Source organism: Bradyrhizobium sp. (assembly GCF_035652035.1).
Classification (GTDB): Bacteria; Pseudomonadota; Alphaproteobacteria; order Rhizobiales; family Xanthobacteraceae; genus Bradyrhizobium.
The window spans coordinates 1-55,470 of record NZ_DASREO010000052.1; the positions used below are offsets into that span (position 1 = coordinate 1).

At 61.9% G+C, this 55,470-nt stretch carries 52 protein-coding genes and 1 pseudogene; 23 read left to right on the plus strand and 30 right to left on the minus strand.

Annotated features, from left to right (window positions below; genetic code table 11):
* The 6 genes from glyS to VFB05_RS14545 all read right to left on the minus strand — a co-directional run.
* A partial coding sequence (gene glyS, locus VFB05_RS14520; RefSeq protein ID WP_325013419.1) for a glycine--tRNA ligase subunit beta occupies positions 1-1,342 on the minus strand: 1,342 nt, incomplete at its 3' end.
* Positions 1,342-2,277, minus strand: coding sequence for a glycine--tRNA ligase subunit alpha (locus tag VFB05_RS14525; protein WP_325013420.1), 936 nt, complete (start codon positions 2,275-2,277; stop codon positions 1,342-1,344). The genes VFB05_RS14525 and glyS, both read right to left, overlap by 1 nt.
* Positions 2,278-2,553: 276 nt before the next feature.
* Complete coding sequence (locus tag VFB05_RS14530; protein WP_325013469.1) at positions 2,554-2,745, minus strand: hypothetical protein; 192 nt, start codon at positions 2,743-2,745, stop codon at positions 2,554-2,556.
* A gap of 108 nt (positions 2,746-2,853) precedes the next feature.
* A complete protein-coding gene (locus VFB05_RS14535; RefSeq protein WP_325013421.1) occupies positions 2,854-3,756 on the minus strand; it encodes a S49 family peptidase in 903 nt (300 codons plus the stop codon).
* A gap of 251 nt (positions 3,757-4,007) precedes the next feature.
* On the minus strand, positions 4,008-4,775 hold the full coding sequence (locus tag VFB05_RS14540) for a tRNA1(Val) (adenine(37)-N6)-methyltransferase (protein ID WP_325013422.1): 768 nt from the start codon (positions 4,773-4,775) through the stop codon (positions 4,008-4,010).
* The gene (locus VFB05_RS14545) at positions 4,768-4,995 is read right to left on the minus strand and encodes a DUF2007 domain-containing protein (RefSeq protein WP_325013423.1); all 228 of its coding nucleotides are present in this window, start codon (positions 4,993-4,995) and stop codon (positions 4,768-4,770) included. Before VFB05_RS14545 ends, VFB05_RS14540 begins: the two co-directional genes overlap by 8 nt.
* Before the next feature lie 312 nt (positions 4,996-5,307).
* Between VFB05_RS14545 and VFB05_RS14550 the strand changes: the two genes are divergently transcribed.
* On the plus strand, positions 5,308-6,318 hold the full coding sequence (locus VFB05_RS14550) for a polyprenyl synthetase family protein (RefSeq protein WP_325013424.1): 1,011 nt from the start codon (positions 5,308-5,310) through the stop codon (positions 6,316-6,318).
* A 12-nt stretch (positions 6,319-6,330) separates the two neighbouring features.
* On the opposite strand, the gene VFB05_RS14555 is transcribed toward VFB05_RS14550, so the two are convergent.
* The 3 genes from VFB05_RS14555 to VFB05_RS14565 all read right to left on the minus strand — a co-directional run bounded on the left by VFB05_RS14555 (position 6,331) and on the right by VFB05_RS14565 (position 11,197).
* A complete protein-coding gene (locus VFB05_RS14555; RefSeq protein ID WP_325013425.1) occupies positions 6,331-7,257 on the minus strand; it encodes a 4-(cytidine 5'-diphospho)-2-C-methyl-D-erythritol kinase in 927 nt (308 codons plus the stop codon).
* A 272-nt stretch (positions 7,258-7,529) separates the two neighbouring features.
* Positions 7,530-9,311, minus strand: coding sequence for a tetratricopeptide repeat protein (locus VFB05_RS14560; protein ID WP_325013426.1), 1,782 nt, complete (start codon positions 9,309-9,311; stop codon positions 7,530-7,532).
* A 224-nt stretch (positions 9,312-9,535) separates the two neighbouring features.
* On the minus strand, positions 9,536-11,197 hold the full coding sequence (locus tag VFB05_RS14565; protein WP_325013427.1) for an electron transfer flavoprotein-ubiquinone oxidoreductase: 1,662 nt from the start codon (positions 11,195-11,197) through the stop codon (positions 9,536-9,538).
* A gap of 342 nt (positions 11,198-11,539) precedes the next feature.
* Between VFB05_RS14565 and VFB05_RS14570 the strand changes: the two genes are divergently transcribed.
* Positions 11,540-12,373 (plus strand): uracil-DNA glycosylase, encoded by an 834-nt coding sequence (locus VFB05_RS14570; protein ID WP_325013428.1) that lies wholly within the window; start codon positions 11,540-11,542, stop codon positions 12,371-12,373.
* 7 nt (positions 12,374-12,380) lie between these two features.
* On the opposite strand, the gene VFB05_RS14575 is transcribed toward VFB05_RS14570, so the two are convergent.
* The 4 genes from VFB05_RS14575 to VFB05_RS14590 form a co-directional block, all read right to left on the minus strand.
* Positions 12,381-13,889 (minus strand): glycosyltransferase family 39 protein, encoded by a 1,509-nt coding sequence (locus VFB05_RS14575; RefSeq protein ID WP_325013429.1) that lies wholly within the window; start codon positions 13,887-13,889, stop codon positions 12,381-12,383.
* A gap of 73 nt (positions 13,890-13,962) precedes the next feature.
* Positions 13,963-14,709 (minus strand): ribonuclease HII, encoded by a 747-nt coding sequence (locus VFB05_RS14580; protein ID WP_325013430.1) that lies wholly within the window; start codon positions 14,707-14,709, stop codon positions 13,963-13,965.
* A 113-nt stretch (positions 14,710-14,822) separates the two neighbouring features.
* On the minus strand, positions 14,823-15,269 hold the full coding sequence (locus VFB05_RS14585) for a VOC family protein (RefSeq protein ID WP_325013431.1): 447 nt from the start codon (positions 15,267-15,269) through the stop codon (positions 14,823-14,825).
* Positions 15,270-15,288: 19 nt separating this feature from the next.
* Positions 15,289-16,452: a PA0069 family radical SAM protein gene (locus VFB05_RS14590; RefSeq protein WP_325013432.1), complete on the minus strand. Its 1,164-nt coding sequence runs from the start codon at positions 16,450-16,452 to the stop codon at positions 15,289-15,291.
* Positions 16,453-16,634: 182 nt separating this feature from the next.
* Here VFB05_RS14590 and VFB05_RS14595 point away from each other — a divergent pair, with 182 nt between their 5' ends.
* The 3 genes from VFB05_RS14595 to VFB05_RS14605 are packed head-to-tail and all read left to right on the plus strand — an operon-like array spanning position 16,635 to position 18,972.
* On the plus strand, positions 16,635-17,204 hold the full coding sequence (locus VFB05_RS14595) for a glycosyl transferase (RefSeq protein ID WP_325013433.1): 570 nt from the start codon (positions 16,635-16,637) through the stop codon (positions 17,202-17,204).
* A gap of 56 nt (positions 17,205-17,260) precedes the next feature.
* Positions 17,261-18,175: a helix-turn-helix domain-containing GNAT family N-acetyltransferase gene (locus VFB05_RS14600; protein ID WP_325013434.1), complete on the plus strand. Its 915-nt coding sequence runs from the start codon at positions 17,261-17,263 to the stop codon at positions 18,173-18,175.
* The gene (locus tag VFB05_RS14605; RefSeq protein ID WP_325013435.1) at positions 18,175-18,972 is read left to right on the plus strand and encodes a substrate-binding domain-containing protein; all 798 of its coding nucleotides are present in this window, start codon (positions 18,175-18,177) and stop codon (positions 18,970-18,972) included. Before VFB05_RS14600 ends, VFB05_RS14605 begins: the two co-directional genes overlap by 1 nt.
* Here VFB05_RS14605 and VFB05_RS14610 read toward each other — a convergent pair.
* The 3 genes from VFB05_RS14610 to ypfJ all read right to left on the minus strand — a co-directional run bounded on the left by VFB05_RS14610 (position 18,935) and on the right by ypfJ (position 21,027).
* Positions 18,935-19,267 carry a PilZ domain-containing protein gene (locus VFB05_RS14610; RefSeq protein WP_325013436.1) on the minus strand — a complete coding sequence of 111 codons (333 nt, stop codon included), beginning with the start codon at positions 19,265-19,267 and terminating at the stop codon, positions 18,935-18,937. The genes VFB05_RS14605 and VFB05_RS14610 overlap by 38 nt on opposite strands.
* A 139-nt stretch (positions 19,268-19,406) precedes the next feature.
* The gene (gene moaB / locus VFB05_RS14615) at positions 19,407-19,970 is read right to left on the minus strand and encodes a molybdenum cofactor biosynthesis protein B (RefSeq protein ID WP_325013437.1); all 564 of its coding nucleotides are present in this window, start codon (positions 19,968-19,970) and stop codon (positions 19,407-19,409) included.
* Positions 19,971-20,082: 112 nt separating this feature from the next.
* Positions 20,083-21,027 (minus strand): KPN_02809 family neutral zinc metallopeptidase, encoded by a 945-nt coding sequence (gene ypfJ, locus VFB05_RS14620; RefSeq protein ID WP_325013438.1) that lies wholly within the window; start codon positions 21,025-21,027, stop codon positions 20,083-20,085.
* A gap of 378 nt (positions 21,028-21,405) precedes the next feature.
* Here ypfJ and VFB05_RS14625 point away from each other — a divergent pair, with 378 nt between their 5' ends.
* The gene (locus VFB05_RS14625; protein WP_325013439.1) at positions 21,406-22,539 is read left to right on the plus strand and encodes a site-specific DNA-methyltransferase; all 1,134 of its coding nucleotides are present in this window, start codon (positions 21,406-21,408) and stop codon (positions 22,537-22,539) included.
* Between the two features lie 271 nt (positions 22,540-22,810).
* Here the strand turns inward: VFB05_RS14625 and VFB05_RS14630 are convergent, their stop codons facing one another.
* From VFB05_RS14630 to VFB05_RS14645, 4 genes are all read right to left on the minus strand, one after another.
* Complete coding sequence (locus VFB05_RS14630) at positions 22,811-23,029, minus strand: hypothetical protein (protein ID WP_325013441.1); 219 nt, start codon at positions 23,027-23,029, stop codon at positions 22,811-22,813.
* Positions 23,030-23,289: 260 nt separating this feature from the next.
* Positions 23,290-23,715 carry a DUF4399 domain-containing protein gene (locus VFB05_RS14635; RefSeq protein ID WP_325013442.1) on the minus strand — a complete coding sequence of 142 codons (426 nt, stop codon included), beginning with the start codon at positions 23,713-23,715 and terminating at the stop codon, positions 23,290-23,292.
* 21 nt (positions 23,716-23,736) lie between these two features.
* Positions 23,737-25,257 carry an SUMF1/EgtB/PvdO family nonheme iron enzyme gene (locus tag VFB05_RS14640; RefSeq protein WP_414643202.1) on the minus strand — a complete coding sequence of 507 codons (1,521 nt, stop codon included), beginning with the start codon at positions 25,255-25,257 and terminating at the stop codon, positions 23,737-23,739.
* 395 nt (positions 25,258-25,652) lie between these two features.
* Positions 25,653-27,299 (minus strand): glycosyltransferase family 39 protein, encoded by a 1,647-nt coding sequence (locus tag VFB05_RS14645; RefSeq protein WP_325013443.1) that lies wholly within the window; start codon positions 27,297-27,299, stop codon positions 25,653-25,655.
* A gap of 556 nt (positions 27,300-27,855) precedes the next feature.
* Between VFB05_RS14645 and VFB05_RS14650 the strand changes: the two genes are divergently transcribed.
* From VFB05_RS14650 to VFB05_RS14680, 7 genes are all read left to right on the plus strand, one after another.
* The gene (locus VFB05_RS14650; protein ID WP_325013444.1) at positions 27,856-28,185 is read left to right on the plus strand and encodes a ribbon-helix-helix domain-containing protein; all 330 of its coding nucleotides are present in this window, start codon (positions 27,856-27,858) and stop codon (positions 28,183-28,185) included.
* Between the two features lie 83 nt (positions 28,186-28,268).
* Entirely contained in the window at positions 28,269-28,664 is a 396-nt protein-coding gene (locus tag VFB05_RS14655) for a VOC family protein (RefSeq protein WP_325013445.1), read from the plus strand.
* A gap of 45 nt (positions 28,665-28,709) precedes the next feature.
* Positions 28,710-29,264 carry a gluconate 2-dehydrogenase subunit 3 family protein gene (locus VFB05_RS14660; protein ID WP_325013446.1) on the plus strand — a complete coding sequence of 185 codons (555 nt, stop codon included), beginning with the start codon at positions 28,710-28,712 and terminating at the stop codon, positions 29,262-29,264.
* A gap of 38 nt (positions 29,265-29,302) precedes the next feature.
* Complete coding sequence (locus VFB05_RS14665; RefSeq protein ID WP_325013447.1) at positions 29,303-30,871, plus strand: GMC family oxidoreductase; 1,569 nt, start codon at positions 29,303-29,305, stop codon at positions 30,869-30,871.
* A 118-nt stretch (positions 30,872-30,989) separates the two neighbouring features.
* Positions 30,990-32,117, plus strand: coding sequence for an asparaginase (locus VFB05_RS14670; RefSeq protein WP_325013448.1), 1,128 nt, complete (start codon positions 30,990-30,992; stop codon positions 32,115-32,117).
* Between the two features lie 209 nt (positions 32,118-32,326).
* Positions 32,327-33,664, plus strand: a complete 1,338-nt coding sequence (locus VFB05_RS14675) for an LLM class flavin-dependent oxidoreductase (RefSeq protein ID WP_325013449.1) — start codon at positions 32,327-32,329, stop codon at positions 33,662-33,664.
* 78 nt (positions 33,665-33,742) lie between these two features.
* Positions 33,743-35,419: an alpha/beta hydrolase gene (locus VFB05_RS14680; protein WP_325013471.1), complete on the plus strand. Its 1,677-nt coding sequence runs from the start codon at positions 33,743-33,745 to the stop codon at positions 35,417-35,419.
* A gap of 329 nt (positions 35,420-35,748) precedes the next feature.
* Here the strand turns inward: VFB05_RS14680 and VFB05_RS14685 are convergent, their stop codons facing one another.
* Positions 35,749-36,201, minus strand: a complete 453-nt coding sequence (locus tag VFB05_RS14685) for a universal stress protein (RefSeq protein WP_325013450.1) — start codon at positions 36,199-36,201, stop codon at positions 35,749-35,751.
* 307 nt (positions 36,202-36,508) lie between these two features.
* On the opposite strand from VFB05_RS14685, the gene VFB05_RS14690 reads away from it, so the two are divergent.
* Both VFB05_RS14690 and VFB05_RS14695 read left to right on the plus strand, forming a co-directional pair.
* Positions 36,509-36,715, plus strand: a complete 207-nt coding sequence (locus VFB05_RS14690) for a hypothetical protein (RefSeq protein ID WP_325013451.1) — start codon at positions 36,509-36,511, stop codon at positions 36,713-36,715.
* Positions 36,716-36,772: 57 nt separating this feature from the next.
* Positions 36,773-39,511 carry an HAD-IC family P-type ATPase gene (locus VFB05_RS14695; protein WP_325013452.1) on the plus strand — a complete coding sequence of 913 codons (2,739 nt, stop codon included), beginning with the start codon at positions 36,773-36,775 and terminating at the stop codon, positions 39,509-39,511.
* Here VFB05_RS14695 and VFB05_RS14700 read toward each other — a convergent pair.
* Together VFB05_RS14700 and VFB05_RS14705 are read right to left on the minus strand one after the other, a co-directional pair.
* A complete protein-coding gene (locus VFB05_RS14700) occupies positions 39,461-41,182 on the minus strand; it encodes a Na/Pi symporter (RefSeq protein ID WP_325013453.1) in 1,722 nt (573 codons plus the stop codon). The two genes, VFB05_RS14695 and VFB05_RS14700, sit on opposite strands and share 51 nt — an antisense overlap.
* Before the next feature lie 98 nt (positions 41,183-41,280).
* A complete protein-coding gene (locus VFB05_RS14705) occupies positions 41,281-42,183 on the minus strand; it encodes a polyphosphate kinase 2 family protein (RefSeq protein WP_325013454.1) in 903 nt (300 codons plus the stop codon).
* Positions 42,184-42,443: 260 nt separating this feature from the next.
* Here VFB05_RS14705 and VFB05_RS14710 point away from each other — a divergent pair, with 260 nt between their 5' ends.
* Complete coding sequence (locus VFB05_RS14710) at positions 42,444-43,715, plus strand: MFS transporter (protein ID WP_325013455.1); 1,272 nt, start codon at positions 42,444-42,446, stop codon at positions 43,713-43,715.
* Between the two features lie 158 nt (positions 43,716-43,873).
* Entirely contained in the window at positions 43,874-44,560 is a 687-nt protein-coding gene (locus VFB05_RS14715; protein ID WP_325013456.1) for a glutathione S-transferase family protein, read from the plus strand.
* Between the two features lie 53 nt (positions 44,561-44,613).
* Here the strand turns inward: VFB05_RS14715 and VFB05_RS14720 are convergent, their stop codons facing one another.
* The 3 genes and pseudogenes from VFB05_RS14720 to VFB05_RS14725 form a co-directional block, all read right to left on the minus strand.
* Positions 44,614-45,018, minus strand: coding sequence for a RidA family protein (locus VFB05_RS14720; protein WP_325013457.1), 405 nt, complete (start codon positions 45,016-45,018; stop codon positions 44,614-44,616).
* A gap of 51 nt (positions 45,019-45,069) precedes the next feature.
* A pseudogene (locus tag VFB05_RS32175) lies at positions 45,070-45,165 on the minus strand (DUF1127 domain-containing protein); the annotation flags it as partial.
* A gap of 79 nt (positions 45,166-45,244) precedes the next feature.
* Complete coding sequence (locus VFB05_RS14725; RefSeq protein ID WP_325013458.1) at positions 45,245-45,682, minus strand: nuclear transport factor 2 family protein; 438 nt, start codon at positions 45,680-45,682, stop codon at positions 45,245-45,247.
* 96 nt (positions 45,683-45,778) lie between these two features.
* Between VFB05_RS14725 and VFB05_RS14730 the strand changes: the two genes are divergently transcribed.
* The 3 genes from VFB05_RS14730 (at position 45,779) to VFB05_RS14740 (ending at position 50,080) form a co-directional block, all read left to right on the plus strand.
* The gene (locus tag VFB05_RS14730) at positions 45,779-46,699 is read left to right on the plus strand and encodes a LysR family transcriptional regulator (protein WP_325013459.1); all 921 of its coding nucleotides are present in this window, start codon (positions 45,779-45,781) and stop codon (positions 46,697-46,699) included.
* Between the two features lie 247 nt (positions 46,700-46,946).
* Positions 46,947-48,218, plus strand: coding sequence for a flavin-dependent oxidoreductase (locus VFB05_RS14735; RefSeq protein WP_325013460.1), 1,272 nt, complete (start codon positions 46,947-46,949; stop codon positions 48,216-48,218).
* Between the two features lie 134 nt (positions 48,219-48,352).
* Positions 48,353-50,080: a SulP family inorganic anion transporter gene (locus VFB05_RS14740; RefSeq protein ID WP_325013461.1), complete on the plus strand. Its 1,728-nt coding sequence runs from the start codon at positions 48,353-48,355 to the stop codon at positions 50,078-50,080.
* A 57-nt stretch (positions 50,081-50,137) separates the two neighbouring features.
* On the opposite strand, the gene VFB05_RS14745 is transcribed toward VFB05_RS14740, so the two are convergent.
* The 4 genes from VFB05_RS14745 to VFB05_RS14760 all read right to left on the minus strand — a co-directional run bounded on the left by VFB05_RS14745 (position 50,138) and on the right by VFB05_RS14760 (position 53,617).
* Complete coding sequence (locus VFB05_RS14745; protein WP_325013462.1) at positions 50,138-50,680, minus strand: potassium channel family protein; 543 nt, start codon at positions 50,678-50,680, stop codon at positions 50,138-50,140.
* A 17-nt stretch (positions 50,681-50,697) separates the two neighbouring features.
* Entirely contained in the window at positions 50,698-51,801 is a 1,104-nt protein-coding gene (gene cax / locus VFB05_RS14750) for a calcium/proton exchanger (protein ID WP_325013463.1), read from the minus strand.
* Between the two features lie 153 nt (positions 51,802-51,954).
* Positions 51,955-52,374 (minus strand): PaaI family thioesterase, encoded by a 420-nt coding sequence (locus tag VFB05_RS14755; RefSeq protein WP_325013464.1) that lies wholly within the window; start codon positions 52,372-52,374, stop codon positions 51,955-51,957.
* An 88-nt stretch (positions 52,375-52,462) separates the two neighbouring features.
* Positions 52,463-53,617, minus strand: a complete 1,155-nt coding sequence (locus tag VFB05_RS14760) for an A/G-specific adenine glycosylase (protein WP_325013465.1) — start codon at positions 53,615-53,617, stop codon at positions 52,463-52,465.
* A 27-nt stretch (positions 53,618-53,644) separates the two neighbouring features.
* On the opposite strand from VFB05_RS14760, the gene VFB05_RS14765 reads away from it, so the two are divergent.
* The 3 genes from VFB05_RS14765 to VFB05_RS14775 form a co-directional block, all read left to right on the plus strand.
* Entirely contained in the window at positions 53,645-54,124 is a 480-nt protein-coding gene (locus VFB05_RS14765) for a DUF721 domain-containing protein (protein ID WP_325013466.1), read from the plus strand.
* A gap of 100 nt (positions 54,125-54,224) precedes the next feature.
* Entirely contained in the window at positions 54,225-54,881 is a 657-nt protein-coding gene (locus tag VFB05_RS14770) for a DsbA family protein (RefSeq protein WP_325013467.1), read from the plus strand.
* A gap of 48 nt (positions 54,882-54,929) precedes the next feature.
* Positions 54,930-55,470: thioredoxin domain-containing protein (locus VFB05_RS14775; RefSeq protein WP_325013468.1), on the plus strand; the 541-nt coding region annotated here is incomplete at its 3' end.

A 55,470-nucleotide genomic window follows, 5' to 3' on the forward strand; every position in this document is an offset into this window, starting at 1 on the left:
GCACGCGATCGTTCGGGCCTTGCGGCTTGTAGTGCTCCTCGCTCGCCGCGGCGACGGAAGCATCCTCGCCCTGCGCAAGCGCATAGTATTTTCCCATCAAGCCCTGAAGCTCGGGGAATTCGCCGACGACTTCCGTGAGCAGATCCGCCTTTGCCAGGCGTGCGGCACGCTTCGTCTTCTCAACGTCGGCATCGACCAGCGGCGCAATCTCGGCGGCCAAGCGCTCGATCCGTTTGATGCGCTCGCCTTGCGTGCCGAGCTTTTCATGAAACACGATCTGGTCGAATTTCGGCAGGCGATCTTCGAGCTTCGTCTTGAGATCGCTCTCGTAGAAAAACTTCGCGTCGGAGAGCCGCGCGCGGATCACGCGCTCGTTGCCGTCAACGATGGCTTTGCCGCCATCCGATGCCTCGATATTGGCTGTCAGAACGAACTTGTTGGCGAGCTTGTCCGTCGCGGGATCGCGCACCACAAAACACTTCTGGTTGTTGCGGATGGTGGCGCGGATGACTTCGCCCGGGATCGACAAGAATTCCTTGTCGAAGGAGCCCATCAGCACGACCGGCCATTCGACGAGGCCCGAGACCTCGTCTGAAAGCGCCTGGTCTTCGACCAGCTCGAAATTCTGCGCCTGCGCCAGCGTCCTGGCGTCGGTGACGATCGCGTCCTTGCGGCGTTCGGCATCGAGCACGACATTGGCTTCGAGCAGCTTCGCTTCATAGTCCTCGAAGCGGCGTACGGAGATCGCCTGCGGCGCCATGAATCTGTGGCCGAACGTGGTCTGGCCGGTCTCGATGCCATCGACGTTGAATTTCACGACGTCGGGCTCTTCGGTCTCTAACCCAAAAGTGCAGGTGATCGCGTGCAGCGGCCGCACCCAGGACAGCGAGCCTGATTTGGCCGAGCGCGCGCCCCAGCGCATCGATTTCGGCCACGGAAAGGTGCGGATGATAACAGGCAGGATTTCGGCGAGCACGTCGATCGTGGCGCGGCCTGGCTTTTCGATCAGCGCGATGTAGAAGTCGCCTTTCTTGGGGTCACGCTGGATCTGCGCTTCCTCGATCGACGAAAGACCTGTCGCTTTCAGGAAACCAGCGATCGCGGCCTCGGGCCCGCCGACGCGCGGCCCCTTGCGCTCGTCCTTCAGATCGGCCTGGCGCGGAGGAATGCCATGTACGGTCAGCGCGAGCCGCCGCGGCGTCGCGAACGCTTTCGCGCCTTCATAGACGAGCCCCTCGGCGACGAGCTTGTCGGTGACCATGCGGCGCAGATCGTCCGCCGCCTTCGCCTGCATGCGCGCGGGAATTTCCTCGGAAAACAGTTCGAGCAGGAGATCGGGCATCAGCCTGCCCTTCCCGTCTCGGTATGCACCCAGGCTTCGCCGCAGGCCTTGGCGAGCTCGCGCACCCGCAGGATGTAGCTTTGCCGTTCGGTTACGGAGATCACGCCGCGCGCATCTAGCAGATTGAAGGCGTGGCTCGCCTTGATGCACTGATCGTAAGCGGGCAGCGCCATCAGATGCTCTTTCTGATTGCCGCCGTTGCGCCATCCGGCTTCGAGATATTTCCGGCAGGCATTTTCGGCCATCTTGAACTGCTCGAACAGCATCGCGGTGTCGGCATATTCGAAATTGTGCCGTGAATATTCCTGCTCGGCCTGGAAGAACACGTCGCGATAGCTGACCTTCTCGGCGCCTTCGCGGCCGTTGAAGTTCAGATCCATGATGCTGTCGACGCCCTGCAAATAGCAGGCGAGACGTTCAAGCCCGTAAGTGAGTTCGCCGGAAACGGGCGCGCATTCGACGCCTGCGACCTGCTGGAAGTAGGTGAACTGGCTAACTTCCATGCCGTCGCACCAGCATTCCCACCCCAAACCCCAGGCGCCCAGCGTCGGGCTCTCCCAGTCGTCCTCGACAAAGCGGATGTCGTGCAGATGCGAATCGATGCCGATGGCGGCGAGCGATTTCAGATAGAGCTCCTGGATGTCGCCCGGCGACGGTTTCAGGATCACCTGGAATTGGTAGTAGTGCTGCAAACGATTTGGATTTTCGCCGTAGCGCCCGTCCTTCGGCCGCCGCGACGGCTGCACATAGGCCGCATTCCACGGCTTGGGGCCGAGCGCACGCAGCGTGGTAGCGGGATGGAAGGTGCCGGCGCCGACTTCCATGTCGTAGGGCTGCAGGATCACGCAGCCGTAATCCGCCCAATAACGCTGCAGCGTCAGGATCAGTCCCTGGAACGAACGTTCCGGGCGCATATGCGCAGGCAAGGCATCCATCGTCGATTCAGATCGTTCCGCGGGTCAAATCGCGCGGGACCGTATCGGCGGGCAGTTCGGGAATCAAGGCGACGCCGGCTCTTATTCCTCATGGTGAGGAGGCTCACCCGAGCAGGCCGAGCCTGCGAGGCCGTCGCGAACGGTGAAAAACATGAAACCAAGGAGCGCGTCACCGGACGATGCTTTGCATCGCCGGGAGAACCATGAGGCCCCGATCTTTGCGGCCATCCTTCGAGACGCGGGCTATCGCCCGCTCCTCAGGATGAGGTCTTGGGATCAACCCGGCCGGTAAGCACCGGTGTTCGGGTCCCGGCGCAGTGTCGGAATGTCCCGCGGGCGGGCTGCTTCCGCGGCCCGCTCCAGGCGGGCCTCCTCCAGTTCCTGGCTAACTCTCAGCGCGGTCCGGTAGGCCCAGCGAATGATGGCCAGCCCTCCAAGAGCGCCAGCGAATGCGACAAGCGGCGGCATCGGTCGATCCTCGTCCATTGGTCACGCGCCCCTTTTCCTTATTGTCTACCAACGCGGACCGTCCCGCAATCGACTAAAAGCGGGGCCAAATGGCGCGGGGAAACTTGTTCAAAACCCGAATTTTGCCCAAATTGCCCGTGTTTCCAGTGCCGAAATCGCCTCCTCAGGCAGGCTGGACAGCCCGTCCACGGCCAGCGCGCCCGGCGAGCGACGCCCGAGCAGGCCGGACAACATGCCGCTTGCCGGGGCAATCAGCGGGGTTTGGACCTTCTCGCCAAAGCGGGCACGCAACGTCGAGCGCAGATCGCCGATCGCATCGGCCAGACCCAGCGACACAGAGGTCTCGCCCGCCCAGTATTCGCCGGTAAAAAGCATGTCATCGGCGCCCTTCAGCCGCGCCCCCCGGCTTTGCTTCACAAGTGCGATGAAGATCGCGTGGATTTCCTTCTGGAGCGCCTTCACCCGCGTCACGTCGTCGGGATTTTCGGGCAGGAACGGATCGAGCATCGCCTTGTGGGCGCCTGCAGTGTAGAGCCGCCGCTCGACGCCGACTTTCTTGATCAACTCCTGAAAGCCGAAGGAGCCTCCGACCACGCCGATCGAGCCGAGGATCGAGGACGGATCGCAAAAAATTTCGTCGCCCGCACACGCAATCATGTAACCGCCGGACGCCGCGACATCCTCCACAAAGACCAGAACCTTCAGCTTCTTCTCTTCGGCGAGCTGACGGATACGCAGGTAAATCTGCCGCGACTGCACCGGCGATCCGCCGGGCGAATTGATCACCAGAGCCACCGCTTTCGCATTCTTGACGGAAAAAGCGCGCTCGAGCGTTCGCGCGACGCCGGAAAGCGACATTCCCGGCCGCAGCGGCGTCACCGCCCCGATCACGCCCGACAAGCGAACCACGGGCACGACGGCGCGGCCACGCCGCAGCCGCGCCGGAATAAAGCTCATCAACTTTTCGATCCCGGCCGGCCATCGCCGCGCTTCGCTGAAATGTTCGGACATACCCTTACCTCAAATTAACCGTTTCTTATCACGACACTGTCATTCAACCGATGGAACGCTTGTGTAATTTCGATCGTATCGCTGAAGAGCCCACCCAAGCCCTTCGGGATACCGCGGAGCACGCCATGAAGATCTATTTGCTGATGACGCTGTTCGGTATCCTTTTCACCGCGATTCATCTCACTTCGACGCCGAAACAGGACCCGAAGCCGGTTTCGCAGTAAATTTCGGGCTAACGTCTCTTCCAGCGATCAAGCTTCTGCCAGCGGCAATACGCTCTCACCGGCCGAAATGTTTCTGGCAGCTGGCGTCGCACGGTTTGTCTCATCGTTCAGGATGAGCGCGCCCAGGAGCCGCGTCGGCGCCCGCCCACCTTTGGTGGCGCGGACCAGCACGCGGATCGCCGGCGAGGCCGCATCGGCATGAACCGGCAGGATCATCAGGCTGCCAAAGCCACGGCCGAGCGCGGCCAGCAGCTCGGCAATCCCATCGGCGCGCCAGATCATCACGAGATGTCCGCCGGATTTGAGAATCCGCCGGCTCGCATGAATCCATCCCTCAAGCGTTTCCGCGGCCGCAACGTGGGCGACCTCGCGCGCTCTGTCCGGCGAGGCCCGGTGGCGTGAGGCGTCGTTGAACGGCGGGTTCATCAGCACGACATCCACGCTGTCGGGAATGAGGCCAACCGATGCGAAGCTCTCCGCGCCGGAGGTCACATCAAGCACATGTACCTCAGTCGCAATTCCATTGCCGGTTGCGTTGGTCCGCGCCATGTCCGCGAGCGCCGCATCGATCTCGACGAGAACCAGCCTGATACCGGCGACACGCGTGGCGACCGCAAGGCCTGCGGCGCCGACGCCCGCGCCGAAATCAACCACGCGATCGCCCGCGCGAGCCGGCGTGGCCGCTGCCAGCAGCATCGCATCATGGCCGGCGCGATGACCTGATTTCGGCTGGCGAAGGCGCAATTTGCCACCGAGAAAGGCGTCCTCGGTGACGTCGCCAGCAAGCTCACTCATCGGGGCGCAGCTCATGGGCGAGGCCAGCGTCGCTGAGTATCTGGCGTGCCAGCTGATTGTCGTCCTCGTGCACCAGAATCCGGCGCGGCAACACCCCGAGCGAGCCGTCGACAACGCTCATATTCTGGTCGGCCACCAGATGGTGGATATTGGCGCCGTCAAGCAGTGCGCCGATCGCCGAAACCAGCACGATGTCGTTGGTCCGCACCAATTCCCGCACCTATATTCTCCTTCTATTCCTGTTCTATTCCCGCCGTCCTAGTGGTCCGATCCTGACATTCGCATCCCTCCTCAGCGGGCACTTTTGCGAATGTCAGGATCATGGGACCACCAGCAAACATATGTTTCTAGTGGAGTTTAAGATTTGACATTCGCTTTCCGAGTTTGCTGCTAGGCAGGTAGCGAACGTCAAATCCACTCCACTAGCGACATGTTGTTGCCATGTCGTCTCCTTGCGGCCTTGCCGCGCCACCTGTGTCTTTCTATGCTTATACCTTAGGATATGGCCGATTGGGCAAATCTGGAGACTTACGTGGCGGTTATAGTTCCCTTCGAGAGCCCTTCCGACGCTTCGATCGACGGGCTCGTTGAGCTCGTCGCCGCCGATATGGCGCGGGTGAATGCGACCATCCTGTCGCGAACCGGCTCGGAGGTCACCATGATCCCCGAGGTGGCCAATCACCTGATTTCATCGGGCGGAAAGCGGCTGCGGCCGATGCTGACGCTCGCAATGGCCAACCTGACCGGTTATTCCGGCGACGGCCACATCAAGCTCGCGGCTTCCGTCGAGTTCATGCATACCGCAACGCTGCTGCACGACGACGTCGTCGACGAAAGCGAAATGCGGCGCGGCAAGCTGTCCGCGCGCATGCTGTGGGGCAATGAGGCGAGCGTGCTGGTCGGCGACTTCCTGCTTGGCCAGGCATTCCGGATGATGGTCGAGGTCGGTTCGCTGCGCGCACTCGATATCCTGTCGTCGGCGGCTGCCACCATCGCCGAAGGCGAGGTAATGCAGCTTGCCGCCGCGAAAAACACCGCGACCACAGAGGACGAATACCTCGCCGTGATCCGTGGCAAGACCGCCGAATTGTTTGCAGCCGCCTGCGAAGTCGGCCCCGTCATCGCCAACCGTCCGAAGGACGAGCAGACCGCCTGCCGCTCGGTCGGCATGAATCTCGGCATCGCCTTCCAGCTCGTCGACGACGTGCTGGATTATGGCGGCAAATCAGCAAAACTCGGCAAGAATGTCGGCGACGATTTCCGCGAGGGCAAGATCACGCTGCCGGTGGTGCTCGCGTTCCGCCGCGGCAACGACGTCGAGCGCGAATTCTGGCGCCGGGCGCTCGAACGCGGCGAGATCGGCGACGGCGATCTCGATCATGCCGTCGGGCTGATGACCAAGCACCGCGCGCTCGAGGACACGATCAACCGCGCGCAACATTATGGGGCGATGGCGGTCGACGCGCTGGCGCTGTTTCCGCCTTCCCCGATGAAGACTGCACTGGAGCAGGTGGTGGCGTTCTGCCTGGCGCGCACGCACTGAGCAGCGGGAGCGTCAGCTCAACACGCCCGCATGAACCCACCACGTCGGGTGATCGCTGCGAATCTTTTCCGCCGCGCGACCGGCCTCTGCCGTGTTCTCATAGATCGCAAAGCAGGTGGCCCCGGAGCCGGACATGCGCGCCAGCCAGGCGCCATTGGTGGCATTGAGCGCCGCGATGACGTTGCCAATGACGGGCTCAATCCGCATCGCCGGCTCCTCCAGATCGTTGGAGCTGGCCGCGAACGCCTCGACCCATTCCTCAAGTGAAGCGCCCGCTTCCGGCCAGACCATGGCCTGGATCACATCGGCAATCCCAACGAGCAGTTCTCCGCTGCGCAGGCCGAGCGCTGTGAAAACGTCCTTGGTGGCGACCGCAATCCGCGGGTTGACCAGCACGCATGGTATCTTCGGCAGCTTGAGCGGCAGCAGGCTCTCGCCGACCCCGGTCATGACGCAGGGTTGGGAGGGGACACAAACCGGGACGTCAGCACCCGTCAGTTTTGCGACTTCGGTCAGGCGCTTGTCATCTATCGCAAGGTCGTTGGCGCGAGCGAGCAGCCGCAGCGCCGCCGCTGCATCTGCCGAACCACCGCCAATTCCGGCCGCGACAGGCAACACCTTGTTGAGCGTGAATGTGCCGGTTTTCAAGCGCGGCACACGCTCGGCCAGCAAGCGCGCCGCTTTCAGCACGAGATTGTCGGCCACCTCGCCGCAGGCCGCCGCCAGCGGACCTGTGGTCGCAAGGCGCAGTTCTTCGCCCGGAAGCAAAGTGAGCCGATCGGCGCAATCGGCAAAGGCGACTACGCTTTCCAGATCGTGGTAGCCGTCAGCGCGGCGTCCGACCACCCGAAGGGTCAGATTGACCTTGGCACGCGCCTCGTCGGCAAGCTCTCCCGCGGAAGACGTAACGGCGGCATCGGTCGTTCCACCCGAGGTCATAGCAAATGCAAATCCAATAAACCGAGGGAAAAACGATCCAGAAAACTGCGCGTCAAAATTCTAGTGTCCCGGTTCTGACATTTCGTCTCATATCGCAGCGGGCACCCTTCACGAAATATCAGAACCAAAGGGACGCTAGCAAATATACCGTTCTAGTGAAGCTTTGACTCTGACGTTCCTTTGAAGAGGCCGCAGCGAAACTGAAAGCAACGCCAGCTTCGCTAGCCGCAAATATCGCAAGGTGTGGGGCCGCGATTGGCGGCCCCAATTTTTTAGCCGCCCTTGCCGTCGTCCTTTTTCTTGTCAGCCGCGGCCGCTGATGTATCGGTCGTGTCGTCGGTCAGGCCATGCTCGATCTTTGCCTCGATCTTCGGCAGGTCTTCCGGCTCCGGCTTGAGATCGCGGGCGTGCGCCCACTGGAATTTGGCCTCCAGCGTGCGGCCGACGCGCCAATAGGCGTCGCCGAGGTGGTCGTTGATGGTGGGATCCTCGGGCTTGAGATCGATCGCCCGCTCCAGATTCTTCACCGCGTCTTCGTAGTTGCCGATGCGGTAATAGGCCCAGCCCAGCGAGTCCACGATGTAGCCGTCGTCCGGGCGCTGGTCGACGGCGCGCTTGATCATCTTCATGCCTTCGTCGAGATTGACGCCCTGGTCGATCCACGAATAGCCGAGATAGTTGAGCACGTGCGGCTGCTCGGGCTGCAATTCGAGCGCCTTGCGCATGTCGGCTTCCGCCTTGGTCCATTGCTTGGACCGCTCCTCGCAGATACCGCGGTAATAGTAGTAGACCCAGGTGTTCTTGTCGGTCTCCTTCGGCAGGATATCGATGCCTTGCGAGTAGGTCGTGGCGCAATCGGCGAACTTCTTGCGGCCGCGTTCGATATTGCCGAGCGCCATCACGGCCTCGATATCCTTCGGGTCGTCCGCAGTCACGCTCTTGAGGATCTTGATTGCGTCGTCGGTGCGGTCCGCCGCATCGAGATCAATCGCAAGCTGGATCTGCGCGTTGCGCTTGAGCGGCGAACTTGCCGGCACCCGCTCGTAGACCTTGATCGCCATCTGCGGCTTCTTCACCGATTCATAGAGATCGGCGAGCGACAGCAATGCCAGCGGATGGTTCGGCACCAGATAAAGCGCAAGCTGCAAATAAACGAGCGCAAGGTCCTCGCCGCCGCGGCGGGTCAGCGTCGCGCCGATCCCGTACAGCGCCTCGGCCGCGCCGGCCTGCGGCGAATCCACGATCGGCGGGAGCTTCTTGCCGGCATCCACTTCGCGCATCGCCTCCTGCACCAGCGGGTGCCGCGGCAACTTCTTATCGAAGGCCTCATAGACCGTTTTCGCCGCAGCCGCGTCCTTGTTGCGCGACAGCCAGCGAGCATAGTCGTCCGAGACGCGCAGCATCGAGTCTTCGAGCTTGTAGGCGCGCTCAAGGCGAACACCAGCGTCCTTCTCCTTGCCCGCCAGTTCGAGGATCATGCCGGAATGCAGATCCTTGAAGATCGGATACCATTCGGGGCCGGCGAGCTTGTCGATCGTCGCGACCGCGCTCTTGGCGTCGCCGGCGCCGTAAGCTGCCCAGCCGGTCAGCAGGGTGGCGACGAGGTCGGTGATCGGCCCGCGGATCGACTGATTGATGTTGGACTGCGCGCTGGCATACTTCTTCTGCTTGAGATCGCGCACGCCGATCACGAGCCGCGCCACGCGATTGGTCTTGTCGGTAGCGAGAATACGATCGGCCAGCTTGACGGCTTCCTCGATGTCGCCGTCCGCAAGCGAGGAAATGAAGGCACGATCGAGCAGTTCATTGTTCTTCGGATCGGTCCGGAGCGCCGAGCGATAGAAGGTCGCTGCCGAGGCGGCATCCCGCTCGACGCTGGCGTGACGGGCGGCAAGATAACTGCCGGCGGTCGTCAGCGTCTTCAGGTCGTGGGGGGACGGAAATTGCGCGGAGTTGTCGGCCGGATGGTCGGGCGTCTGCGCGGCAGCCGCAACGGGCAGTGCCAGGAAAGCGAGTGCGGCAATCGCCGAGCGATTGAATCGGAAAGAAAGCATCAGGGTTCGCCTTGGCTCCAGAATTTACCGGGATCGTAGGATATCGGATGCAGGCCCAATCGGCGCATCAAGCTCAGCGACAATGCCGGTTTTGGCGGCCAATCGCAAGGATACGGGCATAGCGAATCAATCGACGGACGGGCCTCACCACCGCCTCCCCGCCTGAAACCCCGTCAGTATGGCAGTATCGTGGCTGCAGACCAATCGCTCTCACGCAATCGTGGTCACATGGCCTCGTAATTGGGCCCGCCGCCGCCCTCCGGGGGAACCCAGGTAATGTTGCCGTTGGGGTCCTTGATGTCGCAGGTTTTGCAGTGGACGCAGTTCTGGGCGTTGATCACGAAGCGCGGACCTGACGTTTCTTCCACCCACTCGTAGACGCCGGCCGGGCAATAGCGATTCGACGGACCAGCATAGACATCGTGCTCCGAGGTCTTTTGCAGGTTCATGTCGGCGACCTTCAGGTGAACTGGCTGGTCTTCCTCGTGATTGGTATTCGACAGAAACACCGAGGACAGCCGGTCAAAGGTCAACTTGCCATCAGGCTTGGTTGCGGTGATAGGAGCATGAACCTTTGCCGGATCGAGCGTCTTGCGATCGGGCTTGGCGTGCGACTGGGTTCCAAACAACGAGACGCCGAGCAATGTGTTACACCACATGTCGAAGATCCCGAGTCCGGCGCCGAGGAAAGTACCGAACTTCGACAATAACGGCTTGGCGTTGCGGACGGGGTAGAGATCCTTGCCGACCGCCGACGAGCGCCAGGCATTTTCGTATTCGACGAGTTCGTCATTCGCACGACCTGCGCCGAGCGCGGCGTGAACATGTTCGGCCGCTAGCATGCCGCTGCCCATCGCATTGTGCACGCCCTTGATGCGCGGCACGTTCACAAAACCCGCAGCGCAACCGATCAGGGCGCCGCCGGGGAAGCTGAGACGCGGCACCGACTGATAGCCGCCTTCGGTGATCGCGCGCGCGCCATAGGCGAGCCGCTTGCCGCCTTCCAGCACGGAGCGAACGGTGGGATGCGTCTTGACGCGCTGGAACTCGTCGAAGGGCGACAGATACGGATCGTCATAGTTCAGGTGAACGACAAAGCCGATCGACACGAGGTTCTCGTCATAATGATAGAAGAACAGGCCGCCACCGGTGTCGTCCTTCAGAGGCCAGCCAACCGCGTGCTGAACCAGGCCCTTCTGGTGCTTTGCGGGATCGATCTGCCAGACTTCCTTCAGGCCGATGCCGAATTTCGGCGGCTCGCTTTTGGCATCGAGCGCGAACTTCGCGATGAGCTCTTTGGTCAGGCTGCCGCGCGCGCCCTCAGCGAACAGCGTGTATTTGCCGCACAGTTCCATGCCGCGCGTGAACGAATCCTTGTGCGTGCCATCCTTGGCGATACCCATATCGCCGGTCGCAATGCCGCGCACGGCACCCTTGTCGTCGTAAAGTACTTCGGCCGCCGCAAAGCCCGGATAAATTTCGACGCCCAGCGCCTCGGCCTTGCTGGCGAGCCAGCGGCACAGCCGGCCGAGCGAACCAATGTAGCAATGATGGTTATTCATCAGCGGCGGCATGATGAAGTTCGGCACCTTGATCGCGCCTCTCTCGGTGAACCAGAAGAACCGGTCGTCCTTGACCTGCGTCTTCAGCGGGCAATCGGCATCCTCACGCCAATCCGGCACGAGCTTGTCGAGCCCAACCGGATCCATCACGGCGCCTGACAAGATGTGCGCACCAACTTCCGATCCCTTCTCGACGACCACCACCGAAAGCTCCGGGTTGAGTTGCTTCAGGCGGATGGCCGCACCAAGACCGGAAGGCCCGGCGCCGACGATCACGACATCGAATTCCATGGATTCGCGCGGAGGCAATTCTTCGGTGCTCATGATCTGATCTCAGACTTGGAAAGGACTAGTGGTCCGATTCTAACATTTGCATCCCGGTGTGGCAGGCACATTTGCAAATGTTAGAATCAAAGGACCACTAGCAAACATTGGTTTTCTAGTGGAGTTTTGGATTTGACATTCGCATTTCGAATGCCCGGCAAGAGGTAGCGAATGTCAAATCCACTCCACTAGCCACGTTGTTTCCGATTTTTGCGGGAAGAACAACATAGAAATGCCGCATCGAACGTTTCGTTGCAGCCCAATCAAGTCTAGTGTGGCGGCAAGACCTCGGCATTTTTCGACCTGCGGAATTTCCGCCAAAGCCGGCACGAGATCAACCAGTTGACGCCCGAACCTGCGCCCTCCGTCTCTCAGTTGCTGTCCTTCTATCTGGAGGCCGGGGTCGATTGCGCGCTCTCGGAAGAGCCGATCAACCGGCTGGCCGAGCCCGACAGGCCGGCAGACTTCAAGACGGCGGCCCCTGCCCGTGACGTCAACCCGTCCCGCCCAACCGAAACGGCGCCGACCCCTCCCGCCGCGCCTCTCTCCGAACCACCGCCGGCGCCGGACGCCGTGATCGCGAGTGCGCGCGAGACCGCCCGCACGGCCTCTTCGCTCGAAATCCTTCGCGATCTCCTGGAAAAGTTCGACGGCTGCGCGTTGAAGTCGACCGCCACGCGCCTGGTGTTTGCCGACGGCAACCCGACGGCGCGCATCATGTTCGTCGGCGAAGCGCCGGGGCGCGACGAGGACATCGAAGGCCTGCCCTTCGTTGGACGTTCGGGCAAGCTGCTCGACCGGATGATCGCCTCGATCGGACTTGATCGCACCAAGGTTTATATCGCCAACGTCATTCCGTGGCGGCCGCCAGGCAACCGGACGCCGACGCCGCAGGAAACGCAGATCTGCCTGCCATTCATCCAGCGCCAGATCGAACTGGTCGATCCGGACATTCTGGTGACGCTCGGCAATCCTTCGACGCAAACGCTGCTGGCGACGCGCGAGGGCATCATGAAGACTCGCGGGCGCTGGCTCAGCTATGACACGGGCACGCGCACGATCCGCGCGATGGCGACCTTCCATCCGGCCTATCTGCTGCGCTCGCCATCCTACAAGCGCCTGTCATGGCAGGATTTGCGCGCGATCGCCAAGGCGCTGTCTCAGTCGGCCTCTTAGCGACGATTCACGGCGCCTTCGGCCGGATGATCGCCCAGCCGATCCGCAGCAACGATTGCCGGCCGTTGACCAGTCGATCGAAAGTCTGCGGCACTTCAGGCGCAAGGCCCGGAAACAGTCGGGCGATGTCGGGCGGCGGCGTTCCGTCAGTGTCAGAGGCGCGCCAAACCACGACGCCGCCGGTTTGATTGAACTTGCTCAGATCGAGCCACGGCGTTCGTTCTGGCGCGCTGGCGAGAAACAGATGCGGACGCGTCGGGCTCAGGCTGATCAAGGTCGCGAGCTGCGCGTCGCCACTCACCGCCGACAGGCGCTGGTTGGTTCGCCGCGCAAAACTGTCGTCGAAGAAACGCCCGATTGCCGTCGCCGGCAATGAGGTAGTCACCTCGCGGCTCGTGGTCCATGGGATGAGGATCGCAGCGCCGACGACCGCAAGAGCCGGCGTCAGAATGATCAATGCCCAGACAGAGCGCAACGTCCGCTGGCGCCGCAGATGAATGAGATCGCCGCACGCCACGATGGTTGCCAGTCCCGACATCAAAAGGACGACGCCCGGCCCGCCCACAACATGATCGAGACCAAAGAGGCCGGATATCAGGCATCCAACGAGCGCAGGCGCAAAGGCAAAAAAGTAGACGAAATCGCGCACCGCCGGATCGACGGGAGGCCGAAACATCACGGGCGCTTCGTCCTGCGTGCGGTCGAGCCATCCGGAGTTGAAGACTGAAACGATCGCGATACCCATCGATGCGAACAGCAGGCCGCCGAGCAATTCGGCGCCGTGCAACGCCCGGCCGCTCAAATCGGCAACCGGCGGCAGATGCGGCAGATGCGGAACGTCGGCGCGGATCAGCCAGATCAGATAGGGCAACACCAGGACGACGATCACCAAAAGCGCATACAGCGTATCGAACGACATCAGGACACGCCGGCCCCGCGCCGTCGCCAGCGCAAATCCGATCACCAGCACCAGCAGCACGATGCCGGCCGACGTCGTCAGCAGCAACAGGCCTGCTTCGATCGACCAGGCGAACCAGGCGTTACGCCGGTTCTGGCCGATCAATTGCCAAGAATGCAACAAAAGCAGCGCCCATAGCGGACGCGCCAGTACCAGCGGGCCGAACTCGAGGCCCGGCGCGCTGAACGCCAGCACCGTCATCGTCAGAAGAACCGCAAGCACCGCTTGCTGCCCGCCGACGGCGGCGCGCGCGAAAAGATACAAGATCCAGAATGTCGCAATCGAGCAGAGCTGGGCCAGGAGATAGACGCCGAACATATGATTGCCGACGGCGCGATACGCGATATCGGCAAGCCAGAATGCCAGCGGCGGACCGAGGTCGCTTCCAACCCGATACTCACGACCAAGCGCGACCACGCTGGCGAGATCGGCGGGAGGGCTGCGGTACAAAATAAGCGATACCAGGAGCCACAGGATTGCCTGCAACACCACCACAAGCCACACCACCAGCCTCGGCCGGGCACGGATCAACTCGATAACCAGGGAAGTGAAGCGCATATGACGGCCGGATCGCCTCTAACCTCGCGTCAGGCAACGGTCTTAAAGTGCGCCACGCCGAGAGGCAACTGTTTCACTCGGCAGCTGAAACCACGGGCATCTCAACCGGCGGATCGAACAGATCGGCCTCGTGCTTGATCGTCCAGGGCTGATGCTTTTCCCGGGCCGCCACGACCGGCGCGAAAAAACTGCGGTGGTGAACCGAGGGACCCAACCGATCGAGCGCTTCCAGGTGTTCCGGCACGCTATAGCCTTTGTGAGACTCGAAGCCGTAACCCGGACATTCCTCGGCCAACGCGCACATCAGACGATCGCGCGTTACCTTGGCGATGATCGAGGCGGCTGCGATCGACACCACGATCCCGTCGCCGCCAATCACAGCGTCGCAGTCGCATGCCGTGTTCAGCCGGTCGCGGCCATCGACAAAGACATGCTGCGGGGCTTCCGGCAGGCTCTCGACCGCGCGCTTGAGCGCCCACAGCGAGGCGCGCAGGATATTGTCGCGATCGATTCGCGCACGGGATGCGAAGACAACTGAAACCGAGGCAGTCGCGCAGATTTCCTCGAACAGTTCCTCGCGGCGCTCCGCCGTCAGCCGCTTGGAATCGTCGATACCCTTGGGAATTCGCTTCGGATCGAGCACGACGGCGGCTGCGACAACCGGACCGGCAAGCGGCCCGCGCCCGGCCTCGTCGCAGCCCGCGACCGGCCACACGCCGCGCTTGATCAGCGCCCGCTCGCGGCGAAAACTCGGCGGCGAGATCGCGATGACTCCCTTCGGCAGCTTGACTGAGGTCTTGTCGGACTTTTCCCGAATCATGGCGGGATCGTGCGCAAGCCCGCGATGCCGCGCAACCGGGAACTTCGGCTCCGCGCCTGCCTTTCACCGCTCTCAACAACGCCTCATGCAGATCAATCCGGCAGATGCACGCGTCAATCCGGCAGATGCACGCGGCAGTCTTCTCCGACTTCGATATTCGGTGCAACCACAACTTCCCAGGGGTGCCCGTCAGGATCGGCAAAATATCCGGAGTAACCGCCGTAATCGGTCTTGTGCGGAGGCTTCAGCACTCGCGCACCTTTCGAAATCGCAAATTCGATGACCTCATCGACTTCTTCGGTGGATCGGCAGTTCCAGGCCAGCGTGATGCCGCGGAAGACCCTGGGCCTTGGATGCTCGGGTAAAGTCGCGTCTTGCGCCAGTTGATCCCATGGAAACAGCCCAATCACGGTTGCGCCGGTATCGAAGAACGCCACCGCCTCACCCGTTGCACGAAATTTCCGGACAAAACCCAGCGCCTCATAGAAGGCGATGCTCCGGCGCATGTCAGCGACACCAAGTGTGATAACAGTCAGCCTGGGAACCGGCGGCTTGGGCATGAACGCTCCTCACTCAAAATCAGAACAGACTGAGTTGCTGTCCGCCCCGCTTCGGCCGCGCGAAATGTTCCGTCGTCAGCTTTGACCGCCGCTTGTTCAGCCCGAGCTTTTCGCAGGCGATCTCAAATCTGCGCCCGATCATCCAGGCCATGGGTCCGGTGCCTTTCATCCGCGTTCCCCACTGCGAGTCATAGTCGCGGCCGCCGCGCATATCGCGGATCAGCGTGAAAACGTGGCGGTAGCGATCCGGATAATTCGCCATCAGCCACTCGCGAAAGAGATCGCGCACTTCGAGCGGCAGGCGCAGCAGAACATAGCTCGCCTCCTTGGCGCCGGCGTGCGCCGCCGCATCGAGAATGCGCTCGATTTCGCTGTCGTTCAGCGCCGGAATGATCGGGGCGACCATGACAGTGGTCGGAATCCCAGCATCCGACAATCGCCGCAACGCCTCCAGCCGCCGCGGCGGCGTCGAGGCGCGCGGCTCCATGGTGCGGGCCAGCCGCGCATCCAGCGTCGTCACCGAGATCGCCACTTTCGCAAGATTGCGCTTGGCCATCCGCGCCAGGATGTCGATATCGCGTGTGACGAGCGCCGATTTCGTGACTATGCCAACCGGGTGCGACGCTTGCTCCAGCACTTCGAGAATGCCACGCATGATCTTGTGGTCGCGCTCGATCGGCTGGTACGGATCGGTATTGGTTCCGATCGCAATCATGCGCGGTCCGTAATTCTCGGCCGCGAGTTCCTTTTCCAGCAGCTGCGGTGCGTCGGGCTTGGCCAGCAGTTTCGATTCGAAATCGAGCCCCGGCGACAGACCGAGATAGGCGTGCGTCGGCCGCGCGAAGCAATAGACGCAGCCGTGCTCGCAACCACGATAGGGATTGATGGACCGGTCGAAGCCGATGTCGGGGGAATCGTTGCGCGCGATGACCTTCCGCGAGGTATCGAGCGACACTGTGGTCTTGAACGGCGGCAATTCTTCAAGGCTCTGCCAACCGTCGTCGAACGCGACCCTCGCCTCGGCTTCATAGCGGCCGCTGGAGTTGGATTGCGCGCCCCGGCCCCGTCGCCGTTCACGATCGATCGCGACTGCAAGCTCCGGAAAGTCAGAAGGCGCACCCGCCGGTTTGGAGGGCGCCTTGACCGGCGGGTGCTTGAGCGCATTTGAGGATGCTCTGCTCATGGTTCGAACATAGCACGGAAAAAGAACAAATCAAGAACGCGATTGGCGCGATCCACAAGGCAATGCGAGAAAAAGCGTTTGAGGTTCGTTTTCGCGATATGCCGCAAAAAGCTGCATGCGAGCGGGCTGATTTGAATGTGACAAGGTGATAACGGTTCCCGCGATTTTTCGCTGTTGAGATCATGCTGAGCGTCATCATTCCGACAGAGGGGTGCGAGCACCCGGTCGTTGCCACGCTGGCGCCGCTGGTGCCGGGCGCGGCGGCCGGCGTCGTCCGCGAAGTGTTGCTGATCGATCGCGGCGATAATGGTGTGATCGAAAGGGTCGCCGATGTCGCCGGATGCCGGTTCCTGCCCTTTGACGGATCGCGCGCCGCGGCGCTGGCCGCAGGTGCGCGCGAGGCGCGCTCTCCGTGGCTGATGTTCCTGCATGCGGGCGCGGTGCTGGATCACGGCTGGATCGACGAGACCGTGCAGTTCATCCAGCGCGTTGCCGACAGCGACCGTCCGCGCGCCGGCGTGTTTCGCTACGCGCGCTCCCCCTACTCCGACCGCACCTTTCGTGACGGTCTAAGGTCGATCGGGCGAATGATCGCAGGTCCCTTCGCCGACCAGGGACTGCTGATTGCGCGCGATCATTATGAACGGCTCGGCGGCCACGCGCCGAACGCTCGCCATCCCGAAACGCGGCTGCTTCGCGCGCTCGGCCGGTCCTCGCTGACCCTGCTGCACAGCCGGATCGTCATGGCCTGACACATACTTGCCAAAGTCAACTAATTAATTGACAGTGACAAGTATTGAGGTGCCCCATGCTTCCGGACGATGAAAGCCAGATATCGGCGGTTCGCGCGTTCAACCGCTTTTACACGCGCCAGCTCGGTGTGCTCGGCCAAAGGCTTCTGGGTCAGTTCTCGCTGAGCGAGGCGCGGGTGCTGTATGAACTGGCGCACCGCGACGGCGCGGCCGCCAAAGAAATCGGGGCCGAACTCGACCTCGATGCGGGTTACCTCAGCCGCATCGTGCAGAAGTTTGACGATGACGGCTTGATCAGCCGCAAACCGTTGCCGGCGGACCGGCGGCAGCATCAGCTCAGCCTGACCGCCAAGGGACGCCAGGCTTTCGCGAAACTCGATCGCAGTTCGCATGACGATGTCTCAAGGATGCTGCGGCCATTGCCGGAGAATGACCGTCGGCGTCTCACCGCCGCCATGGCGGCCATCGAGGGCCTGCTCGGCGAGGTGCATGCGCCGGCGACGTTGCGCGAACCGCGGCCGGGCGACATGGGATGGATCGCGCAGAGCCAGGGCGCGTGTTACGCGCGGGAATATGGCTGGGACTCCTCGTTCGAAGCGCTGGTTGCGGAAATTGTCGCGACATTCATCAAATCCTTCGATGCCTCGCGCGAACGATGCTGGATCGCCGAAATCGACGGCACACCGGTCGGGTCGGTGATGCTGGTCCGGCACGACGACGACGTGGCAAAGCTCCGATTGCTGCTGGTCGAACCGGCCGGGCGCGGCCAGGGCCTGGGCAAGCGGCTGGTCGGAGAATGCATTGCCTTTGCGCGCGCCTGCGGCTATCGCAAGATCACGCTGTGGACGCAAAGCATTCTGACGGCGGCCCGTAAGATCTACCAGGATGCAGGCTTTGTGCTGGTGGCATCCGAACCGCATCGCAGTTTCGGCCAGAGCCTGATCGGTGAGACCTGGGAGATGAAGCTCTAGTGCGCCTGCCCTTTTCGAGCCGATGGGTATCGATCGTCGCAGCCGCCATCGTGCTGGTCGCCAATACGGCCCTTGCCGCCGACATCCACGTGATGATCTCGTCCGGCTTTCACGGCGCCTATTCAGAGCTTGCCCCAACCTTCGAGCGCGCGACCGGCCATCGCCTGATCACCACGCGCGGTCCCTCGATGGGAGATTCTCCGGAGGCGATCCCGGCCCGGCTTGCGCGCGGCGAGGCTGCGGACGTCGTGATCCTCGATGGCGGCGCGGCCGACGAACTCGGCAAGCGCAACCTAGTGCAAGCCGAAAGCAAGGTCGAACTGGCGCGATCGCTGATCGGCATGGTGGTGCGCGAGGGCGCTGAGAAACCGGACATCAGTAGCGTCGCAGCGCTTCGGAGCACGCTGCTTGCGGCGAAGTCCATCGCCTATTCGGACAGCGGCAGCGGCACCTATCTGTCGACGGTCCTGTTCGCCAAGCTCGGCGTTACCGATCAGATCATGCCCAAGAGCCGGAAAGTGCGAGGACCGCCGTCCGGCGAGCCGGTTGCGGCGGTCGTGGCGCGCGGCGAGGCCGAGATCGGCTTCCAGCAGGTCGCCGAACTCATTCATACACCCGGCATTACATTCGTTGGCGCATTGCCGACCGAGGTGCAGCCAATGTTTTCCTTCGCCGGCGTTCTCACCAAAACACCGCGAGAGCCGGAAGCCGCGCGTGCTTTGCTTCAATTCCTCAGTTCGAAAGACGCCGCACCCGCCATCACGAAGGCTGGACTGATGCCGCTGCCGGATCGCTAGCCGGCTCGACCGCGACCGGAAGCAGCGTGACGAACTTGACCCCGTAGGTCTTGCCGCGGCGCCAGACGACTTCGCACAGATCGCGCTTGTGATGGCCCTTCACCAGCGTCAGCTCGAAGCGGTCCCGCACATCCATCGCATCATCGGTCGCAATCCGCGCGCCGCCGGACGAAAGGTCCAGAACGTGGCATTCGTACTCGGTCACGCCGTTGTCGGCCGAAATCCAGGCCAAACGGTTGTGCAGTTGCCGTCGCGGCTCCCGCAACACCTTTTCCCTGTGTTCAACAACACTCATCGACGTCACCGGTGGTTGCACGGCCTAAAGCCCCGGCGATCCCGGGCTTTCACAGGAATCTGGCGGGTAGTTTGTAAGGTTCCGTTAGGACTTTGTTTTGAAATTTAGACGTTATCGACCGACCTTCTTTGCCCGGCGTTCAAGCCGAGGCGCCTTTTGCCTTGGGCCGGCGCAGATGTTCGTCCAGCCGCGGCATGATCTCGACGAAATTGCAGGGCCGCGTCCGGTAATCGAGCTGCGCGGCAAGGATGCCGTCCCAACCGTCGCGGCAGGCGCCCGGCGAACCCGGCAGGCAAAAGATGAAGGTCGCGCCGGCGACGCCGGCTGTCGCGCGGCTCTGAATGGTCGAAGTGCCGATCTTGGCGTGGCTCAGCATGTGGAAGGCGATGGAGAAGCCATCCATTCGCTTCTCGAACAGCGGCTCGATCGCTTCCGGTGTCACGTCGCGGCCAGTGAAGCCGGTGCCGCCCGTGGTGATGATGGCGTCGACGCCTTCGTCCGCGATCCATCGTTTGACGATCACGCGGATCGCCTCGACATCGTCGACGATGATTTCGCGCGCCGCAAGCTTATGGCCAGCAGCAACGATGCGCTCCGCCAGCGTCGCGCCCGACTTGTCGTCGGCGAGCGAGCGCGTGTCCGAGATGGTCAGCACCGCGATGTTGAGCGGCACGAATTGTTTGGTTTCGTCGATCGAGGTCATGACTATCTCTTCTCGTCATGGCCGGGCTTGACCCGGCCATCCACGACTTATCGCCCGAGCGAGTAAAGCAAGACGTGGATGCCCGGCACAAGGCCGGGCATGACGGCTAAACTCACAGGCTGGCAGCACTAAACGTGTCGCACGCCTTCAATGTTCCCTGCTGATAGCCGGTCATGAACCAACGCTTGCGCTGTTCCGCCGAGCCATGGGTGAAGGAGTCCGGCACCACGCGCCCCGTCGCCTGACGCTGCAAAGTATCGTCGCCGATGGCGGATGCGGTCCGCAAGGCGCCATCGATATCGCCCGGCTCGATGAAGCCCGGCCGCTTTTTCTCTTCGCGATTGACCCAGATGCCGGAGAGGCAGTCGGCCTGCAATTCCACCTTCACCTGAAGGCGGTTGGCCTCAGGGGTCCTGCCGCCAGCCGCCTGCTGCTGCGCCGTCACGCGCGGCAGGATGCCGAGCAAATTCTGGATGTGATGGCCGGCTTCATGCGCGATGATGTAGGCCGCGGTGAACTTGCACGCCGAGCCCTGGCAGCCATGGAATCTGGTTTCGACCTCGCGGAAGAAGCCGGTATCGAGAAAGATCGTCTTGTCCGGCGGACAGTAGAACGGCCCCATCGCCGACTGCGCCATGCCACAGCGGCCGCCATTGGTCGCGTTGCGAAACAGCACGATCTTCGGACCGGTATAGCTTTGGCCCGCGGCCTGGAAAATCTCGCTCCAGCGATCGTCGATCTCGCCGAGAATGCCCGATATCATGCTGCCCATTTCGTCGGTCGGCGCGCCCCGCTTGACGGTCGTGGAGCGGCGATCGGTCTGATAGGTCGGCGCCTGGCCGTTGCCGCCGGTCAGGATCTCCGCGCCGCCGATCAGAAGGCGCGGATCGATGCCAAGCGCATATCCGACGATGCCGAGCACGATGATGGTGCCGATGCCGAGACCACCGCCGCCGCCGATCGGCAATTGAAAGCCGCCGCCCCCGCCGAACCCGCCACCGCTATCGTCGCGACGGTCCTCGATGTCGTCGCTGCGGCGAAAATCATCGTAACGCATGGTCTGATTTCCTTGTTGCGTTCAGCTGGCGCGATCTCGCGCTCGAGCCAGGACGGCAGAATTTTCTTCGTCTCGACTAATAACCCGCCCGGCAAAAATTGCCTAGTGGAGGTCGCTTTGCATCAGCCACGCATTTTGTCGCGAACTGATGCGGCAAAGTGCGAATTCCTAATTCCCTTTTAAATTCCATTGCGTCGCCGATCCCGTCTTTCTGCGTCCGCAAGAAATCAGCCGATTGCCGCAAGCAAAATGATTGGACGAGGGCGTGAAAGAATTGCCCGGTTAAGTCGATTTTTACTTTGCCCCGTCAAAGTGCCCCCAGTCGGTTGTTTGGTCCCGCGTCGCCGACAGCGTCGCCTGAGTCAGAGTATTTGAGTCATGGTTGAGTCGCGTCGCGGGGCGTCTGCAAGGGCGCCCCGCACTAAATTTGAGTCCCAGCCAGACAGCCGCATCATCATTGGCGATTGCGTCGCCGAGATGTCGAAGCTCCAGGCAGGCTCTGTGGATCTCGTGTTCGCGGATCCGCCTTACAATCTCCAGCTCAAGGGCGATCTCAAGCGCCCCGACGAATCCCACGTCGATGCCGTCAACGACGACTGGGACAAGTTCTCCTCCTTTGCCGCCTATGACGACTTCACCCGCGCCTGGCTGCTCGCCTGCCGCCGCCTGATGAAGCCGTCGGCGACACTCTGGGTGATCGGCTCCTATCACAACATTTTCCGCGTCGGCGCGATCATGCAGGACCTCGGCTTCTGGGTCCTCAACGACATCGTCTGGCGCAAGTCCAATCCGATGCCGAATTTCCGCGGCCGCCGCTTCACCAACGCGCACGAGACCATGATCTGGGCCGCGCGCGACGAGAAGGCCAAGGGTTACACCTTCAATTACGAAGCGCTGAAGGCCGCCAACGAGGACGTGCAGGCGCGCTCCGACTGGTTGATCCCGCTTTGCACCGGCGAAGAGCGGCTGAAGGACAAGGAAGGCAAGAAGGTGCATCCGACCCAGAAGCCCGAAGGTCTTTTGGCGCGCGTGCTGCTCTCGTCCTCGAAACCAGGCGATCTCGTCATCGACCCGTTCAACGGCACCGGCACGACGGGCGCGGTCGCCAAGCGTCTCGGCCGCCGCTACATCGGCTTCGAGCGCGACAAGACCTATGCCGCGGCTGCCGAAGCGCGCATCGCCGCCGTCGAGCCGCTGCCCGAGGCAACGCTGGCGCCGTTCCTCACCGCGCGCGACGCGCCACGCGTGGCTTTCTCCGAACTGATCGAGCGCGGCATGATCTCGCCTGGAACGAAACTGGTCGACGCCAAGAAGCGTCACGGCGCGCTGGTCCGCGCCGACGGCGCCATCATGCTGGGCGACAAGGTCGGCTCGATCCATCGCATGGGCGCGGTGGCGCAAGGCGCGGAGGCCTGCAATGGCTGGACCTTCTGGCATGTCGAGACCAAGCAGGGCCTCAAGCTGATCGACGAACTGCGCGCCGAAATCCGCGCAGGCATGGCGGCGGGCTAGGTTTCACTTCATCTCACTTGTCAAACAGCCCTCGTCATTGCGAGGAGCGTTAGCGACGAAGCAATCCAGAACCTTTTTCAAGGACCACTGGATTGCTTCGCTATCGCTCGCAATGACGCACACACCCTCGCCTTCTCGCGGCATCATTTGCCCGAGCTTTGCCAAGACATCGTCCCTCGATAAATCAGAGGGCGCAGGGAATGCCGGGCGCTCGATGCACCCGCAGCCTCGTGCGCAAAAGTAAAAAGCACACGAGTTAGTCACCACAGGTTCACCGGTTCACGCCGGCATTCCCTGCGCGATTGGTTTTAACGGCTTCCTTCGTGCTCTCCCTGGTGAGCCGGGCTTTTTTGCCACCATCGCCAGCGCGATGCGTCAGCATCGTCGCCAACTTGATATCAGCGTCGGGATATCGGGACCACACGACTTCGCCGTCCGCGGGTGGCGCCGCTCGTCTGGCGACGCCATCCACGTCCATCGCATCCTGCACCAAACGTTCGTGACGATCGCGAAGCGCCCCTCTTGAATAAGCGCAGGACGCGCGAAGAAGGACCACTGATTTGCCCGACGGCACAAGCGAATATTTTCGCAATTTAAGCTGGACGACCAGAACAGCTTGAACGGATTTTCGAATTTGCGTTTTTGGCGCAGCCGCTGAGATCGAGACCGCAGCGGATCGGCGGCCTGATGCGCTGGATTTGCTTCTGCTCTCGGCAGCTCGGCAGGCGCGACATTTGCCGACGCACGATCCTACTTGATCGTCACGGTTATTTTGTCTGAAACGAGCGGCGGGTTGAACGGATAGTGTTTCGCGTCCCCCAGCACGAGTTGAAGGGTGTGTTTGCCGGGCTGAAGCTCGAGCCGGGTTTCGGTTTGACCCGCACCGAAATGAAGATGGTTCTTGTCCTGCGGGATTGGCTCGTTCGCATTGAGCGGTTCATTCACATCAACCAGCAAATGATGATGACCGCTGTTCTGAAAATCGTCGCCCGCGTGGGTGACGCCCATACCGCGCAGACCGAATCGGCACCAGAACCCTCCCTTGATCGTGGCGCCGGTCTGCGGCCAGATGAAATACAAAAGCCCATCCTTTGCGGCAGGCTTTCCTTGAGTCCAGGCCGTGGATGGCATGGACATCAACGCCGCGGCCAGCACCGTAAGCCGGACGATCTTCATGGACGTGCTCCTCTGAAAACCTCAGGGAGAGAGGGCAACCCGGAAACCGTGTGTCGGGTAACGAACGTTGGTGTCGTAACTGTCGCGATTTGCCGGCCGCACATAACGGGCGTCATTCTTCCAGGAGCCGGACCGAATGACGTGCGATCCGCAGTCGCTCTCGAGCCACGGTGAACCGTTTGACGGCGCGCCTTGATAATTCTTGTGCCAGCAATCCTCAACCCACTGGTCGACGCCGCCGCCCATGTCATACAGCCCAAACGGGTTCGGTTTGAAACTGCCGATTTTGACCGGTTGTTCGATCGCCCCGAGGTCAGCGCAGTTCTTGCAATTGGCTATGCCGGGCTGAAGCTCGTCGCCCCACCAGTACCTGGTGTGCGTTCCGCCGCGAGCGGCATATTCCCATTCCGCTTCGGTCGGAAGCCGATATGGCTTGCGCGTTGCGCCGGCGAGCCAGGCAGCAAATTGCTTGGCGTCGCTCCAGCTTACGTTTGTGACCGGCGCGTCATCCTTCCCCGCTGCCGCGAACGGACAAGCCTTCTCTGCAGCGCATTGGTTCCATTCGCGAACCGAAACTGGATAGCGACTGATTGCGAACGGCTTGACGGTGACCTGGTGAACCGGCTTTTCCGAGGCGTCGTCATTGCTGCCCATGACGAACGATCCTCCTTGGAGCATGTTCATCTGGGGCTCCCGTATCGTCGAGGTCGGAGGCGCGGGTATCGCGTTCTGCAACGCCGCCTGTTTCTCGGGCGAGGCGGTTGAGGGCGCAGGCTGGGTTTGTGGCCGCGCCTGAGCGGTCGTTACTGCAGGACGCGACGGCTCGGAGGCTTGCGTCGATGGATTCGTAACCGGCGGCGGCAATTGTGCTTTCGACGTCTGCGGCAGGACCAAAATCGACGACGTTTCCTGCGGCTTTCCGTGCGGCAGCCAATACCAGAGTCCGGCGCCTGCAATGCCGAGCCAGACGATGCTCATCGAGAGAATGAGAACTGTCCCTCGACGGTCTCGGGTCCTGAAAGCAGCCGGATCGGGAAGCACCCGGTAAACCCGAACGGGGTCGGTGATGTTCTTGACCTTGCGATCCCCGAGCGACTCGTATCCGCAAACGAGCTTATTCTTGATCTGCTCGTAAATGCCGCCCGAGATATACACTTGGCCAGGATCGGCGATGCTTTCAAGACGCGAGGCGATGTTGACCCCGTCACCGTAGATGTCGTCCTCCTCGATGATCACATCACCTAGATTCACGCCGACCCGATACTCGATCCAAAGATTTCTCGGCTGCGCCGCGTTGCGTCCCGACATATTTTGCTGAATGACGATGGCAGAGCGCACGGCTTCAACTGGGCTGTCGAAAATTGCTATAAAGCCGTCGCCGGTCGTTTTGACGAGCCTGCCATAGTGTTCCGTAATACTGGGTTGGATGAGATCGCGCTCGATCCGCTTGACACGCGCGTGCGTACCCTCTTCATCCAACTCCATGAGGCGGCTGTAGCCTGCAATGTCGCCTGCGACAATCGCTGCAAGGCGGCGCGGCATCATTCCACGCGTCGTCGACTCACCGTTCTTGCCAGTTTTGGCGAAATTAATATTTCTAACTTTCTCGCGCATGCGCGTCACCTCGCGCCGCTCAAATTCCAAATCTACTCCCTGCTCTCACGAGGTCGAACCGGAGTGGTCTCGACCTGCATGAATCCCGTTGAGCGCCCATCAAGCGCGGCGGGTCAATTAATATCAAAAAGGCTTCGGCGCGGCCAGAAAGTTCTGCTGATGGCGGCGTGAAACATCCCGAAGCAAGCTACAACGCGTCAGCGATCCTGACATTTGTACGCCAGGAATTTGCACGCCGGGAACTTGGGCAAATCGTTGTCGGGTCTTGCGCACGTCAATGGAATCAGGTCGACAAAGTTCGATCGCGCCATTCAAGCACGCATCTAGAACGGCAACTCCTGGCGGATGACGCTGAAATTCGCTGCGAGGCCCAACGTTGGCGCAGTTTCTCGCTGCGTTGCCGGCGGGACGATGACCGCCATGAAGGATTGACTTGCGCCAGGTTGCCCCAGCAGCGACGAAGATATCTTGAACCGATGGCTGACGAACCGCGGAGCCAACAGCAGAGTACGCGTGACGGCATTGATGCAAGCATCGTCTTCGTCAAAGCACAATGCTGCCCATCCTTTACCGAGAAGGGCCGCGTCGAGTGTCGGCTCGGTGTTCGGGTTGACCAGAGGCCTCTCGTAAAGCGGATGATCAGGGCTATAGAAGGCGACTGCGAAGGCGAGGTCACCGTCGCCGCCGATCGCCTGAAGTGTTTCGTCGGAATGCAGGTGCCATCGGCGGGTCAATTCCTCCGCTGCCTTACGATAGAAATTGCGTCCCTCATGCAACGGGTAGCTATTTCGATATAGCGCATGGCCGGGAGCCACCACGACGACCGAGAGGGTCGCTATGGCGAAAGCGGTGACGGCCAGTCTGACCGTATGAACGTGCTCAATCGGATAGCTCGCACCGCAAACCACCAGGATTACGAATAAGAACAGGCCCTGCAACGCCCAAATCGGCTGCAAGTCGCTTTTCAGGACTAGCGCGGCAATGGGTGGAAAAACGATGGTGCCGATGCTGACGAGGAACAGCAGCCATAGGCCCTCATCCAGCGCCAGGAAATCCTGTCGAAACGTTCTGAGCCGACTTCCCGCAATCAAGACCCATGCGGCCGCTGGTAGCGCAAGGACCATCGTGGCCCCCGGGGCGAAAAGAAGCGCGTCGGCGAGCGAGCGACCAAATGGTTTTCCCGCATGCGTCGCAAGCGCGTAGCTAAAGGGTTTTGCCCCTGTTGTTGCCAGCCAATGCAAATGTGGTCCAAGCACCGCAAGACCTGTGATCATCGAGACCCAGGGAGCTGCCGAGCTGAAATACGCGCGCCGTTCTTGATGAAGGATTGCGGCAAACACGAAACCGGCGATCAAGAACACCGAATAGTATTTGCCCAGCATTGCCAGAGCCGCGGCTGCGCCGGCCGCGACGGCCCATCCCAGCCGGCGTGTTTCGAACGAGCGGAGAAAGCAATAAGTGGCAAGTGGCCAGGTCGCCAGCAGAACCGAGTTCGCGTTGAAGCGTTGGGCATGAAACTGATAGATCGGCGTCAGCATGAGAAGGAGCAGCACGATCAGTCTCTTGTCGCCCTGCACGAAACGGCGAGCGATCAAATCGACGATCCATAGGGCAATCGCAGAGTTGGTCAGGGCCATCAGCTGGAACGACCAGTTCGCGAGCGGAAAGACCGATGTCCAGGCCCTCGCGATCCACGACATCAATGGCGGATGTTTGGCGGAGCCCCATTCGATGCTGCGTCCGAGCGTCCAGGTTTCCAGGACATCAGGATGAAGATCGCCGCCGATATAGGCTATCGACAGGAATGCCTGCCAGCCGGCGACGAATCCGCAGAGTAGAAGCGGAATAACCCATCCCGCATCAACCTCGGCAATTGTCCTCAGAAAAGACCGCTGCTGATCTGGAAACGAGAAAATGGTCTCGGCGACGTCAGCGTGCACGAGAGACTGAGACAATTTCTTGTTCTCCACTTCCGTTGTGCAGCCGAGGCAAGACGTGTTTTCAGCACTGTTGACGTACGCTAGAGGTGCCCCGTGTCTGAAATCGAAAGTATCGATGGAGAAATCGCGATTATTTGCAGTCAAACGAGATTATTTGCGGTCAAAAATGCTTCGCCTCGCGGCGGCACTGTGATTGCGGCACGCAGAACTTCCAGCGTTGCCGTCGGGCTGCGGCGTGGATCGTACCTACGACAACACCGGCGCAAGAGTCTCGATTTTTCCGCAGCTTCCACCGCGGCCACTAGCTGCGGGTCGCTGAACGAACGTTGCATCAGGAGCGCCCGCGGTCGTGTTTGTCATGAGGGCGTCCTTTCGTCTTCCTAATGCGCCGCTCAGGCGAGCGGCCATGCGGACCAACACTTCTTCGCGCTCGATCGCGTGCTGACGCGGCTCTTTGAAGAAACCCGGCGCTGTCGTCGGCTGTATCAGCGCAACGACAGTGTCGCAGGTTCATATGCGCCTTGCGCTACCGGGGAAAAGTCCGCAAACTTGTCGCACAAAAAGCCAGCCAGAGCGGGAGGAAGGCATGTGCCATCTATTTGCCAGCCAAAATCCGGAGAGCTACGTCTATGAGACGCGTTCGATCCGGCTCAATGGGCAAAGCACCAGTATCAGGCTCGAAAAGATGTTCTGGAAGATCCTCGAGCAGATTGCGGCGCTCGAAGGAATATCCGTTCCCTGTTTCATTTCCACCTTGCACCGCGAAGTTCTCTTGATGTGGGGGCCGGTTCCAAACTTCACTTCGCACTTGCGGTGCATTTGCCTGGTGGCGCTTGAGAAGCGGGCGACGGAGCTTCCGGCGGCAAGCATCGCTGCAGCCGGCGGCGGCGAATATCAGCGCCACGTAGTAGGCTGATAACACCAAAGTCGTTTTGATCGTCTTAGGCTTCGTCGATAGCGCCATCATGGGCGGCGCGGCGACGGAATCTGGTCCAAATCATGGCCAAGGCGATTCACACGATGATCCGCGTGCTGGACGAGGCGCGGTCGGTCTCGTTTTACGACAAGGCTTTTGGCCTGAAGGTTGCCGAGCGGATCGACTTTCCCGCTTTCACCCTCCTTTACCTCTCCAACGCGGACACGCCATTCGAAATCGAACTGACGGTCAACAAGGACCGCACCACGCCCTATGACCTCGGCGACGGCTACGGCCACGTGGCGTTTTCGGTCGACGATCTCGATCGCGAGCACGCGCGGTTTTCCGCCGCCGGCCTGTCGCCGCGCAAGATCGTCGAATTCGAGCGCGATGGCCGTCCCTTGGCGCGATTTTTCTTCGTCGAGGACCCGGACGGCTACAAGATCGAGATTTTGCAGCGGCGCGGCCGCTATCTGTGACGCACGGCAACAGTGCGAACGACGAATATAACGGGAGGAGATGAGATGAGTGGTGATCACGGGCGCCATGCGCACCGACAAGAGGCCGTCAACCGCCGCACCTTCCTGCGCCGGTCGTCGGAAATCAGCTTTGCGGCCGCCGTCACCATCACGACTGGCGGCGCGCTTCTCAACGCGTCCGAGGCATGGGCGCTCGACGTCAAGGGACTGCAACCGCAGACCATGAAGACGCTGATCCTGGTCGCGCGCGACATCTATCCGCACGACAAGGTCGCCGACCGGTTCTACGCCATCGCGATGAAATCCTACGACGAGAAGGCGGCCGGCGATCCGGCGACGAAGGCCGCGCTTGAGTCGTTCGTCGCAGGCCTCGACGCCGCCGCCGGCAAGGGCGGCTATTCCGGTCTCGGTTGGGAGGCAGAGCGTGTCGCCTTGCTTCGCGCCGTGAGCCATTCGCCGATGTTCGAGACCATCCGCTCCGGCCTCATCGCCTCGCTCTACAACCAGCCGGAGGTATGGCCGATCTTCGGCTATGAGGGCGAATCCTACTCGAAGGGTGGCTACATCAAGCGTGGCTTTGACGACATCGACTGGATCTAGGCGAGCGCTGCTGCAGGAAAAGCTGGAGGACATTCGACATGGCCGCAAAATTCAACCAGAACGACGACAGCGTCGTCGTCATCATCGGCTCCGGTGCAGGCGGCGGAACGCTGGGCAACGAGCTTGCGCAAAAAGGCATCAACGTCGTCGTGCTCGAGGCCGGCGAACGGCATGAATACGAGGATTTCGTCAACGACGAGTGGGCGAGCTTCACGCAACTGGCGTGGAAAGACCCGCGCACGACCTCGGGAAGCTGGCGGGTCTCGAAAGACTTCCCGACGCTGCCGGCGTGGATCGTCAAGGCGGTCGGCGGTTCGACCACCCATTGGGCGGGCGCATCGCTCCGCTTCCAGGAACACGAGTTCAGGACGGCGACCGTCTATGGACGGATTGCGGGCGCCAACCTGCTCGACTGGCCCGTCACGCTCGCCGAGCTCGAACCTTTCTACGCACGCGCCGAAGAGAAGATGGGCGTGACGCGAACCGGCGGACGGCCCGGCCTGCCCGGCAACAACAATTTCAAGATCATGAAAGCCGGCGCCGACAAGCTCGGCTACAAGGAGTGCCATACCGGGAACATGGCGATCAACTCCGTCGAGCGCGACAATCGCAATTCATGCCAGCAGACCGGGTTCTGCTTCCAGGGCTGCAAATGGGGCGCCAAATGGTCGACGCTCTACACTGAAATCCCGAAAGGCGAAGCCACCGGAAAGATGGAGGTCCGTCCGCAGTCCCATGTCGCACACATCGAGCACGACGCGAGCGGCAAGGTGACTGGCGTCGTCTATTTCGACAAGGACGGCAAGGAGCAGCGTCAAAAGGCCCGCGTCGTCGCCGTCGCCGGCAATTCGATCGAGAGCCCGCGGCTGCTGTTGAATTCCGCCTCGTCCAAATTCCCCGACGGACTTGCCAACTCTTCCGGCCAGGTCGGCCGCAATTACATGCGGCACATGACGGGATCGGTCTATGCCGTCTTCGACAAGCCCGTGCACATGTATCGCGGCACCACGATGGCCGGCATCGTCCGCGATGAAGGCCGGCTCGATCCGAGCCGCGGCTTCGTCGGCGGCTACGAGATGGAGACGTTGTCGCTCGGGCTGCCCTTCATGGCGGCGTTCCTCGACCCCGGTGCCTGGGGCCGCGAGTTCACCAGCGCGATCGATCTCTACAGCAACATGGCGGGCATGTGGCTCGTGGGCGAAGACCTGGCGCAGGAGACCAATCGCATCACCCTGAGCAGCACCAAGGATCAATACGGCCTGCCCGTCGCGGATGTTCATTTCGACGATCACCCGAATGACCTGGCGATGCGCAGCCACGGTTACAAACAGGGCGCGGCACTTTACGACGCGGTCGGCGCGACGCGAACCTTCCCGACCCCGCCCTATCCGTCGACACATAATCTCGGCACCAACCGCATGAGTGCTAATCCGCGCGACGGAGTGGTGAACAAGTGGGGCCAGACCCACGACATCAAGAACCTGTTCGTGTCCGACGGAAGCCAGTTCACCTCCGGCGGCGCAGAAAATCCGACGCTGACGATCGTCACGCTGGCGATCCGGCAGGCCGAATACATCGCCGATCAGATGAAGACGAAAGCGATCTAGATCCTGTCCGCGCGCGCCGTGACCTTGCCGGCGCGCGGATATCGGGTATCTACCTGGGCCGCTTCGCGCATCCCTTGCCTCGCGCCTTGATGGGCCCAAGAAAAGGGAGGTCAATTCGATGACGAAAGACATCCAGGGACGAGCGAGCCGGACATCGATACTCTCCATTGCAGCGACGACGCTTGCACTCTCGCTCATGCTCAATGTGGCGGCACAGGCCGCAGAGGCGGGCAAGGACGCCGCGCCGGCCACCAATCTGCCGCGAATTCTCGTGCTCGCGACGGGCGGGACAATCGCAGGTCAGGCAGATCCCCGTGCGAGCGGCGCGTACAAATCCGGCCAGATCACCGGCGAACAACTGGTCCAGTCTGTGCCGGGCCTGGACAAGATGGCGAAACTGAGCGCCGAGCAGATTTCGTCGATCGGCTCGCAGGATATGAACGACAAGGTCTGGTTTGCGCTGGCTCATCGTATTCAGCAGGCCTTCGACAACAACGAGGCCGATGGCGTTGTCGTGACCCACGGCACGGACACGCTGGAGGAGACCACGTTTTTTCTGGACAACGTCCTTAAAGGCGAGAAGCCGGTTGTCATCGTGGGCTCGATGCGCCCCGCCACGGCGGTCAGCGCAGATGGCCCCGGCAATCTGTACGAAGCAGTCCAGGTCGCAGCCGACCCTCGTTCTCGCGGACGCGGGGTCATGGCCGTGCTGAACGACAAGATCGAGGGCGCGCGTTCGGTCACCAAGACCAACACGACGAGTCTTGAGACCTTCACCTCGCCCAACGCCGGACCGATCGGCTATGTCGACACGGCCGGCGGTATTCGTTTCATGACACAGGCCGCCGGGCTGAAGCGCGCGACGTACGAGCTGCCGGCGAACGGTGAGCTGCCTCGTGTCGAAATCGTATACTCGCACGCCAACATGGACGCCGTTCCGATCGACGACGCGATATCGCACGGCGCAAAGGGTATCGTGCTGGCCGGCGTCGGCGATGGAAACACGTCGAAGCTAGCCCTCGACGCGCTCGAAGCGGCCGCGAAAAAGGGTATCGTCGTCGTTCGTTCCACCCGGGTTCGATCCGGTTTCGTGACTCGCAATGTCGAGGTCGACGACGACAAGAACGGATTTGTCGTTTCCGAGGACTTGAATCCCCAGAAGGCACGCGTTCTGACTCAATTGCTGATCGCAAACGGCGTGACATCTCCCGCCAAGCTACAGCAGGCCTTTACCGCCACCTGGTAGTAGGCCGAAGGGCACTGCTCAAAGCCGGCGGTCTGCGCGCTCGGCCAGTCGCGCGGACCAGCCGTCCGGTGCGCCAAATCGTGCGCATCGTCCACCTGGCGTCATGCAGTTTCCGGCGGCCCGGCAAAAACTCGTCGCTTGCTCTTTGCCACAGAATTTGTCCACTCTTCGCCTCACCCCGCGCGAGACGGGATGAGGGGAACGGCGCCATGACCCGGCAGATGAAACTGATCGGCTTCCTCCAGGCCCAGAACTGCTCGAATTATCCGGCATCCTGGCGGCATCCCTCGTCGAAGCCGAACTGGTTCTCGCGCGAATACTACGAGGAGATCGGGCGCACGCTGGAGCGCGGAAAATTCCATCTCGCATTCTTTGACGACCGCCTCGCGATACCGGACCGCTACGGCGACGATTTTGCGGAAACCATCCGTCACGGCATTCGCGCCGCCAAGCTCGACCCGGTTGCGGTCGCGCTGACGATGGGGCTTGCGACGACGCGGCTCGGGATCGGCGTCACCTACTCGACGACCTATTATGAGCCGTTTCATGTGGCGCGTGTGTTTGCCACGATCGATCTTCTCCTCAACGGCCGCGCGGCCTGGAACGTCGTCACCTCGCTGAACGATTCCGAGGCCGCCAATTTCGGCGCGTCAGAACATCTCGGCCACGATCTGAGATACGACCGCGCCGACGAGTTCATGGAGGTGGTGCTGGGGCACTGGAACAGCTGGGAAGACGATGCAATCCGTTTCGACCGCGACAACGGCCTGTTTGCCGATCCAGACAAGGTGCACCGCCTCGACCATCAAGGACACTTCTTCAAATCGCGCGGGCCTTTCACGGTACCGCGCTCGGCTCAAGGACATCCCGTCATCATCCAGGCCGGGCAGAGCGGGCGCGGCAAGGCGTTCGCCACGCAATGGGGCGAACTGATCTTCGTGGTCTACCCGAACCTGCAAGTCGCCAAGAAGCAGTACGGCGAATTCAAGCGCGCCTTTGCCGAGAAGGGCCGCGATGCCTGCATTGCGCCAGCGGTCTATCCGGTCGTTGCGGAAACGCAGAGCGAAGCCGAAGACAAGTTCGCCGTCATCGACGCGCTGGCGAAGCCGATCGATGCGCTGGTGCTGCTGTCGGAGGTGCTCAATTTCGACTTTGCTTCGAAGCCGCCCGACGAACCATTTACATCAGAGGAGTTGCAGGCGATCAGCGGCATGCAAGCGCTGCGGGATCGCGTCGTTCAGGTCAGCGGCAAGACCAATCCGACGGTGCGCGATTTCGTCGAGCTCTCTGGCCGGGGCACGGTGCGCGAGATGCCGACCTTTGTCGGCTCGCCGAAGATGGTCGCGGATCAGTTCGAGCAATGGTTCACGGAGCGCGGATGCGACGGATTCGTGATCGCGGCAACGCATGTGCCCGGCACCTATGAGGATTTTGTACGCCTTGTCGTGCCCGAATTGCAGCGCCGCGAACTGTTCCATCGTGACTATGAAGGCGAGACGCTGCGCGAAAATTTCGGCCTGCCGAGGCCGCTGGTGCGGCGACACTGACGTTCCCTTCAGTTTTACTGCAACCTCTTCGGAGGATCGACCGTGGTGAAAACTTCAGCACCGATCATCTGGCGGCAAATGCAGTCGCTGTCTGGCGTCGGGCTGGTCCTCGGCGCGCTGTTTTTCGCTGCCGCGCTGACGCCGACGCTCATCCCGCGGAGCTATCTCACGCAAGGCGCGCTCGCCGGAGGCTGCTTTGCGATCGGCTACGGCGCTGGCGTGCTCTGGCGCTGGCTTTGGCACTATCTGGAGCTGCCCGAGCCCTCGTCCCGGCTTCGATCCGTCACCAACGCGTTCCTCGCGGTTGCCTGTCTCGTCGTCGTCATCGTGTATCTGTGGCGGGCGGCGGAATGGCAGAATTCGATCCGCGCCGTCATGAACATGGAGCCGGTCGAAACGGCGCATCCGCTCAAGACTTGCGCGATCGCCCTGATGACGTTTTTCGCGCTGCTGATCTTGGCGCGGCTGTTCGCCCTCGTGACCCATTTCCTCTCGACGCAGATCCGGCGCGTCATTCCGCGAAAGATCGCCAATGTCCTCGGGGTGCTCATCGCAACCCTGCTGTTCTGGTCGATCGCCAGCAACTTCCTGATCCGCACGGCCTTTCGCGCGCTCGATTCGTCCTTCCGCGAATGGGACGCCTTGATTGAGCCCGAGCGGGCGCAGCCAACCGCGCCTGGAAAAACCGGAAGCACGGCATCGTTGGTGAGATGGAAAGAACTCGGCCGGACCGGTCGCAGATTCGTGGCGTCGGGGCCAACAGCGGCACAGATCGGCGCGTTCACCGGTCGGCCCGCCCACGATCCCGTTCGTGTGTATGTGGGGCTGCGCGGCGCCGATACGCCGCGCGCGCGCGCAAGGCTGGCGCTGGAGGAGCTGAAGCGCCAGGGCGGCTTTGCGCGCTCCACCCTCATCGTGATTACACCGACCGGCACCGGCTGGATCGATCCCGCAGCCATGGATTCGGTCGAATATCTTCTCGACGGCGACGTTGCCAGCGTCGCTGTGCAGTATTCCTATCTCAACAGTCCGCTGTCGCTGCTGTTTCAACCCGAATATGGCGCAGAGGCGGCGCGAGTTTTGTTCGCTGAGATCTACGGCTATTGGACCACGCTGCCGAGGGACGCGCGCCCAAAACTCTATCTGCACGGCCTGAGCCTCGGGGCCAAGAACTCGGAGCAATCGGCGGAGCTGTTCGAGACGATCGGCGATCCAATCACTGGTGCCCTGTGGAGCGGGCCACCGTTCGCGAGCCGCATCTGGCGCTGGGTCACCGAGAACCGCAATCCGGGGTCTCCGGCCTGGCTGCCGCAATTTCGTGACGGCCGCTTCGTGCGATTCATGAACCAGAACGGATCGACGGTTCCGGCCGATGCGCCATGGGGCGCGATGCGCGTCGTCTATCTGCAATATGCGAGCGATGCTATCGTGCTGTTCGACTACCGCGATGCATACCGCCCCCCTGCCTGGATGAATGCGCCGCGCGGCCCGGATGTTTCACCACAGCTGCGCTGGTACCCGGTCGTCACGATGCTGCAGCTTGCGCTCGACATGGCCGTCGCGAACGGCACTCCGATGGGTTTTGGCCATGTCTACGCGCCGGAGCATTATATCGATGCTTGGGTTGCCGTGGCCGATATCCACCACTGGTCCCCCGATGCGCTCGCAAGACTCAAGGATCATCTTGGGCGCGCCGCGCGCAAGGCAAGCGCCAATACCGGTCACGACAATTCCTACGACGACCGCGGAGGATGAGGCCTCTGGTGTGGCGGTTCAGAAGTCCGCACCACTGCGTGCCGCGGGTTCTTCATGCGGACTTCTGAACCAAAGCCACACTAAATCAATAGGTTTGCTAGTGTCCTTTCGATTCCGAAGTTCGAAACGTGGCTCCGAAAAATGATACGAACTTCGGAATCGGGACACTAGTGGTCCGATTCTAACATTTGTATCCCTTCCCAGCTGGCACTTTTACAAATGTTAGAATCAAAGGACCACTAGCAAATATCAGTTTCTAGTGGAGCTTTGGATTTGACATTCGCTTGGCGAACGCGCGGCCACGGGTAGCGAATGTCAAATCCGCTCCACTAGTGCACGACCAGCACCGGCACGCTTCCGTCGGCCAGAACCTCCGATGTTTGACTGCCCAGGAACAGCTTCCTGAGGCCGCGACGTCCATGAGAGCCCATGACGATCAGGTCGCAACCTCCGGACTTTGCCGTTTCGATAATCGTCGTGGCCGGGTGTGCATTCGGAACATGCAAATATTCTGCAGATATCCCGGCCTGTTCCGCTATCCCTCGCGCTTCGTCGAGCACTGTGCCCGCGCGGACCTTGCAGGCTGCGTCAAAGGCATCGAACTCTCGCTGCGAGGGAATCCATCCCGAGGCGTGTCCGCCCCCATAGTCGACCGGCAAAGGTTCCGTGACGGTGATGACCGTCACCTTGGCGTTCAAGGCCTTTGCCAAGTCAATCCCGTGCTTGACGCCCTTTCTCGCAACATCCGATCCATCCGTGCTCAAGAGAATATTGGCGTACATTTTCGGACTCCCGTGCTGGTTGAACATTCTCCTTAAAAAAACTGACCCTTGACTTATACGCCGACACGCCGGTGCTGGCAGCCGTTCCGGTAAATGGAACCAGTTGGGCTTCGTGGCCGTTAAGTCAATTGGTCCAATCCCGCCTTGACGTAAGGTTGTGGAGAGGAGCGCTGTTTCGGACAGCATTTGCGATCGCCGTTGAGCTGCGAATGCGGACACGGGATCAGGCGGAGGTGTCTCGCCCTGCCCGCGCCATCACGGAGCTCATGGCGTTCACAGCGACGAAGGTTGTCAAAGGAGGTTTGTCATGGCCGCTTACACTGCTGACGGTGCGATGCTGTTGGCGAAGAAGTTTGGGGGGTTGGTCCTGATCTTTTTCGGCATCCTCTGTATCGCGATCGGTTTGGAGTATCGCTCAAACGGACTTTCACTTGGACTCTTTGCCGCCGGCATCATCGCCCTCGCCTGCGGCATCGCGCTCCTTGCGCTCAAAATCATCCGTCGCAACGAGTAGTGCTTCGGAGTGCGCTTTAAGGAGGAGCTCACGGGGGGCTTAGGGATGCGCGTAGCAATGAACGCGTCCACGGCCAGCAACGCCTCGGCGTGGCACGCGGTATCCGCCGACGCGGTCGCGAAACAGCTCGCGACCAGCCGCGAGACGGGGCTCGACGCGACCGAAGCCGCGACGCGGCTGCAAAAACACGGCCCGAACCGCCTGCCCGAGGGCAAGAAGCGAGGACCGTTGATGCGGTTTCTCGCCCAGTTCAACAACATCCTGGTCTATGTCCTGCTCGGCGCCGGCTTCATCAAGCTGATGCTGAACCTGTGGGTCGACGCCGGCATCATCTTCGCCGTGGTCATTCTCAACGCGCTGCTCGGCTTCATCCAGGAAGGCAAGGCCGAGAAGGCGCTGGATTCGATCCGCAACATGCTGTCCGCCGAGGCAAGAGTCTTGCGCGGCGGCGGGACGCGCATGATCGCTGCCGACCAGCTCGTGCCGGGCGACGTCGTGCTGCTGGAGTCCGGCGACAGGATTCCGGCAGACCTGCGCCTCGTCGATGCCAAGAACCTGCGCACCGAGGAAGCGGCGCTGACCGGCGAATCCGTGCCGGCCGACAAGACCACCGATGTCGTAGCTGCAAATGCCACGGTCGGCGATCGGGAGAACATGGCGTTTTCGGGCACGATGGTCGTATCGGGCCGCGCCACCGGCATTGCTGTCGCCACCGGCAGCGACACCGAGCTCGGCCGCATCAATCAGTTGCTCGCTCGTGTCAGTCCGCTCGAGACCCCGCTGCTGCGCCAGATCAAAAAGTTCGGCTACAGCATCACCGCCGTGATCGGCGTGATCAGCGTCTTGATCTTCGCCTTCGGAAAATGGGTGGCGGCCATCAACTTCGTCGAGCTGTTTCAGGCCGTCGTCGGCATCGCCGTCTCGGTTATCCCGGAAGGATTGCCGGCGCTCATCACGATCACGCTCGCCATCGGCGTCCAGCGCATGGCACAGCGCAATGCGATCATACGGCGCTTGCCCGCCGTCGAGACGCTCGGATCGGTCTCGCGGATCTGCTCGGACAAGACCGGCACGCTGACTTTAATGGAGATGATGGTGGTGTCTGCCGTCACCGCCGAGTCCGCCTACCAAGTCACCGGCGACGGCTATGCGCCCGACGGCGAGATACGGAAGGACGGCAAGCCTGCAGCCAAGGACGCCGTGCTCTCGCTCATGGGCCGCGTCTCCATGCTGTGCAACGACGCCGAGCTTTTCCAGCAGGAAGGGACATGGAAAGTGGAAGGCGATCCCACCGAGGGCGCGCTTTATCCTTTTGCGACCAAGCTCGGCATGGATCGCGCCACCGAGCAAGCCGCCTCGCCGCGGATCGACGCGATCCCGTTCGAATCCGAGCACAAATTCATGGCGACGCTGCACAAATCCGCCGACGGCAACCAGGCGCTGTTCGTGAAAGGCGCCCCGGAAGTCATCCTCGCTCACTGCGATCGCGCGCAGACCGCGAGCGGCCAGGCGGTATCGCTCGACCGCGCGCATTTCACGCAAAGCTCGGACCAACTCGCCGCCCAGGGCGAGCGTGTACTGGCGCTGGCCTGGCTGGAAAATCCGGCTGTCCAGGCAGGTAACCTCGGTCCGGCCGACCTGCCAAAAACCCTTGTCCTGCTCGGGCTGATCGGTCTTCTCGATCCGCCGCGCAAGGAAGCCATCGAGGCCGTCAAGGAATGTCACGGCGGCGGCATCCGCGTCACCATGATCACCGGCGATCACAAGATCACAGCCGCGGCCATCGCCAAAATGCTCGGCATCGGCGACGGCAAAACCGCGATCACCGGCGGCGAGATCGAGGATATGGATAGCGCCACACTGTGCGAATGCGTCCGCGATGTCGACGTCTTTGCGCGCGCAAGCCCTGAGCACAAGCTGCGGCTGGTAAAGGCCATTCAGGCCAACAAGCAGATCGTGGCCATGACGGGCGATGGCGTCAACGACGCGCCGGCTCTCAAGAAGGCCGATATCGGCGTCGCTATGGGCATCAAGGGGACCGAGGTCACCAAGGAGGCCGCCGGCATGATCCTGGCCGACGACAACTTCGCCTCCATCACTGCGGCCGTGAAGGAGGGACGCACGGTCTACAACAACATCGAAAAGGCGATGCTTTTCATGCTGCCCACCAACATCGCGCAAGGGTTGGTCATCGCAGTTGCGATCTTCTTCGGCTTCACCATGCCGATCACGGCGCCACAGGTGCTCTGGGTCAATATGATAACTTCTGTTGCGCTTGGGCTCGTCATCTCTTTCGAGCCGCACGAGATCGACGTGATGAACCGTCCCCCGCGCGCGGTGGGCCGCCCGATCGTGACCGGCTTCGGCATCTGGCGCATCGCCTTCGTCGGCCTGGCGCTGCTCGCCTATACGCTCGTGGCGTTCTTCTGGATGAAGTCTCACGGCGCATCGGATGCGCTCGCCCGCACCGTCGCGGTCAACGCGATTACGATCGGTCAAGTCTTCTATCTCCTGAACAGCCGCTATTTGCTGGACTCGTCCTTCTCCCTGACCGCGCATACGGGAAACAGGTACCTGCCGCTCGGCATCGGCGCGGTCGTGATCCTGCAACTGCTGTTCACCTACGCGCCGCCATTGCAGCGTCTGTTCGACAACGAAGCGATTCCGCTGTCGGTTTGGCCATGGCTGCTCGCGGGTGGTGTGTTGTTCTTCGCAGTTGTGGAGGCGGAGAAGCTCGTCATCCGTTCATCCGATAGCTTGCGGAAGGCTGTCAGCGCGGTCGAGGCTGGAACGTGAGCTTGTCTCATCATCGTGACCGGCAAGGTGCCACGTGCAGCGCCAGGCGTGCCGCACCAGCGCTTGCAGGCTGCGCAGGGCATCGACGCGAACGATTGCCGCCTCGGCAGAGAATTTTCCGTTAGCGGCCGCGTCCAAGGTCGCGCGACGGTGAGCGAGCTGCACCTTCTCCAGCTCTGTGGCAATGTGCTCAAGTTGCGCGAGCGCGTCGGCGGCGGGTATCGCTTTTGCGCCTGGCGCTTGCGAAGTCGTGGCCGACCGGTCATCAGGCGGCATTGCGACATCGTCCGCAACCGAGATTGCGAGCCCCATTGCATCCGCGCATAACTGGCTGGCGCGCAGCTCGTCGGGCCGGTCGCGCACCGCGCCGAACGAGATTCCCCCGGCGATTTCCGCGAGCCGGGACGCGTGGTCGAGCGCGTGCAACGTGCTCGTCAGCCGCCGTTGCTCGTCGCCTGTGTCCGGCGGTCCGGATACATCCGAGAGGAAGATTTGCGCCTGGTGCAGCACGTCGACCGCCTCACCCACCGAAATCGCGCTCTTTCCCGGGACGTCGCCGCGGATCTGCGCCCCCAGCGCCGCCTCGACCGAGCCGCATACCGCGACAAGCGACCGCGCGATCGTCCGCCGCACTGCTTCCACGGCGAGCACCGGCGTCGCAAGCGCGGAAGGATCGAGATAGCGCGTGAGCGGCGAGCCGCGATCGGGCAGGATGCGCTCCACCAGTTGTGTGAAACGATCGACGAGCGGCAGCAGAACCGCGACCCCGACGATATTGTACGCCGTGTGATAGGCGGCCAGCAGCGTCACGCCGTCGATTGCGGCCGAGGCGCCGATGAGCAAAGGCGTCAGAATCGGAAACAGCACCAGCGCAATCACGGCCGCGATCATTTTGAACAGCACATAGGCGATCGCGAGCCGCTTCGCCGTGGTGCTCGCGCCGATCGCCGCCAATGCGGAACTGGTGGCCGTTCCGATGTTCTGTCCGATGATCAACGCGCAACCCTGGTCAAGTCCGATGGCGCCGGAGAAATAGGCCGACAGCGTCACCGCGATCGCTGCCGTGGACGACTGCATGATCGCAGTCATCACGAGGCCGATCACGACCAGCACCAGCGCGCCGAACATCGCCCGCCACCATCCGGTATCGCCACCGGCGAGAACCGCGGGCAAGTCCGCCGGATGCAATCGTTCGGCCAGCCCACCCATTCCCTGCTGCAGCGTCGTCAGTCCGAACAGCACGAGCCCGAATCCGGCAAGTGCGGCGCCGGCTCCGGATATCCGCCCGCTGGCGAGCAGCTTGATCAATGCGCCTGCGAAGATCATCGGCAGTGCGGCCGCCGTCAGCGAGACGCGCACGCCGATGAGTGCGACCAGCCACCCGGTGCCCGTGGTACCGACGTTCGCCCCAAACACCAGACCGAGCCCTTGCGGGAAGGTCAGCAGGCCCGCGCTGACGAGACCGATCGTCGTCATCGTCGTTGCGCTGGACGATTGCACCAGCAGCGTGACCAGCGCGCCCCAGAAAGAGCCGCGCAGCGGCGTCGCAGCCGCCTTGCCAAGCAGCGTCTTCAGCCCGGAGCCAGCCAGGGCCTTCAGGCCCTCCGTCATGACGGTCATGCCGAGCAGAAACAGACCGACGCCGCCAAGGACCGAGATTGCTGTCGACATGCGCATTCCCGAAATGATGAGGCCGTCTTTCGATTTTAGCGCAGCTGCAATGTGAAAGCATTGGAAAGAGCACGATGACGCGTGCTGCGCGCGGTCTCCTACTTTTCCCGGCCGAGTTCTGCGCGCGCCGTTTGCAACTGCTTCTTCTTCTCGGCGTCGATCGTCGGAAACGAGAGATTGAGTTCCTCGACTGCCTGCACGATGGCTGCGGCGACAACGAGCCGGGTGAACCATTTGTTGTCGGCCGGCACCACGTACCACGGCGCCCGCTCCGACGCGGTAGCCCGAATGGCTTCCTCGAACGCATGCATGTAGTCATCCCAGAAGGCGCGCTCCTGCACGTCGGCGGGCGAGAACTTCCAATGCTTGTCCGGCTTGTCGAGACGCTCCATGAAGCGCTTCTTCTGCTCCTTGCGCGACAGGTGCAGGAAGAATTTCAGAACGATCGTTCCCTGCCGCGTGAGGTAGTCCTCGAAATGCGCGATGTCGGAAAGCCGCTCCTGCCAGATGTTCTTGTTGACGAGTTGCGCAGGCAGATTCTGTCGTTTCAGGATATCCTCGTGCACGCGCACAACGAGGACTTCCTCATAGTAGGACCTGTTGAAAATCCCGATCCGCCCCCGCTCGGGCAGCCGCTTTGAGTAACGCCAGAGAAAGTCGTGTTCGAGGTCCTCCGACGAGGGCTGCTTGAACGAGACAACCTGGCAGCCCTGAGGATTTATTCCTGACATGACGTGCTTGATGGTCCCGTCCTTGCCGGCCGCATCCATCGCCTGAAACACCAGAAGCAGCGACCAGCGGTTCTCGGCGTAGAGCATCTCCTGCTCCTCGGCGAGCCATTCGGTACCCTGTTGCAGCAGGTCCCTCGCTTCGCCCTTGTCGAGCCTCAAGCCACGCGTGTCGCCCGGATCGAAGCCGGCGAGTTTGAAATCATCGCCTTTTGTGATGCGGAACGGCTGGACGTACTTCTCGATACGATCGAGGATCTCTCTTCTCCGCATGGCGCGCATCCTTTTTAAAAAAACACAGGTCCAGTGCCGCGACGCGCTTCGTACACTGCACCTTTTCTGCCTCTCGCCGATAGCGTTATTTGGCCGAAGCACACCTCTCGATTCATCGCGCCGGGCAGGAAACAAATCCGTTTGTCAAGCCATCGAAATAGCGCATGGCCGGCATAAATGGAGCCGAGGGTCTGGCGGCGCGTCGGGAGAGCTGGCGGCGATCGCATGACCTCATCTCTTTCTCTTCGCGAATGAATGCAATGACCGAACAGACCATGACGGCCACGATCGATGAACCGCAGGAGCGACCCCGCGGCTTTTCGCGCTACCAGTCGATCCTCGTGGCGCTATTGGCGCTCGTCCAGTTCACGATCATCATCGATTTCATGATCATGTCGCCGCTCGGCGCCATCATCATGCCGGCGCTGGATATTTCGCCCGCACAGTTCGGTCTGGCGGTCTCGGCCTACGCATTCAGCGCAGGGATCTCCGGCATCCTGGCCGCAGGCTTTGCCGACCGGTTCGACCGCAAGCGGCTGCTGTTGTTTTTCTATGCCGGCTTTACCCTCGGAACGGCGCTCTGCGCCGTCGCGCCGAACTATCATGTGCTGCTGACGGGCCGGATCGTCACCGGTCTGTTCGGCGGCGTGATCGGCTCCGTCGTGATCGCCATCGTCACCGACCTGTTTGCTCTGCAATTACGCGGCCGCGTCATGGGCTTCGTGCAAACCGCCTTCGCTGCAAGCCAGGTGCTCGGCATCCCGGCCGGTCTTTTCCTCTCCAACCACTGGAACTGGCACGTCGCGTTCGGCGCGCTGGTTGCGCTATCGATCGCCGGAATGGCCGTGGTCGCGTTCCTGATGCAGCCGGTGAATGGCCATCTCCTGCTGAAGCAGGATAAAAACCCCTTCCGGCATCTGATCGCAACGGTCACGCAACGCCGCTACTGGCTGGCTTTCATGTTGACGACGCTGCTGGCGACCGGCGGCTACATGCTGATGCCGTTTGGCAGCGCCTACACCGTGCACAACCTCGGCATCGACATCGTTCATTTGCCGACGATCTATCTCGTCTCCGGCCTGTTCACGATTTTCATCGGGCCACTGGTTGGGCGATTGAGCGATGGGATCGGCAAATTCCCCACCTTCGCTTTCGGCACCGCTTTGTCGATCGTCATGGTGCTGATCTACACGAATCTCGGTCAGGTCAGCCTGACGGTTGCGATCGCCGTCAACGTCGTTCTGTTCGTCGGCATCTTTTCGCGCATGATCCCGTCGCAGGCGCTGATTTCCGCGATCCCGGAAGCAGCCCAGCGCGGCTCCTTCAGCGCGATCGGCGCCTCGCTGCAGCAACTCTCCGGCGGGCTCGGCTCGGTCCTTGCCGCGGCGATCATTGCGCAAAATGCCGACGGTTCACTCTCGCATTTCAACCGGATCGGCTTCGTCGTCGTGACGACGGCGGTGATTTCCCTGGTCCTGATGTATTTCGTGCAGCGGCCGATCGCGGCGCAAGCCGGCAAGCGCGTCGTCTAGCCGGCGAGCGTGAGCAGGCTGCGCGGCCCGCGCCATTGCGCGCCGCGCAATGCACCTTTCACAAACTCGTCGCTTGCCCTCAGCAGTGAAATTTGTGCAGTCTCCGCAACCATTGCGCCGCGCCCCGCATTCGCGGCGACAACAAAAGGGAGATTTGAATGCTCAAATTCTATTTCAATGGCGCGCCGAACCCCACCAAGGTCGCGCTGTTCCTGGAAGAGACCGGCCTGCCCTGCGAACTGATCGCGGTCGACACCCGCAAGGGCGACCAGTTCAAGCCGGAATTTCTCAAGGTCAATCCAAACGGCAAGGTGCCGGCGATCGACGATGACGGCACCTTCGTTTTCGACAGCAATGCGATCCTGCTCTATCTCGGCGAAAAGACCGGCAAGTTCATGCCAGCCAACACGCCGCAAAGCCATGCGCAGCTCTATTCATGGTTGATGTTCATCGCGACCGGCCTCGGCCCCTATTCCGGACAGGCTGTGCACTTCAAGCACTTCGCGCCGAAGGACCTGGAATACGCACACAACCGCTACCAGTTCGAAGCCCACCGCCACTACAAGATCCTCGACGATCACCTCGCCAGGAACAAATACATGCTCGGCGACACCTATACGATCGTCGACATGGCGTTGTGGGGCTGGGTGCGCATGGGCGCATTCATCCTCGGCGAGGAAGGTTTCGCCAAATACCCGAACGTCAAGCGCGTGCTCGACGAAATCTCGGCGAGGCCCGCGGCGGTGCGCGCGCTGGCGCTGAAGGACAAGTTCACCTTCAAGGCCGAGATGGACGACGAAGCCCGCCATATCATGTTCGGTCACCTCAAGACCAAGGCGGCCTGATCGATCTTCTCCTGAACGGCAAACGGCGCCCTCACGGGCGCCGTTTTCGTTTCTCACCTGTCAATCGCGGCAATGACCTCGATCTCGATCAGCCAGCCGGGCCGCGCCAGCCGGCTGACGACGACAAGCGTGCTCGCCGGCGGTTTTGACGTGTTGAGATGCCGCTCGCGGATGGTGCGCAGCTTCGCAACGTCGTCCTGGCCGACTTCGGCGACGAGGTAGGTGTTCATCTTGACAATGTCGGCCATGTTGGCGCCCGCCGCCTCGAGCGCCAGCTTCAGGTTCTTGAACACCTGCTCGACCTGAACTTCGAAATTGCCTTCGCCGACCAGTTTGCCCGACGCATCGGCCGACACCTGGCCCGCGATGAAGACCAGGGTGCCGCTGCTCACCTTGGCGACGTGTGAATAGCCTGATGGCGGCGGTAGCGTCGCCGGGCTGAATATCTCCTTGCTCATGGCATTCTTCCTTTCTTGCCGCGCCAAGACGGCATCGGCAATATCGCATCGATAAAGACCGATATCCCGCAATTCGCGCTCATTCATGGCAAGGAGCTGACGCCGCGCCCGGCTGCGTTCGCGCCACAACCGAACCAGGCTGACCATCGATCGCAATCGAGAGCATGGAATGCCGCGACAATCGCCGGCGGCAGATGCGGCTTCCGCATCAACGCGCACCAGTCGCTCAACCCGCTGCGGTTTCCGGAAACTTGCCCAGCGCGCGCTCGGTCAGCACGGAATCGCAATACTCCCTGATTTCCGTGATCTTGCCGCCCTTCAGGCGAAACACCAGGCAATAGTCGTTGTCGTAGCGCACGCCTTCCCGCGTGACGTTGTCGCCCTTGGCCTCCACCACGACATGATCGCCGTCGGCGATGAAACGATGCGCGATCGTTCGCGTGCGTTCGGCGAGACGCGTGCGCACATGTCCATGAAGATCGTTGAGGATCGATTGCTTGCCGGTGAAGGTGCGCGACCAGGAATATTGACCGGTCACGGTCCAGGTCGCGTCGTCGGCAAGACTTGCAACGAACAGCGCGCGATCGCGCACTTCGGGATCTGGATTGCCGGCGGCGGCGAAAATCTCTTCGATCAGTCTCTTGTTGCTGGCGGTATCGCTCATGGCGGCCACTTTCGGATGGTCAAAAAACGCCGTCGATCATTGCGCCGAGATCTTATATTCTTCCAATCGATATGAAATATGATAATCATTCATTTCATGAATTTGAATTCGCTTGACCTCAATCTGCTGGTCGCGCTCGATGCGCTGCTCAAGGAAGCCAGCGTCAGCCGCGCGGCGATGCGGATCGGCCTGTCGCAGCCCGCCGCGAGCCATGCGCTGCAACGCTTGCGCGATGTCATCGGCGACCCGCTTCTGGTGCGCACCGGCGCGCGGATGGAGCTGACTCCGCGGGCGCAGGCGCTGCGCGGTCCGCTGGCGCAGGCGCTCGATCAGGTGCGCACCCTGTTCATGCCGGATGAATTCGACGCCGGCCGCAGCGAACGGCACTTTCGGCTGATGATGCCGGACCTCGCCGTCGAGCTCTTGATGCCGCCCCTGATGGAAAAAGTGACAAAGCAGGCGCCGGGCGTGACCATTGACGTGGTGCCGTGGCGGGGGCCGGCGATCTTCACGGCGGAATTTGCCCGCACCATCGACCTCGTGATCTCGATCGGCGACGCCTTCAAGGGCTTTCACCGCCAGCGGCTCTATACCGACAGCGACGCGCTTGCGGTTCGCCGCAAACATCCGGTTGGCGCGAAGCTGAAGAAGCGCGAAGCTTTCCTTGCCGCGCGGCATGTCGCGGTCGTGATCCGCGGCGCGAGCGAAGACCTGATCGATACCTGGTTGCGCTCAAAGGGCATCGAACGGCGGATCGCGCTCGTGGTGCCCGGCTATATCGAGGCCTTGCACGTCTCCGCGCGCACCGACCTTGTCGCCTTCGTGCCGCGCCGCCTGATCGCGGCCCTGGCGAGGCAGCTGTCGTTGCAAACGGTGACGCCGCCGCTCGATCCGGGCATCGACGAGCAGCACATGTTTTATCCGACGCGCGCCCAGTTCGATCCCGGATCGCTCTGGCTGCGCAAGCTGATGCTGGAAACCGGCCGCGGGCTAGTGCCCACTTTCCGAAGTTCGTGATCCCTCGCAGCACCCTCTTGCACGAACTTCGGAAAGTCATGGGCACTAGCAACTCATGATACCAGTGCCGCTCTTCTATTTGACGTTCCTGGCTGGGCTCGCGGCGGGTGGTGCAGGAACGTCAAACAGGCGACACTGGACGGTCCGAAAAGATTAACGGGTTGAGGCTCCCTCATCTCTGAACCTTCGCAGTTGCCCCCTTGCGCGCCACATGTCATGACGCCGTCATGAGGGGGTATCGGGTCTCATGACGGTTCTGATTGCAGGTGGTGGAATTGGCGGACTGACGCTGGCGCTCAGCCTGCATCAGATCGGCGTTCCCGCCAAAGTCTTCGAGAGCGTTCCTGAGTTCAAGGCGCTTGGCGTCGGCATCAACGTGCTGCCGCATGCCGTTCGCGAATTGATCGAGCTTGGCTTGTACGAGCGGCTCGATGCTGCGGGCGTCGCGACCAAGGAATTGGCCTATTTCTCCAAGCGCGGCAAGCTAATCTGGAGCGAACCGCGTGGCCTCGAGGCCGGCTACAAGTGGCCGCAATTTTCGATCCATCGCGGCACGCTGCAGCAGCTCCTGGTCGAGACGGCGATCGAACGGCTCGGCGCCGAGAACATCCTCACCAGCCATCATTTGAGCGGCTGGCGGGAGGCCGCTGGCGGCATTCGCGCCAGCTTCATCGACAGGGCGACCGGAAAACCGGCTGGCGAATACGAAGGCGCCGTTCTCATCGCTGCCGACGGTATTCACTCCGCCGCGCGCGAAAAGCTATACCCGAACGAAGGGCCGCCGATCTGGAACGGACGCATTCTGTGGCGCGGCGTCACCGCGGCGAAGGCGTTTCTGTCCGGCCGCACCATGATCATGGCCGGCCACGAGACGCTGAAATTCGTGTGCTACCCGATTTCAAAGGAACCGGACGCTGACGGAAAATTCCGGATCAACTGGATCGCCGAGCGGCACATGCCGCCGAGCTACCAGTGGCGGCGGGAGGATTACAACCGGACCGCAAAGCTGGAGGAATTCCTGCCGTGGTTTGCCGACTGGACGTTCGACTGGCTCGATGTTCCCGGCCTGATCAAGAACTGCACCCATGCGTTCGAATATCCGCTGGTCGACCGCGATCCCATACCGCAATGGAGCTTGGGCCGCGTCACGCTGATGGGCGATGCCGCGCATCCGATGTATCCGATCGGCTCCAATGGCGCCTCGCAGGCCATTCTCGATGCGCGAGTGCTCACGCGCGAGATTCAGGCGCACGGCGCCACGCAAGCCGCGCTCGTGGCCTATGAAGCCGAACGGCGTCCCGCCACGACGGAGCTGGTCCTGCTCAATCGTCGCAATGGCCCCGAGCAGGTGATGCAACTGGTCGAGGAACGCGCGCCCGACGGCTTCGAGGAGGTCACCGACGTGCTGTCGCGGCAGGAACTGGAAGAGATCGCGGCCAACTACAAGCGCGTTGCCGGTTTCCAGGTCGAGGGTCTCAACGCCAAGCCGCCGATAGTGCCGCGGGCGAACGCCATCTAGGCCTCAGCCTTGGCAGCTTGCCGCAAGACCGCTGTTTGATCGGCTGCAATCGCTTGAGATAGGTCAAAGAACACGCTCCAGAAGGGCCGATCCTTCTCCTTTTAACCAGCATGGCCTGGTCAGGAGAGAGCGCGGTGAGCCTTCCATGTCATTGGCTGCCTGGAATCGATACCGTCCGCCACTATCAGCTTGCGTGGCTGCGGCATGACATCTTCGCAGGCCTCGTGCTGGCGACCATGCTGGTGCCGGTCGGCATTGCCTACGCGGCTGCGTCAGGCCTGCCGGGCATCCACGGCCTCTACGCAACCATCATTCCGCTTCTCGCCTACGCCATTTTCGGCCCAAGCCGCATCATTGTGCTTGGACCGGACTCGGCCCTGGCTGCGGTCATCCTCGGTGTCGTTGCCCCGTTGTCCGGCGGCGACGCGGCGCGCGCCGTAACGCTTGCGGCGTTGATGGCACTCGTTTCGGGAGCCGTGCTGATACTGGCGGGCATCGCGCGGTTGGGCTTCGTGACCGAGTTGCTCTCCAAGCCGATCCGGTACGGCTACATGAATGGGATAGCCGTGACCGTGCTGATCAGCCAGCTGCCAAAGCTGTTCGGCTTCTCGATCGGGGACCAAGGACCTTTGCGAGACCTGTGGGCGATCGCCGGTTCAATCGGCGACGGCAAGTCAAACTGGGTCGGTTTCGCCATTGGGCTCGGTACGTTGATCGTCATCCTGCTGCTCAAGGATAGCAAGCGCCTGCCGGGAATCCTGGTTGCCGTCGTCGGAGCGACCCTTGTCGTCGCCGCACTCGATCTCGGTAATCGCTATGGTGTGAAGGTTCTGGGGCCGCTTCCTCAAGGCCTGCCGGCGCTCTCCATTCCCTGGATCGCGTACAACGATCTCATTTCCGTGCTGGCAGGCGGCTGCGCTATCGCGTTGATCTCGTTTGCGGACACGAGCGTGCTGTCGCGGACCTATGCGGCGCGACTCGGCGACAAGGTCGACCCGAACCAGGAGATGGTGGGGCTCGGCGTAGCCAACCTCGCAACGGGATTCTTTCAGGGTTTCCCGATCTCCAGCAGTTCCTCACGAACCCCCGTTGCCGAGGCTGCCGGTGCCCGCACCCAACTGACCAGTGTCGTCGGTGCACTCGCCATAGCCTTGCTTCTGATGGTTGCGCCAAACCTGTTACAGCACCTGCCGAACGCCGCGTTGGCTGCCGTGGTTATCGCGGCTGCAATTGGCCTGATCGAGGTTGACGATCTTCCGCGGATCTACCGGATTCAGCGATGGGAGTTCTGGTTGACGATGCTGTGCTTCGTCGGCGTGGCCGTGCTCGGCGCTATACCGGGAATTGGCCTCGCGATTGCGGTGGCCATTCTTGAGTTTCTGTGGGACGGCTGGCGTCCCCACTCCGCTGTCATGGGCCGCCCTCACGGCGTTGAGGGCTACCACGACCTCAAACGATATCCCGACGCGCGCCTCGTTCCGGGATTGGTCCTGTTCCGCTGGGATGCGCCGCTGTTCTTCGCCAATGCCGAGTTCTTCAGAGAGCGCATTCTGGACGCGATTGCGAAATCGCCGACCCCGGTGCGCTGGCTGGTGGTCGCCGCCGAACCGGTGACGAGCGTGGACGTGACTGCCTGCGACACCGTTGCCGAGCTGGACGAGGCGCTGCACGCCCGCGGCATCGAACTCTGCTTTGCTGAGCTCAAGGACCCCGTGAAAGACAAGCTGAAGCGCTTCGGATTGTACGCCCAGCTCGGCGAAGCCGATTTCTTTCCGACCATCGAGTCGGCGGTCTCGACCTACCTGAAAGTCAACAACGTCGAATGGGAGGACTGGGAGGATCGCGTTGAGGCCAATGCGTGACGGCAGCTCCCGAGTTTGCGCCGATCAGACGTTCATCACACCGCACGTTGACGAAAATCAATTGGAACGTCTTTGACCTGCAAGTCCGGCGAAGATCGAGAAAAAGAGCACATTATAGAGAAAGCCAAACATGATCTGCAGACAGACGACGAATTTTGCCCAGCCCGACCTGGGCGATATGTCGCCGTACCCCGTTGTCGTCATGGACACGATGCTGAAGTAGATCGCGTTGCCGAGATTGAGCTCGGTGGAAAACGCGTTTGCGTCGTGACGCACCAGATAAACGTAAAGCACGGCAAAGCAGAACGCCGCGAGGATGTAGGCCGCCGTGACGTCCATCAAAATTCTCCAGATGGGCGTGCGCTCCAGATAACGCGCGCTCCCCGCGCCGTAAATTCCCTGGAGCGTGCCGGCTATGCGCCAAATCAGATAGAGCCAGATTGCGAATACACCGGCCTTTGCAGCCTCCCCGACGAAGGTCGTCAGGCTGTTCTCCGGCAGGAATCGTGGCACGGCGGCTTCGACAAGGAGACCAAAGATACTGTAACCGACAAGAAGGGGTACGACAGGTCGGAGCCAGCTGCGCATTCGGCTCGTCATCGCTGCCCCTCCGGCTCCTACACGGGCCCGTGCGAGCCAGGCGGCACGACATACAGCGTCATGGCGAAGATGACGTAGATGAACACCAGCAGCGCGCCAATGAACCAGGCGGACCGTCCGCTGTTGGTGACAAAGCAGGACGTGAAGGTGGCGATCATCACCATCGTCACGGCCCCGGGCCAGAACTGCAGGTCCATCGGCTTGGGACCGACGAGATAGCTCAAGAGCACCAGCACCGGCGCCACGAACAAAGCAATTTGGGACGCGCTTCCCAGCGCAATGCTGACGCTCATGTCAAGGCGGTTCTTGCGCGCCGCAGAAAACGCGACTGCCATTTCCGCGGCGGCGCCGACGAGCGCAACAACAATGAAACCGACGAAAGCCGGGCTCAATCCAAGGGTCTCTCCTGCCTTCTGTACCGACCCTACGAATATTTCGCTGACCAGAGCGACCAGTACGGTGACCACAAGCAGCGTGCCGACCGCGAGGCCGATTGGCCAGCCGCCCTCGCCAGCCTCGCCATGCTCATGGCTCGCAAACAGCTCCCTGTGGGTCTTGAGCGAGAACAGCAGGCCGAGTGCGTAGGCGCACATGAGCAACACCGCCAGGCCCGCGCTGAGCTTCTGCGCCATCGCTTCGCCTTTTGCCGCATCAAGGTCGGCGACGGCGGCCGGTGCGAGTAGCGCGATCGTCGCCATCAACAGGAGTGCAGCGTACAATCTGCCACCGGCGCGATTGTAGTCCTGGACGTGGTTTCGAAGCCCACCGAGCAAAAAGGAAGCGCCGAGCATGAACAGCGAGTTCGTCACGATGGCTCCGGCGATCGATGCCTTGACCAGCATGTATTCACCGGCCTGAAGGGCGGCGATTGCGATGATCAGTTCGGTCAGATTGCCCAGCGTTGCATTGAGCAAGCCGCCGACTGCGTCACCCGTTTTCTCCGCGACACTCTCGGTCGCGTGACTAAGAAGCGTCGCCAATGGCACGATGGCCAGGACTGCCAGCACGAAAAGGGCTGTATGGGCTGACGGAGCCGCGTACTCGACTGCGAGCACGATCGGCACAAAAATCAACATCCACAATAGTGGATTGTGGCGAATTTCCCTGAGCAGAAGGTTCATGGTCAGGCCCGGCGATTTCGTGCACCGCAGAAAGCGGTATTGACCAAATACCTCGCAGGCCACTCGCGGGAGCGATTGATGTATGTCAAGGCAGCGAGACCGCGTAACCAATGCCGCCGTGATCTCGATTGCACTCAGCGCCGGTGCAAGCGACTAGCGCAGCGCCCTCGCCGCCTCGACGAGACGCGCGGTGGTGCTGGCGGTTGCGAGCACAGTGCCGTCATCTCCGATCAGCTTGCCTTCCATGAAGGCGACGCTCTTGCCGATCTGGATGACCTGCGCCTCTGCGGTCAGCGGCCCCGGTTTGGCGGGCGCGATGAAGTTCACCGTCAGACTGATGGTGGTCGCATAGTATCTGCCTTCGCTCGTCACGAACACGGCTGGTCCCATCGTGTCGTCCAGCATGGCCGAGAGGATGCCGCCCTGGATGAAACCGGCCGGGTTGCAAAACTCCGCCCTTCCATCGAAGCCGACCTTCAGCCAGCCGTCCCACGGCCGGGAATCAAGCAGCCGCCAGCCGAGCAATTTGGCCGATGGCGGCATGACAATGTCGTCGAGCGCTGTCTTGAGCATAGGAGCCTCCGTTGGAAGCAAATTAGCCCATGCCTGCTGCCAGCGTGGTGTCAGCACTGGCGGGGTCATTTGCGTTTGGAATCGCGGTTTAGCTGTTGCCGAGACCGTGGGCGATTACCTTGCGCATCACATTCGGCAGCGCTTCGCCGTCGAGTGTAGCAATCGGCACCCAGCGCATGCCCTTTGGCGTGCGGGCGCGTCCGGACACGCGGGCCGTGTAGACCACAAGCTCCAATGGAAAATGCGTAAAGACATGCGTGACCACGCCGACCTTCCGATGCCAGCGCGTCACACCGGTGAGTTGGGGCGCCTGTTTCAATGCGGCCTCGTCGTCCTGCGCCGCGCGCCAGTCCGAACCCGGCACCTCGGTCATGCAGCCGAGCAATCCCTTTTCAGGACGGCTGCGCACCAGAACTTCGTCGCCGCGCGTCACGACAAAGGCGGCGCCGCGGCGCAGCTTGCCCGTCTTCTTCGGCGCCTTGCGCGGAAACGTCTCCTGATCGCCGCGCGCTCGAGCGGCGCATCCCTCGTTGAGCGGACACAGACTGCACGCCGGTCTCTTCGGCGTGCAGATCGAGGCGCCAAGATCCATCAGCGCCTGCGCGCTATCCCCGGCTCGCGACTTCGCGATGCCGCCGGCGCGAGACTGCTCGTCGCCGGCTCTGGCGTCGCCGAGCAGCGTCGTCGCGAGCCTTTGGATGACGGGCTTCGCTTGCGGCAATGTTTCCTCGACCGCAAACAGCCGCGACACCACGCGTTCGATATTGCCATCGACCGGCATGGTCCGCCGATCGAAAGCGATCGCCGCAATCGCAGCCGCCGTATAGGGCCCGATGCCCGGAAGAGCGCGCAAGCCTTCTTCGGTATCGGGAAACACGCCGTCATGATCGCGCAAAACCGCGACTGCGCAGGCATGAAGGTTGCGCGCGCGCGAATAATAGCCGAGCCCCGCCCACATCCTTAAGACATCGTCGAGCGAGGCGCGGCCGAGCGCGGTGACATCACCCCAGCGCGCGAGAAATTTCTGAAAATAAGGCCCGACGGCTTTGACGGTGGTCTGCTGCAGCATGATTTCCGACAGCCACACCGCGTAAGGATCGGGCCGCTGGCCCGCCGGCGGACGCCACGGCAGCACCCTTCGGTGCCGGTCGTACCAGGCGAGCAGCAGCACGGGCCGCATCGCGGCCGGTTCCTCACGATCCGACGTTTTCTTCCGCAGGGCGGCGGCGCCTGATAGACTCATGGCCGTATGGTCGCAAACCGTCCCAAGATGAACAAGCCCGGCCCGATCTCGGCAAAGCCGTTATCCGTCCTGCTCAGCGACGTCTTTTCGGACGCCTATGCCAAGCAGGGATTTGCCGCTCGCGAACTCGTCACCCGCTGGAATGAGATCATCGGTCCCGAACTGTCGGCCCATTGCGAACCCCTGAAGATGCAGTGGCCGCGGCCGGTGGATGGCCAGCCGCAGGAAGCCGCCACGCTGGTGCTGCGTGTCGAGGGCCCGATGGCGCTCGAAATCCAGCATGCCTCCGATGTGATCCTTGAACGCGTCAACCGCTTCTTCGGCTGGAGCGCCGTGGGGCGGATGGCGTTGCGCCAGGGACCGTTGTCGCGAAAGCCACGGCCCCGCCCCTCGCCGCCACCGGACCCGCGGCAGGTCGAGCAAATCGCACAAACGCTGGCCTCGGTCGAGGACGACGAATTGCGGGCGGCGCTGGCGCGGCTCGGGGCCGCAATCAAGCGAAATTGACGTTTTCGCCAACTCTGGCGATCGTCGCACGCCATTGCCACATGGCTGGTTTCAAGCTAGCGAAGGCCCGTCCTTTCGCAGCCAAAGTCCGGAGCCGATCTTGATAATCACGCGTCGTGCCTTTACCGCCGCCCTGTCGCTGACCGGACTTGCCGCTCTCGCAGGATTTTCACCGTTTCACCTGATCTCCGAAGCGCTGGCCGACGATGCCTCCGCTGTCGCCCAACCGCAGCAATTGCCGGACATGGCGCTCGGGCCGAAAGATGCCCCGGTGACCATCACTGAATACGCCTCCATGACCTGCCCGCATTGCGCGGCGTTCAATGAGAACGTGTTCCCGAAGATCAAGGCCGCCTACATCGACACGGGCAAGATCCGCTACGTGTTCCGCGAATTCCCGCTCGACATCAAGGCGGCGGCCGGCTCGATGCTGTCGCGCTGCATCGCCAAGGACGATGCCGCCAAGTACTTCGCGGTCACCGACCTCCTGTTCAAACAACAGGCCGACTGGGTGATGAAGAACACCACCGAGACGCTGACCCGGATCGGCAAGCAGGCGGGCCTGAGCCAGAGCCAGGTCGAAGCCTGCCTGAAGGATCAGGCGCTGCTCGACAAGATCGTCGCCGACCAGAAATACGCATCCGACGTTCTGAAAGTCGATTCCACGCCGACCTTTTTCATCAACGGCGAGAAGATCAAAGGCGAAACCTCGTTTGAGGAATTCGACAAGCGGATCAAGGCGCTGCTCAAGAGTTAAGCTGTTCAGGCGGAACTGAAGCACATAGCGCCAATTCGGGAGCCGAGCTTGACCATTACGCGTCGCGCGTTGACCTCTGCCCTGTCGTTGACGGGCGCTGCCGCTTTGGCCGGTCTCTCCCCGTTTCATCTGATCAGCGCTGTCATGGCCAACGGCAAGGCCGACAACGTGGCCGAGCCGGCATCATTGCCGGACATGGCGCTCGGACCGGCGGATGCGGCCGTCACCGTGGTCGAATATGCATCGATCACCTGCCCGCATTGCGCGGCGTTCAATCAAAACGTGTTTCCGAAGGTCAAGGCCGCCTACATCGACACCGGCAAGATCCGTTTCGTGTTCCGCGAATTCCCGCTCGATCCCGTTGCCGCGGCCTCAAGCGTCTTGTCGCGCTGCATCGCGGGCGGCGACCCCGTCAAATACTTCGCGGTCACTGATGAGCTGTTCCGGCAGAACTGGTCGAAGGTGACGAAACCCCGCGACACGCTGAACGAGATCGGCAAGCAGGCCGGTCTGGACGATCAGCAGGTCGGGAACTGCCTGAAGGACGACGCGCTGTTCAGCCAGATCGTGGCCCAGCGGGCCAACGCCA

Coding starts and splice junctions, on each gene's coding strand:
- VFB05_RS14730 (WP_325013459.1), top strand. CDS start 45,779: ATGAATTTGAATTCGCTTGACCTCAATCTGCTGGTCGCGCTCGATGCG.
- VFB05_RS14685 (WP_325013450.1), bottom strand. CDS start 36,201: ATGTACGCCAATATTCTCTTGAGCACGGATGGATCGGATGTTGCGAGA.
- VFB05_RS14535 (WP_325013421.1), bottom strand. CDS start 3,756: ATGTCCGAACATTTCAGCGAAGCGCGGCGATGGCCGGCCGGGATCGAA.
- VFB05_RS14525 (WP_325013420.1), bottom strand. CDS start 2,277: ATGGATGCCTTGCCTGCGCATATGCGCCCGGAACGTTCGTTCCAGGGA.
- VFB05_RS14660 (WP_325013446.1), top strand. CDS start 28,710: ATGAGTGGTGATCACGGGCGCCATGCGCACCGACAAGAGGCCGTCAAC.
- VFB05_RS14575 (WP_325013429.1), bottom strand. CDS start 13,889: ATGCGCTTCACTTCCCTGGTTATCGAGTTGATCCGTGCCCGGCCGAGG.
- VFB05_RS14675 (WP_325013449.1), top strand. CDS start 32,327: ATGACCCGGCAGATGAAACTGATCGGCTTCCTCCAGGCCCAGAACTGC.
- VFB05_RS14580 (WP_325013430.1), bottom strand. CDS start 14,709: ATGATTCGGGAAAAGTCCGACAAGACCTCAGTCAAGCTGCCGAAGGGA.
- VFB05_RS14565 (WP_325013427.1), bottom strand. CDS start 11,197: ATGAGCACCGAAGAATTGCCTCCGCGCGAATCCATGGAATTCGATGTC.
- VFB05_RS14530 (WP_325013469.1), bottom strand. CDS start 2,745: ATGCCGCCGCTTGTCGCATTCGCTGGCGCTCTTGGAGGGCTGGCCATC.
- VFB05_RS14555 (WP_325013425.1), bottom strand. CDS start 7,257: ATGACCTCGGGTGGAACGACCGATGCCGCCGTTACGTCTTCCGCGGGA.
- VFB05_RS14635 (WP_325013442.1), bottom strand. CDS start 23,715: ATGAAGATCGTCCGGCTTACGGTGCTGGCCGCGGCGTTGATGTCCATG.
- cax (WP_325013463.1), bottom strand. CDS start 51,801: ATGAACCTTCTGCTCAGGGAAATTCGCCACAATCCACTATTGTGGATG.
- VFB05_RS14560 (WP_325013426.1), bottom strand. CDS start 9,311: ATGCTTTCTTTCCGATTCAATCGCTCGGCGATTGCCGCACTCGCTTTC.
- VFB05_RS14640 (WP_414643202.1), bottom strand. CDS start 25,257: ATGCCGCGCCGCCTTGCAGCGATTGTCGCAGGCGACATTGCAGGCTAC.
- VFB05_RS14625 (WP_325013439.1), top strand. CDS start 21,406: ATGGTTGAGTCGCGTCGCGGGGCGTCTGCAAGGGCGCCCCGCACTAAA.
- VFB05_RS14700 (WP_325013453.1), bottom strand. CDS start 41,182: ATGTCGACAGCAATCTCGGTCCTTGGCGGCGTCGGTCTGTTTCTGCTC.
- VFB05_RS14715 (WP_325013456.1), top strand. CDS start 43,874: ATGCTCAAATTCTATTTCAATGGCGCGCCGAACCCCACCAAGGTCGCG.
- VFB05_RS14610 (WP_325013436.1), bottom strand. CDS start 19,267: ATGAGTGTTGTTGAACACAGGGAAAAGGTGTTGCGGGAGCCGCGACGG.
- ypfJ (WP_325013438.1), bottom strand. CDS start 21,027: ATGCGTTACGATGATTTTCGCCGCAGCGACGACATCGAGGACCGTCGC.
- VFB05_RS14710 (WP_325013455.1), top strand. CDS start 42,444: ATGACCGAACAGACCATGACGGCCACGATCGATGAACCGCAGGAGCGA.
- VFB05_RS14680 (WP_325013471.1), top strand. CDS start 33,743: ATGCAGTCGCTGTCTGGCGTCGGGCTGGTCCTCGGCGCGCTGTTTTTC.
- VFB05_RS14760 (WP_325013465.1), bottom strand. CDS start 53,617: ATGAGTCTATCAGGCGCCGCCGCCCTGCGGAAGAAAACGTCGGATCGT.
- VFB05_RS14695 (WP_325013452.1), top strand. CDS start 36,773: ATGAACGCGTCCACGGCCAGCAACGCCTCGGCGTGGCACGCGGTATCC.
- VFB05_RS14720 (WP_325013457.1), bottom strand. CDS start 45,018: ATGAGCAAGGAGATATTCAGCCCGGCGACGCTACCGCCGCCATCAGGC.
- VFB05_RS14585 (WP_325013431.1), bottom strand. CDS start 15,269: ATGCCCAAGCCGCCGGTTCCCAGGCTGACTGTTATCACACTTGGTGTC.
- VFB05_RS14670 (WP_325013448.1), top strand. CDS start 30,990: ATGACGAAAGACATCCAGGGACGAGCGAGCCGGACATCGATACTCTCC.
- VFB05_RS14595 (WP_325013433.1), top strand. CDS start 16,635: ATGCTGAGCGTCATCATTCCGACAGAGGGGTGCGAGCACCCGGTCGTT.
- moaB (WP_325013437.1), bottom strand. CDS start 19,970: ATGACCTCGATCGACGAAACCAAACAATTCGTGCCGCTCAACATCGCG.
- VFB05_RS14600 (WP_325013434.1), top strand. CDS start 17,261: ATGCTTCCGGACGATGAAAGCCAGATATCGGCGGTTCGCGCGTTCAAC.
- VFB05_RS14755 (WP_325013464.1), bottom strand. CDS start 52,374: ATGCTCAAGACAGCGCTCGACGACATTGTCATGCCGCCATCGGCCAAA.
- VFB05_RS14655 (WP_325013445.1), top strand. CDS start 28,269: ATGGCCAAGGCGATTCACACGATGATCCGCGTGCTGGACGAGGCGCGG.
- VFB05_RS14705 (WP_325013454.1), bottom strand. CDS start 42,183: ATGCGGAGAAGAGAGATCCTCGATCGTATCGAGAAGTACGTCCAGCCG.
- VFB05_RS14725 (WP_325013458.1), bottom strand. CDS start 45,682: ATGAGCGATACCGCCAGCAACAAGAGACTGATCGAAGAGATTTTCGCC.
- VFB05_RS14590 (WP_325013432.1), bottom strand. CDS start 16,452: ATGAGCAGAGCATCCTCAAATGCGCTCAAGCACCCGCCGGTCAAGGCG.
- VFB05_RS14765 (WP_325013466.1), top strand. CDS start 53,645: ATGAACAAGCCCGGCCCGATCTCGGCAAAGCCGTTATCCGTCCTGCTC.
- VFB05_RS14735 (WP_325013460.1), top strand. CDS start 46,947: ATGACGGTTCTGATTGCAGGTGGTGGAATTGGCGGACTGACGCTGGCG.
- VFB05_RS14540 (WP_325013422.1), bottom strand. CDS start 4,775: ATGAGTGAGCTTGCTGGCGACGTCACCGAGGACGCCTTTCTCGGTGGC.
- VFB05_RS14650 (WP_325013444.1), top strand. CDS start 27,856: ATGTGCCATCTATTTGCCAGCCAAAATCCGGAGAGCTACGTCTATGAG.
- VFB05_RS14665 (WP_325013447.1), top strand. CDS start 29,303: ATGGCCGCAAAATTCAACCAGAACGACGACAGCGTCGTCGTCATCATC.
- VFB05_RS14690 (WP_325013451.1), top strand. CDS start 36,509: ATGGCCGCTTACACTGCTGACGGTGCGATGCTGTTGGCGAAGAAGTTT.
- VFB05_RS14745 (WP_325013462.1), bottom strand. CDS start 50,680: ATGACGAGCCGAATGCGCAGCTGGCTCCGACCTGTCGTACCCCTTCTT.